Source organism: Aurantiacibacter xanthus (genome assembly GCF_003584015.1).
In the GTDB taxonomy this organism is placed as follows: Bacteria; Pseudomonadota; Alphaproteobacteria; order Sphingomonadales; family Sphingomonadaceae; genus Alteraurantiacibacter; species Alteraurantiacibacter xanthus.
This window is the reverse complement of record NZ_QXFM01000146.1, coordinates 1-44965: the sequence shown is the minus strand read 5'-3', so window position 1 is coordinate 44965 and position 44965 is coordinate 1. Positions and strand designations below refer to the sequence as shown.

Genomic DNA, 44965 nt, shown 5'->3' with positions numbered 1-44965 from the left:
AAGTCGACCTTGTCGGCGAGGATCTCGGTGCCGTAGCGCGTGACCCCGTCCTTGTCCTCCCACTGGGTGTAGTGGATGCGGCCCTGGACACTTACCAGCTGGCCTTTGGAGCAGTACTGGCCGACGGTCTTGGCGAGGCCGTTGAAGCAGGTCACCCGGTGGAACTCGCTTTCCTTGGCGGTGTAGCCGTTCTCGTCCTTGTAGGTCTTGCCGTCCTTGTCGCGAGCGGGGCGATCGGTGACGACGGTGATCCCGGTGACATTGGTGCCGCCCTTGGTCTCGCGGGTGTCCGGATCGCGAGCGATGCGGCCGGTGAGGATTGCGATATTGGTCATGATAGTAGTCCTTCAGTTCCTCAAACCGGAGACCATCTCCGGCTTGCGAACATCCAGAAGAAGCAGGGCATGGGAGGACTGCACCGCAGGAGCGAAGCTCCAAGGGAAACCTGTTCATGACGGGTGGTGCGGGCAGGCGCGCGAAGCGCGACCACACGGCCGGAAAGGAACGGGTTGCTGTCCTCAGCTGACCTGGTTCAGGACTGTTCGCGACAAAAGCCGGATGGGTATCGGGTGCGGGTCTGAAGGTGCCAAGACCCTGCTGCAATCAGCTTACCCCATCGCCTTCCGATGCCGCCAGGAGATCCATGAAGTTGCGGGCTGCTTCCCGGTCTTCCTCATTCTCGAAGGCCACGTCGAGGTCAGGGGCAGACCCGAGCAGGTAGAGCATGGCCCACAAGGCAAAGCGCTTGCCCCGGTGCTGCTCGAGACCGAGATCGACCTGGCACCGCTCGATCCCCGATGCCAATGTCTCTGCGCCAACCATTCCGAGATCGGCAGTGCGGAAATAGCGGGCGAGGAGCGTATCGAGGTCCATCGCAGTCTCTTCAGGTCAGCGATCCAGCCGTAGGCAGGAGAGCCAGGGTTCGAGGGCCGGTCATACGTCGGTCAATCGGCTGAAGGTTCCTCGCGAAACCGTCGAGCGCGCTCGACAAAGTGCTCCATTTGTGTGGCAGCGTGCAAGGTTAGCGGATGCTGCGTCGCGTCGGCGCGTGGGGAGATGAACTCGGCCAGTTGTTCGATCGCAGTGAGCTGATGATCGCTTGCCGTGGACAATAATCCTAGCACCATGTTTTCCAGCGCGATCACCCTTATGCGTAGCTGGATGATTTCGGCATCAGTGAGCGGAGGGATGTCCCATTTCTCGCAATCGGCCGCGAGGGCTTCCTGCGGCCCGCAAGGGAGCGCGCCGCCTTCGTCTTCCCAGCGCGACAGCGCACCGGCCTTTCTTGTCTCGGTCATTGGCAGTTCCTTTCCACGTCCCACCAGGCGATTGGCAGCGCAATGCTTGCATAGCACGAAGCCATGCCGGGAAGCGCCTGGAACGATGACAACGAAGACGAAGAGACGGAACCCCGCGCGTTGGGTTGGTCTTCACGCGGGGTTCCAGAACGGCCCCATGGGCACCTGCGACCCGCAGGGCTTCGGGGGGAGGCGGGGCCGTCCTTTTCTGATATCCGGATTCCGTCGCGATTGCTTGCAGACGATTTCTCCTGACTATCCTGACTGATGGGCCATGCGCCGGATTACATGCCTTCCATGTCGTGATCGGCCATCGAGGACATGTCATGGCCGGCATGGGGATCGGCGGGCGGGGTCGCCTCGCTCTCGGGTTGCGCGCGCGGTGCCGGCGCGGCGGATGTGGCAATTACGCGTGGTGCCGGTGAGGCGGCTCGCCGAGACGCAGGCGCGGCAGCATCGCCTTTCGAAAGAGCGTCCTGCCGCGCAGCCACTGACTCACTTTCGGAGGAAGAGGTTGCCGGGTCTGCAAGACCACCCTCGGGTGCCGTGCCGGGCATCACCGTCGCTTCGCCCATCGGCGACACCTCTGAGGTCGGTGTGCTCTCCTGCGCTTCGTCGCAAGCAGCAAGAGCGGACACTAGTGGCACGATCGCGAGAATCCCGAACGCCGCTTTTAATCTGGAAGTACGCATGCTGTTCAACTCCTTCAGAGCCAGGAAATTCCAAGATGGTTTGGCCCATGCGCGAGCTCGCCGCCAAGGAAGCCCTGCACCAGAATAAGTGCCGCCATCGAGAAGATAGCCGTACGCAACCATGCGCGGCTCTGGCTCGGCCTGCTCGCGAGGTATGCCATCGCAATACCGAGAACCGCGATCAGCAAACCGTTCCATCGATGCACCTGCATGACGGTATCGCCGCCGAACCACAGCCCGGTGTGAAACCATCCGAATAGTGCAGCTATCACCGCACCGGCCGCTCCGCCGTAGACGAGTACGCGCACCGCACTTTCCAGGCCCGCTCCTTTCCGGCGCATCACGAACAATTCGGTGGCCGCAGCCATGAGAAACAAGGCGATCGGGAAATGGATCGTTGCCGGATGCAACTTCTTCAGTACGGCCATGACGCCGGTTTCGCCCTCATCCGCATGGCCACCGGCCTCGTCATGGGCTGCGCCCGCTTCATCGTGCGCGCCGGAGGACTCGCCAGCATCCGCAGTCTCGCCCATCTGCGCCATGGCCGCCTCGTCATGCGCATCGCCATTGGTGGCAGCAGGCGCGGCGCTCGCCTCTTCGCCATGTTTTTCGTCGCCATGAGCCTGAACGGGTCCGACGAAGAGCAGGCTTGCGGCGAGCAGCGCCAGAAATGAGGGGGCTTTCATGTCTCGTATGTCTCCCGACCCTGCAGTTAAAGTGCGACCTATGTGCCTGATACGCACGGCAGCCGCGTGCCCCTCGCATTAATTTGATGGTATTAGCGCGACAGATGTGCGTCCGCCGTATCACGTCTGATGGCGGCACCATCGCGATCGTCGAACGCATTCGGCTCCTGGCCGCGTTCGGCCTGGCGAACGAGGGTAAGGCGTTCGCCCACGCACATTAGCCCCATGGGCTCAGGCGAGCTTGCTCTTCTTTGCGCGACGACGCAGCCTCGGCATCCGGTTCGCCAGCAGGACGAAACCCGACAGGGCTATGATCGTGCCGCCAATGCCGAACAGCAGAAGCCACCAACTGTTGATACGATCGCGCTCGGTCCAGTCCATGATGTGCAGGCCCCAGATGAAATCGAACAGGCGCCAAGTATCACTACGCGCCGCCCCGAGGGTACCGCTGCTGGCATCGATGTAGAGGCGCGTCGAAGCCTCGTCAGCATAGGCGACCTGCCAGGCCGGAAAAGGGCCGCGAAACTCGGTCCCCACCGGTTCGTGAACGAGCCGCGCGCCTTCGATCGTCGTGCGCGGTCCGGTCCATGCGCGCAACGCGATGGATCTTGCCGTCGCAGCCGAGATGGGGGGGAGTTTGCGCCCTGTCACCGGATCGTGGAGGCTCACGCTACCGTCGACCTTTCGGATCTCGGTCACAGCATCGCCGTCGAGCGAACGCGTCGACACCGCCGCAAGAGTACCGTCGTTTGCGCCCCAGGCCGGAAGCGGGGCATCGGCGGGCAGCGCCTCTTGTTCACGCGAAACGACATGTTCGGAGCGAACTTCTTCCAGGTCGAGAAACGACATGAGGGCGCCGGTTCCCATCCACAAGAGAACCTGGACACCGACGAAAATCGCCAGCCATTTGTGGATCTTGCTGCCGAGCACATGCAGGCGCAGCTTCAGCGACGGCGTTGCCAACCGGTGCTACCTCTTCGAAAGCCGTAATCAGTTGCGCGGCGCGCGCGACGAGGAATGGTACTGGACGATTCTCCACCCGTCCGCATCGTGAGCAAGCACCGATGTCGCCACGCCGTCGCGCTCGATCACCCGGCCATCGCTAAGTTCGATGCGATAGCCATACGTCTCATAGGCATGGGCCATGTGCCCCATCCGGGTGACGGTCAGCGTGGGGTCGGTAAAGGTGAAGCTCACAATCGCGTCGAGCTCGGGGCCCAAATGGTGCTCCATGTAATTGGCAAAGCTTCCTTCCGCCTTGCCATTCTCGAAGATCGCCGAGTCCTCGGCGAAGAGCGCGCGCATTGCCTGCGCGTCGCGCGCTTCAAGAGCGGTGCGATAGGCCTTGAGGGTTTCTTCAGCGCCCGCGACATCGTCCGCCGAAGCGTCCATCGCGTGCATCTGATGGTTCGCATGGGAAGAGTGGTCCATCTGCTGCGCGAAGGCTGGCAGCGGTATCAGCGTGGCAACAAACGCAGTCGCCGCGATGCGTGTCAAAGTCTTGGTCATAGAAGTTCTATCCTTTTTGAGATTTCAGAACCAGAATCGCACGCCGACGACATAACTGGTGACGCTCGGATCCTCTCCGGCGGCCCGCGCAAAATCCGCGCTGTCGCCGATGCGCCATTCCTGCGAAACGCCGACATAGGGTGCGAATTCGCGCGCGAACTCGTAGCGTAGACGCAGGCCCGCCTCGATCCGATCAAGACCGGCACCGATGCCCAGCTCGGGAATGTCCTGCGCAGAAAGCGCGAGTTCGGCTCTGGGCTGGAGGATCAACCGCTGCGTGATGCGCTGGTCGAGTTCGCCCTCGATCCGCGCGGTCACATCGCCCTTGGTGGACACGAAGGCCGCAGCATCGACCTCGAAACGGTACGGCATGAGACCCTGTATGCCGATAACCGCGTGCGTGCGCTCCGGACCGGTGAGGTCCTGGCGAACACCCGCCTGGAAATCGAAGAAGGGCGCAATGGCGCGGCTCCAGAGCGCCTGAACCTCGGCGCCTTCTATGGGTTCGCCGAAGCTGCCCTCCCCCTCTGACTTGAACCAGAATTTGTCGATGTCGCCGCCATAATATCCCTGGATGTCCCACAGATATCCATCCTTCCCCTCGCGGGCGCGGTATTCGAGCCGATCGCCTTGAAACCATAAGCGCATTCCTCCGTCGGTCTCGCGGACAAGCTCGCGGCGCGCTTCGTTCATGGCTTCCTCGCCCCAGATGGCGACCGCCGCGCGCGCGGGGCCGCTCCCGGCTTCTGGAGGAGGCGGCAGCAGCGGGATATCATCGTCCGCGCCCATCTGCATCGCCGAATGGTCCATGCCCTGCATGTCCTGCGAAGGCGTCTCCCCATGGTTCATCTGGCTGTGATCCATCTGCCCATGGTCCATCGACGAACTGGCTTCCGCCTGTCCCATCTCGCCGTGATTCATCTGCGAATGATCTATCGCGCCTTCGGCAGGCTTGCCCTGCGGCATCGAGCCGTGATCCATTCCCTCATGACTTTCGGGCGATGCCTGTGGACGGGCAGCGTCCACAGGCATTGTCATGCTAGAATGGCCATCCCGAGCGGTCATCGAACCATGATCCATGGTTGAGTGATCCATCTCGGAGTGGTCCATGGCGGCTTCAGGTTGAGCAGCCGGTTCGCATGCTCCATCTGCAACCGGATGCCCCATCGCGCGATGGCGCTCGGCTTCTTCCTCGCACTTCGTCTTCGCGTCAGCCTGCGCCTCGGCGCTTTGCTGCGGCTCCGCCGGCGAATGACCGGCATGCTGCGCCGCCGCGGGGGAGGCGAGAACTGAGCCGGCTGCGACCGATGCGAGCAGGCTGACAATACGAATTTTCATGCTTCGCTCCCGTCGGGATTGGCGACCGTGACGATCTGAAACATCCCGGCATGCATGTGGTAGAGAAGGTGACAGTGGAAGGCCCAGTCGCCCGGCTCGTCCGCCGTCAGGTCGAACTGCGCGCTGCCACCCGGCTGCAGGATGACCGTGTGCTTGAGCGGTTGACGATCGGCCGGCGCGCCATTGACCAGCTCGAAGAAATGACCGTGCAAGTGAATGGGGTGCGCCATCATCGTGTCGTTGACGAGCTTCACGCGCACGCGCTCGTTATAGGCGAAACGGATCGGCTCGTCTGAGACGGCGGAGAACTTCTTGCCGTCGAACGACCACATGTAGCGCTCCATATTGCCGGTCAGATGAATTTCCATTCGCCGGGACGGCGTGCGGCCCTCGCGGTGTGGAGTCAGAGCGCGGAGCTTGCGATAGTCGAGCGTACGATGCGGCACATCGGCGAGACCGATGCCGGGATCGCCCATGCGGTCGACCGGGTTCATCGAGACCATGTCGAGACCGGGCCCGACCTTCACATCGGGCGGCAGAAGCGACGTGTCGCGCATCTGCATCCCCGACATGCCGGCCATGCCTGCCATCTCGGATTGGCCGGACGAACCATGATCCATCCCCGCCATGTCGCCGCCACTTCCGTGGTCCATGCCCGACATGCCGGCATCGCCAGACGAGCCGTGGTCCATGCCGCTCATGCCCATGTCGGCCATGGTCAGAAGCGGCGGATCGCGCAGCGGCGGAATGGCGGCGCGAGCGCCGGGTGCGCTCGCGAGTGTGGCAATACCCATGCCCGAGCGGTCCATCGACTCCGCGACCAGCGTGTAGGCCTGTTGCGCGCCCGGCGTCACGACGACGTCATAGGTCTCGGCCACACCGATCTGGAACTCGTCGACCTCAACCGGCTCGACGTTCTGCCCGTCTGCCTGAACGATGGTCATCGGCAGGCCGGGAATGCGAATATTGAAGAAGGTCATGGCGCCGGCATTGATGAAGCGCAGTCGCACGCGTTCGCCCGGGCGGAAGAGGTATTCCAGATTGTCGAGCGGGCCATGGCCGTTCAGAAGGTAGGTATAGGCCGCGCTCGACACATCGAGGATGTCGGTCGGCATCATGCGCATTTTCGCCCACATCCGGCGATCCTCGCCCGAAAGTGGGTAATCGTCGGTCCAGGTGTTCTGGTTGTAGTTGAAGTAGCCTTCGCCCTTCTTGAGCTTGTCGAAAATCGTGTGAGGCGACATTTCGCTGAATTCGCTCAGCACCACGATATATTCGCGGTCGGCCTGAACCGGATCGGGTCCGGCGGGGTCGACCACGATCGCGCCGTAATGCCCGGCCTGCTCCTGCAGGCCGCTATGCGAGTGCCACCAGTAGGTGCCCGACTGGCGAACCGGAAATTCGGCGGTGAAGGTCTCTCCCGGTTTGACACCGGGGAAGCTCACGCCGGGCACTCCATCGAGTTGAAACGGCACGAGCAGACCGTGCCAGTGGATCGAGGTATCTTCCTCGAGCTGGTTATGGACATTGAGCCGGACGGTCGTGCCTTCCTGCAATCGCAACAGCGGACCAGGGATAGTGCCATTGACGGCGATCGCTCCGCCGCGCCTGTTGCCGGTCGCGAAGGCCGATCGGGCAACGGTGAGGTCGATATTGGGGCCGGATACCTCGTCCAGCCCCTTGCGGGCGTTACCTGCGAGGATGTCCGCGCCGCGTGCCCAGGCAGGCATCGCCCCGGCAAGGCCGAGCAGACCCATTCCTCCTGCTCCGGCTCCGAGAAACTTGCGTCGATTGACGGCGATCATAAAGGGCTCCTGACGTGGCGTTCACCGTTACTTACGCGCGCGCCCATCCAACCCCTCAAAGTTTTTCGAAGCGCTCCTTTAGTCTGTTGCGCGCGCGGTATACGCGGGTTTCGATCGCCTTTTCGGTCGTTCCGAGAAGATCGGCCGCCTCGGCCTGGCTACGCCCCTCGATGGTCACGAGCACAAGCGCTTCGCGCAGCCTTACAGGCATTCGCGCGATCTCGGCCTGAACGAGATTGAGCTCTTCCCTGGAAACGGCCAACGCTTCAGGACCCGGCAAATCGTCGGCGATGGAATGGAGTTCGTCATCACCCGACAGTCCGAAAAAGCCCGCGACCTTGCGCCTGCGCAAACGGTCCCGGCAGCGGTTGAGGACGACGGTTGTCAGATAGGGTCCGATCGGCTTGTCCGGATCGAGCCGATGGCGCGTCAGCCACACCGAAGCGAGGCTGTCCTGAACAACGTCCTCCGCCTGAGAAGGAGAGGAAAGCATGCGTGTCGCGAGCGCGAGAAGCCGACCGGTTTCATGCTCGACGAGCTTGCTGAAAGCCCGCTTGTTACCGGCCCTCACCTGCGAGACAAGGGCCTCATTCGGATTGTCGCCCGCCCCCGACATGGCGCTTCAGTCGCGTGGGTCGCGGGTCAGGGCGTCGGAGACCTTGCGGTCGAACTGGCGTTGCTGCTCGGGTTCGAGAATTTCACGCATATCGAAGACATGGCGCACCGTTGCCTTCTGCAGATCGCCCATGCGCGCATGCACCTCGTCGATCGCGGCCGAGACCTCGGGACCGTACTCGTGCTCGTTTTCCATCGCCTGGGCGAGCCGGGCATTGGCTGCGCGCGCCGATCCTTCGAGCCGTGCCCTTTCGACCGCGAAACGGGCCTCGAGCGCATCGAGACGCTGCTCCTGGTCGGCCGTCAGGGTGAGCTCGTCGTGCACGAAATCGTGGAGGCCGGAGCCAGCCTCGTGATTGGCCCAGCGATCCGCGGCAATCGCGCCGAGGCATCCTGCAAGTGCTGCGAGAAGCACCGCGAGAACGATATGCGTCGTCTTCAAACCTTATTGCTCCACATGGAGGAGCGCCGATGGGGACAGCTGTTCGCCGAGGATAAGACTCTCGCCAAATGACGCGGAAGACGTGCCATAGCCGCCGGGCCAACCGCTCGTTCCGGCGCCAGCTCCAAGCCCGACGACGAACAGACCGACGAACAGAGCCGTCCTGCGGCGTCGGTCGGCGATTTCGCCAAGCTGTCCGGCGCGCTGCCAAACGCCATCCATGAAGTCGGCGGGGACCTCGCTGGTGGTGGTGGCGGAAAGGGTTCCGAGCACCGCATCAAGAGAGTGATTGTCACGCATCCGAAAAACTCCTGTGGGTTGCACGTGTCCTATACGCGCTCGCCTGCACAATCCCTTAAACTTCTTTTTTTGAGGGAATGTCCACCACCATACGTAATCGAGACGGGTCTGTCAGAATCGGGTCGAACCCGGGATGAATGGAAACCAACTCGTGAGCAATATCACCGCACCTGAAGATCACGGCGAATTTACGCCTCTTCTTGGCAAGAGCTTTCTGACGCCGCTTTACGACCGGGCGATCGGTCTGTTCACCCGCGAACATCTCTGGCGCCAAAGGATTGTCGAAGAGCTGCACCTTGTCCCCGGCGACCGGGTGATCGATGTTGGCAGCGGAACCGGCACTCTTCTCAAGGCCTTGATGACGGATTGTCCGGAAGCGGGTCTGATCGGTGTCGAACCCGACCCGGATGCGCTCGCGCTTGCGCGGCGCAAGTTTGGCGCGGGAGCCGATCTCGTGAAATGGCACAATGGCTTTCTCGAAAGCCTCAAGCTACCCGCAGGGTGGCAGCCGAACAAGATCGTCAGCAGCCTCGTCCTGCACCAGGTCCCCTTGCGCAAGAAGCAGACAATCCTGGAAACCATCGAAAGCTTGCTCGTGCCAGGCGGAACCGTGTTGATCTCCGATTATATGAAGCAGGATAGCCCACTCATGCGGAGCCTCTTCCGGGCGACCGTCCAGTCTCTTGACGGCATAAGCGACACGCAGCCCAGCGCCGACGGCGGAGTCGAAAAACTGTTCGCCGAAATCTTCACCGAGCCATGCCTGCTCCAACGGTTCCCGACGGCAACCGGGACGATCTCGCTATGGCGCGGATACAAGAAAGGAATTGCACAATGAATTTGAAAAAGCCTTCGCTGCTCCGGCGATCGATTAGCGGCGCGGCCTTGCTCGTGCTGGCAGCCTGTTCGAACGTGGCTCAGGCAGCGACCTATACGATGTTCCGCGATCCAGGATGTGGGTGCTGTCTCAACTGGGCAGGCCATGTCGAAGACGGGATGAACACGAAGGTGGCATCGGTCGACAGCAACGACATGGCGGCGATCAAGACCGCGCGGGGCGTACCCCAAGAGTTATGGTCATGCCATACGATGGAGGTCGATGGATACATCATCGAAGGTCACGTGCCTGCAGAAGCCGTCGCCAAGCTTTTGCGCGAACGGCCCGCCGGCGTTGCCGGCCTCGCGGTTCCGGGAATGCCTCTGGGATCGCCCGGCATGGAGGCCGGAAACCGGATCCAGCCTTACGACGTCATCGCCTTTGGCCCAACCGGACAGAGCGTCTTCGCGTCCTTTCCGTAAGGGGGTGAAGCCACTCCATGCGTCGGCATGAAAGGTTGCAGGCGATGAGGACTAATTGCGGGAAGCGACACAGAAGCCTGTCGAACTTCTCGCCGGGTCCGGGCTGGCTGCCCCCACAGTCCCGGACCCTTCCAATTTGTATGATTGCAGCACGCACGAAATAGGAGAAATGCGATAGTCAAAAGCTCGGTCAGAAATGCTGGATCTTTTTAAGGGGTGAACCTCTGCCCAACGTACTGCTTGTCGTGATGCTTCTCGGACGGGATGACATAGACAGGGGAAAGACTTGCAGACAGATGGCGACGATCAACATAGCGAGAATGCGGGCTCGATAACGTTGCTGGGCGGTGTCGCGATGGGGACCGGCGTCATGATTGGCGCAGGTATCTTCGCACTGACCGGCCAGATTGCCGAACTGGCTGGACCGTTATTTCCGCTTTCTTTCATAGTCGGCGCGCTGGTTACCTCGCTTGCCGCCTACAGCTACATCAAGATGTCGAACCGCTGGCCCTCCTCTGGCGGCATCGCGATGATCCTTCAGAAGGCTTACGGACCGGGCGTCGTTGCAGCATCGGCATCGCTCCTGATGGCGCTGTCGATGGTCATCAACGAAAGCCTGGTCGCTCGGACCTTCGCGACCTATGCCTTGCGGCCCTTTGGGCTCGAAAGCAGCGGCATTCTGGTCTCCGTCGCGGCACTGGCCCTCATCGTTTTCGCCTATTTCGTGAATGCTGCCGGCAACAAATCGGTCAGCGGGTTTTCGCTCATTATGTCGGCAATCAAGATCGGCGGCATCGCCCTGTTCGCAATTGCGGCGATCTGGGCCACCGGATTTTCAGGCGGTGCCTTCGCAGAGCCGGTCGCGCTTTCGGGCCTCGACGCGTTGCTCGCTTCGGTCGCTTTCTCGATCCTCGCTTTCAAGGGTTTCACCACCATCACCAACAGCGGCGGCGAAATCATCGATCCGCATCGGAATGTCGGCAGAACCATTATCATTTCGATCGCAGTATGCGTGGTCGTCTACCTTCTCGTCGCGGTGGCGGTCGGCGCCAGCCTCAGCACTTCAGAAATAGCCGAGGCGCGCGATTACTCTCTTGCGGCAGCTGCGCGCCCCGCGCTCGGAGAGCTTGGCTTCTATTTCACAGTCGCAATCGCGATCGCAGCCACGACCTCGGGTGTCATCGCCAGTGTTTTCGCCGTTTCGCGAATGCTGACGATGCTGACCGAGATGAAGATGATCCCGCATAGCCATTTCGGCATGAGCGGACCGATCCGCAGTCACATGCTGGTCTATACCGTAGTGATTGCCGGCACGCTCGCGGTCCTGTTCGATCTGTCGCGGATCGCTTCGCTCGGAGCATTTTTCTATCTCGTAATGGACATGCTTGTGCATTGGGGCGTGCTGCGCGGTTTGCGGGAAGAGATCGGTGCGCGTGCCTGGGTGCTATGGTCGGCACTCGTGGCGGACAGCGTAGTCCTGACAGCTTTTGCCTTCGCCAAGCTCAAAACCGACCCTGCGGTCGTCGCCTATGCGGTCGCAGGCATTGCCGCCGTTTTCATCGCCGAATGGTTCTATTTGTCCAGGCGTTCGCAAGCGATGGACTCCGCTTCAGAAAGACCGGCGGAAGAGAGGCGGTGACCCCGTTAGTAGAACACGAGCGCAAAGGCAGCGACCAAAAGCCGACGAGGATCGAGGCGCCAAGTTCGCGGATCAAAAGAAATTCAAGACGGAGCATATCGTGACGACTAAAACTGCCACCGTTTACCGAATGGTCATGCCGGACCACGTTTGTCCGTATGGATTGAAAACGGTCGATTTGCTCAAACGCGAAGGTTTCGAGGTGGACGACCACCATTTGAAAACGCGCGAGGAGACCGATGCGTTCAAAGAGCAGCATGGGGTAGAAACCACCCCCCAAACCTTCATCGGCGGGAAGCGCATCGGAGGTTACGACGATGTCCGTGAGCATGTCGGCAAGAAAAGAACGCAAGCCGGTGATGACGAGACCAGCTACCAGCCCGTCATTGCCATTTTCGGCGTCGCTTTCCTCCTGGGTCTGGCAATTAGCTGGTACGTTTTCGACACGATTTTCACGGTGGAAGCGGTCGAATGGTTTGTCAGCCTATCGATGGCCTTGCTCGCGATCCAGAAGTTGCAGGACGTGCGCAGCTTCTCGACCATGTTCCTCAACTACGATCTGCTGGCGCGACGCTGGGTACGATATGGATTTCTATATCCGTTCGGTGAGGGTTTGGCTGGAATATTAATGGTCGCGCACGCGCTTCCGATCGTCTCGGTTCCGGTATCGCTGTTCATAGGGACGGTCGGCGCGGTCAGCGTGTTCAAGGCGGTCTACATCGACAAGCGCGAGTTGAAATGCGCTTGCGTCGGCGGAGGCAGCAACGTGCCGCTCGGCTTCGTATCGTTGACCGAGAACCTGTTCATGATCGGTATGGGTCTTTGGATGGGTGCCAAGGCCCTGGGTTGGGTCTCGCTATGATTTGGGCACTGCTTCTCGGTTTCGCGCTGTTCGCGATCTCTCTCTACTTCCACATGTTGATGCTGCGCGGGGCGAAAGCCGTTTCTCCGCCAGGCAAGGACCCACGCCATTTCCGGCTGCTTGCAGGCTCCAGCCTCGTTCTTCTCAGCCATCTGGTCATCGCCGGCATATTCGCGGGCGGAATGTATCTCGCTTCCGTCTGGGGCCTTGGCGGGCTCGAGAAGGACGTCATCAACAGCTGGATGGATTATTACTACTTCGCGCTGATCACGATCTCGACGGTCGGTCTCGGCGATATTCTGCCCGCCGGGCACATGCGCGCCATTTCCGGCATCGCCGCCCTTACCGGGTTCCTGATGATCAGTTGCACCGCCCAATATGTCTATCAAACCATGAGCGAAAAGGAGAATTGATATGGCTGAAGCTAGGCACGATGCACACGAAAAAGGTGGAGGGGGCGGCAACTACTGGCGGTTCATGGCAATGGTATCGACCTCGACCGTGATCATGTTCTTCCTGATGTATGCCAACAGCTTCGACATGGACGACGTTTTCTGGAGCGAGACGCGCTTCTGGATGATGTTCGTCATGGGCGCGATGATGATGGTGGTCATGCTTCTCTTCATGTGGGGCATGTACAAGGACCGGACCAAGAACTTCATCATCTTGGGTGTCGGAGCCGTCGTCTTCGCGCTCGCGCTATGGCTCGTACGCAGCCAGACCACGGTGGACGATACCGAATACATGGCCGCGATGATCCCGCACCACTCGATCGCGATCATGACTAGCGAGAGGGCGAGCCTGAAGGATCCGCGGGTTCGCGAACTCGCGCAGGCCATCATCGTCGCGCAGCGGCGCGAGATCGCCGAGATGAAATATCTCATCCAGGACATCGAGGAAAACGGTCCGCGCACCGAAGAACGCCTGCCCGAGGAGATGCAGCAATGAACAAGATCGCAATCCTGACGCTTGCAGCCCTCCCTCTGGCGGCCTGCAACACCAATACCGCGGTCGGCAATGATCGCGAAGCACAGCTCGATCCCCCGGCAACTGCGGCGCCGATAGAGAGTGCTGCGAGCGCTCTTGCCAACCTCAGCCCCGGCCTCATGCTGCCCGAGACCATGAGCGACGCGGACCTCGCCACGCTGGGAGCCGAGAACACGTGTCAGTTTCGCCTGACTGAGGTCGCGTTTCCGTCGTTCGTCTACGACAACAGCGGTGGCGGCGCGATCAAGATCAACGGCAAGCTGATCCCTGTCACAGCAAGCGCCTCGGGTGAGTATGCGAATGGTGAGCTTCGTATCCGCACGCGCCTTCTCGATGACGAAGGAGACGCGGGCCTGCAGATGCAGGAACTCATCGTCGCCGGACCTCGGATGAAGGACGAGTTCGGGTTCTGGGGGTACACGACCTGCGGCAACAGCGAGGCGTGAACACGAGCGAGCGGGCGCCAGCGTGCGTCGGCGCCCGCTCCATGATCACGACGGGCCCGGCACGCGCGGCCAGATTCATAATGAGGTACGACAGTGGCAGCTGAGCCTGTGACCGATGCAGCACCCATTGCGGTCTTCGGTGCCGGAGGAAAGACCGGTACGGAAATACTGCGCCATGCGGTTCGCAAGGGCATCGCGGTTCGAGCGTTCGAGCACACCTTGCCCGAACCATCGGACCGGGTCGATAACGTCGAGTACTTCCAATGCGATGTACTCAATGACGACTTCAGCAGCGAGCTCGAAGGTTGCCGTGCTGTTATTTCCGCACTCGGTATAGGGTTTAGTCCATCGACGGCGATCGATCCGCCTCCGCTTTACACGGAGGGAACCCGCAGGCTGGTGGAAGCGATGTCGGCAACCGGCATTTCCCGGATCGTCGTGATATCGGCAGCGTTCGTAGAGGCGCAGCCCAGCGTTCCTGCATGGTTCGAGCTCACAGCAAGACCAGCCTTGCACAAAATTCTCGCACAGATGCGCGCAATGGAAGATCTTCTGGAGCGCGCGAAAGGCCTGGAATGGACGGCTGCGCGACCGGGCTGGCTCCTGGACGAACCCTATACCGGTGAAGCCGTCATTTCCGACGAGCGCCTTGCCGAAGGTTGCTTTCGCTGCCGGCACGCGGATCTTGCGGCAGCGATGCTCGAATTCGTCTGCGAGAACACCTGGGTCAACGCCAAGCCCGCAATAGCCCGCCCAGAAGAAGACCGCTTCGAAAGCATGACAGCGCTGAAAGCCGAACTGGGAATCGACTGAGGAGGAGGCGGCATGTTCGAGACACGTACGGCGACAATCGGGAGGGGTCACGATAATTTTGAGACTCTCCGCAGGCTGCATGACTTGTCTTAAAAGCGGCAAAGCTCTAGGTGAGTGTGATGCGAGCCTTGCGTACCCTAGGACTGTTATTGATCGCCTGCGGGCTATTCGTCCAGTCGGCCGCGCATGCTTCTGCTCTTCCTCAGGTCGTCGACGCAGGCGATCCGGCCTGCGCAGAGATGGAAACGATGGCGGGCGCGACTTCCACGGAAGATGACGGCAGCGCACCTTGCAAGAACCTTCGGCTGGATTGTCTGGTGGCGCTCGGGTGCATTGCGCCGCTCGCTCCCGGCGCTGATGCGACCCTTTCCGAAGACTTACCGGCGCAGGCTGCTCAATTCAGCGGTTTGATCTCCAATTCGCTCGCCGCCCCAAGGCTGGGGCCAGAACCGCCACCTCCGCAATTTCCGGCATGACCCGCGTGCAGGCTTAAGCCTGCGCGCTCCTGCCTCTGGATGAACGGCCTGCGCTCGACGCGGGCCGGTGATCCGGAACGCGTGCCTGACGCGCTCCTTTTGCGGATGAACGATCATGAAACGAATAAGCTGGACCGCGCTTCCGGTCCTGCTGGCCCTTGCGCCGGCGAGTAATGCCCAGTCGGTGGGCTATGAGGAAGCTTTACGAGCAGCAACGAGCGACCAGCCGCAGGTTCGAACAAGCGAGCTGCGACTGGACGCCCGGCGCGAGATCGCCGACGCTGCCGATGAACTGCCAGACCCGCGCCTACGCGCGGGCATCCAGAACCTGCCGCTAAGCGGGCCGGCTGCATTCGAGCTGAATCGCCAGCTCCCAACGCAGATCCAAGTCGGCATCGAACAGGAGATCCCCAATCTCGCGAAACGTCGGGCCCGGTTTGGAATAGCGGACGCCGACATCGATCTTGCCGCAGCACAGTTGCGTCAAACCCGTTACAGGGTGCGCCTCGGAGCAGGAATGGCATGGATCTCGTTGGCTTATGCCCAACGGGCTCTGACCGTCGCCGACGATGCACTCGCTGAAATCGAGGGGCTCGTACCACTCGCGCGCAGTTCTGTCGCCGCCGGTTCGGCCAGGCCCGCCGAAAGTCTGGAAGTACGCCGTGCCGTGCTCGAAGTCGCAGACATGCGGACCAGGATCGAAGCCGACCGAGAGGCCGCTCAGGCCATGCTGTCGCGCTATACGGCTCTGCCGAACGCTACCGCGACCGGAACCATCCCTTCGGCCGATCTCGATCCCGAAGGTTTGCGGGCCATGCTCCAAAGCAATCCGGAGCTTGTCGTGGCGCTTGCGCAGGTCCGCCAAGCGGAAGCGAGAAGCGATCTTGCGCGATCGGAAAGGCGTCCGGATTTCGGCGTCAATGTGAGCTATGGACGGCGCGATCCCGATTTTGGCGATGCAATCTCGGTGATGGGTTCGATCACGCTCCCGATTTTCGCGGACCGGCGCCAAAACCCGCGTATAGCCGCCGCCGAAGCCGAAGCGGCTGCGGCACAGTCGGCCAGAGCCGATCGGCTGCGTGAACTCGAAGCCCGGTTCGAAACCGATCTCGCGGCATGGCGCAGCGCTTATCGACAATGGCAGCGCGCGACCGACGAATTGCTTCCCCTTGCCGAAAGCCGCGTGGACCTCGAGCGCGCGAGCTTTGCCGCGGGCCGCGCGGAACTGCTCGACGTCATCGACGCCATCAAAACGCTCGCCGTGCTGCGGGTGGACATTCTGCAACGCGAGGAAGCGACCGTCGAAGCCGCCGCGAACCTGCGACTGACCTATGGGGAGTATGGCCGATGAGAGCCGCAATGGGAGCCGCGTGGGACAGGCTGTCGCCGCGCCAGAAATCTTGGATGATGGCAGGCACGGTCGCGCTCATCAGTCTTGCCGCCGGCTATGGTCTCTCGCAGCTCGGCGAAGGCCAGGGTGTTGCAAGCGACGCGGGCGGCAGTGCGACCGAATGCGAGGAGGTCCTTTACTGGTACGACCCGATGGTGCCGGGGCAGCACTTCGACGAGCCGGGCAATTCGCCCTTCATGGATATGCAGCTGGTGCCCAAGTGCGCGGGCGAGGAGGCCACTGCAGGCGTCAGGATAGATCCCGGCCTGGTGCAGAATTTCGGCATCCGCACCACTGAAGCCGAGTACGGCGTCCTCGAGCCGGAAATAACCGTCACAGGCGTTCTGGCCTACAACGAACGCGACGTCGCGATCGTCCAGCCACGTGCCGGAGGCTATGTACAAAGAACCTACGGCCGCGCGCCCGACGATGTCGTTGGACGGGGCGCGCCGCTCGCGGATATCCTGGTTCCCGAATGGGGCGGAGCGCAGCAGGAGTATCTGGCCGTCCTGAACAGCGGTGATGAAGAACTTGCGCAGGCCATGCGCGAACGCATGCGCCTTTTGGGCATGCCTCCAGGCCTGATCTCATCGGTAGGGCGCAATGGACGTCCGCAGTCCACGATCACCGTTACCGCGCCGATTGGAGGTGCCATCACATCGCTCGGCGTGCGTCCGGGAATGACAGTCATGGCCGGACAGACGCTCGCCGAGATAACCGGTTTCTCACCGATCTGGCTCGAAGCCGCGGTGCCTGAAACGCAGGCGGCGAATGTACGCGTCGGGCAACCTGTCAGCGCGACGCTGACCGCATTCCCCGAGGAACGCTTCTCCGGACCCATTGTCGCTATCCTGCCGAGCGCGGAGGATGCAAGCCGTACGATCACCGTTCGTGCGCAACTGTCCAATGCATCCGGTCGCCTCAAGCCGGGCATGTTCGCACAGGTCTCGCTGACCCCGGACACACGCCGCGCGCTGCTGGTGCCGTCCGAAGCCGTTATCAGGACCGGACGTCGAACCATCGTGATGGTGAAGCAGGACGAGGGCGGTTTCATGCCCGCCGAGGTCCGGATCGGCCGCGAAGCGGGTGGCAGGACCGAGGTTCTGGCCGGTCTGTCGGCCGGCGAACAGGTCGTGACATCGGGTCAGTTCCTGCTCGATTCCGAAGCAAGCCTTACCGGACTCGACGTCCGTCCGGTCGATCAGGCAGATGACGCTTCCACCGGCGGCGAGGACGAACCAGCGACCTTCGGTGCCACCGGCACGATCCAGTCGATCGCCAATGGTTCGGTGACGCTGCGGCATGGTCCTGTGCCCCGGCTCGATTGGCCCGCGATGACCATGACCTTCCGCACGAAGAGCGCGGCGCAAATGCGCGGGCTCGAGACGGGCGACAGGGTGCGCTTCACCTTCACCCAGCAGGATGCCGGCCCCCGGATCGAGTCTATCACGAGGGCCGGACAATGATTGCTCGGATAATTGATGCCTCGATCGCCAACCGCCTGTTTATCGTTCTCGCCGCCGTCGCGGTAACGCTGGCCGGTTTCTGGGCGGTGCGCACGACGCCGGTCGACGCGTTGCCCGATCTGTCCGATGTGCAGGTTGTGGTCCGGTCAAACTATCCGGGGCAGGCCCCCCGGATCGTCGAGGACCAAGTCACCTACCCCCTGGCAACGACCATGCTTTCGGTGCCGGGGGCGAAAACCGTCCGCGGCTACTCGATGTTCGGCGACAGCTATGTCTATATCATCTTCGAGGACGGTACCGACCTCTACTGGGCGCGATCGCGTGTGCTCGAATATCTCAACCAGGTGCAGGTCCGCCTGCCCGATGGCGTGACGAGCACGCTCGGCCCCGATGCCACCGGGGTAGGGTGGATCTACGAATATGCGCTGATCGATCGCAGCGGCGGACACGACCTTGCCGGACTGCGCAGCCTGCAGGACTGGTTCCTGCGCTATGAGCTCAAGACGATCCCCGGCATTGCCGAGGTCGCGAGCGTCGGCGGAATGGTCAAGCAATACCAGGTCGTGCTCGAGCCTTACCGGATGGCATCGCTGGACGTGACCCACGCCGAGATCGTGAGCGCAATCCAGTCCGCCAACCAGGAAGCGGGCGGCTCGATCGTCGAGATGGGCGAAGCCGAATATATGGTCCGTGCCTCGGGTTATCTCGGCGACCTCGACGATTTCAGGGCGATCCCGCTGCGCGCGGTGAGCGGCGGCGTTCCGGTCACGCTGGGCGACGTAGCGACGATCCAGGTCGGCCCCGAACTGCGCCGAGGCATCGCCGAGCTCAATGGCGAAGGCGAGGTTGCCGGCGGCATCATCGTCCTGCGCCAGGGCGCGGATGCGCGAAGCGCGATCCAAGCCGTGGAACTCAAACTCGACGACTTGCAGGCAAGCCTTCCCGAAGGCGTCGAGATCGTCACGACCTACGATCGCTCTCAGCTCATCGATGCGTCTATAGAGAACCTCACCACGAAGCTCATCGAAGAGTTTATCGTCGTGGCGCTCGTATGCGCGCTGTTCCTCTGGCACGCGCGTTCGGCACTTGTCGCCATCATCACCCTGCCTTTGGGCGTGCTCGCGGCCTTCATCGTGATGCGCATCCAGGGCGTCAATGCCAACATCATGTCGCTGGGTGGAATAGCCATCGCGGTCGGTGCGATGGTCGATGCCGCCGTCGTCATGATTGAGAACGCGCACAAGCATCTCGAGCGATGGGAACACGAGAATCCCGATACCGTGCTCGCGGTGAAGGAACGCTGGCGGATCATCGCCGATGCATCGAAGGAAGTGGGACCGGCGTTGTTCTTCAGTCTGCTGATCATTACGCTGTCGTTCCTACCGGTCTTCACCCTGCAGGCGCAGGAAGGGCGGTTGTTCGCTCCGCTCGCTTTCACCAAGACCTATGCCATGGCGGCCGCGGCCATTCTGTCGGTAACGCTGGTGCCGGTAATGATGGGATGGCTGATCCGTGGGAAGATCCCTTCGGAGGATTCCAATTTTCTCAACCGCTGGCTGACGAAAATCTATCGTCCGGGGCTCGACTGGGTCATGCGGCGCCCAAAGGCAACGCTGGTGATCGCGGCGCTGATCTTCCTGACCACCGCGATCCCCTTCACCCGGCTTGGCGGCGAGTTCCTCCCGCCGCTCGATGAAGGCGATTTGCTTTATATGCCGAGCGCGCTGCCCGGCCTTTCCCCCGGCGAGGCTTCGGCGCTGCTGCAGCGCACCGATCGCCTGATCAAGTCGGTCCCCGAGGTGGAAACGGTGTTCGGCAAGGCGGGGCGCGCCGATACAGCGACGGATCCGGCTCCCCTGACGATGTTCGAAACGACGATCCGCTTCAAGCCGCGCGAGGAGTGGCGCGAGGGAATGACGCCCGATCTGCTGGTCGAGGAACTTGACCGGGTCGTTCAGGTGCCGGGCCTCGCCAATGTCTGGGTGCCGCCGATCCGCAACCGGATCGACATGCTCGCGACCGGGATCAAGAGCCCGATCGGGGTCAAGGTTTCAGGCGACGATCTCGATCAACTCGCACGCGTTGCACTCGATGTGGAGCGTATCGCCAAGACCGTGCCTGGCGTGAGTTCCGCCCTGGCGGAGCGCCTGTCGGGCGGTCGCTATGTCGATGTCGATATCGACCGGATGGCGGCCGCGCGATACGGGCTCAACATTGCCGACATCCAGCAGATCGTCTCTGGTGCAGTTGGCGGTGCCAATGTCGCACGGACCGTCGAGGGGCTGGCGCGCTATCCGATCAATGTGCGCTATCCCCGCGAAATCAGGGACAGCGTCGAGGAACTCAGGGCCTTGCCGGTTCTGACGCCGTCCGGCCAACAGATCACGCTTGGCACTGTCGCCCGTATCGCCGTCAGCGACGGTCCGCCCATGCTCAAGAGCGAACAGGGCCGACTGACCAGCTACATCTACGTCGACGTCCGGGGCCGCGATCTTACTTCGGTGGTCGCCGATCTGCAGGAGGTCGTCGCCGCGGGTGTCGATCTTCCTGCCGGCGTCAGCCTGTCCTATGCGGGCCAGTTCGAATATCTGACGCGCGCCTATGAGCGACTGAAGGTCGTGGTTCCCGCGACGCTTGCGATCATTTTCCTGCTGCTCTATCTCATTTTCCGGCGCTGGGACGAAGCCTTGCTGATCATGGGCACGCTGCCCTTCGCGCTGACGGGCGGATACTGGTTGCTCTATCTGATGGGCTACAACCAGTCGGTGGCGACTGCGGTCGGTTTCATCGCGCTTGCCGGCGTCTCCGCCGAATTCGGCGTAGTGATGCTGATTTACCTGAAAGCCGCACTGGAGCGGCGACGCGGTGATCTGAGCGCCGAAGAAGTAGACGAGGCCATCCGGGAAGGCGCGCTCCTGCGCGTGCGGCCCAAGGCGATGACCGTCGCAGTCATCCTTGCGGGTCTCTTTCCGATCCTGATCGGCACCGGCGCGGGCTCGGAAGTCATGAGCCGCATCGCCGCACCGATGGTTGGCGGCATGATCACCGCCCCGCTCCTGTCCATGTTCCTGCTTCCCGCCGCCTATCTGTTGTTGCGGCGCCCCCGTCCGGAAAAACCGGCCAACCCTCAAGGAGAAGAAGAGTGCGTACCCCAACCTACATGATCCTGCTCGCGGCACCGCTGGCGCTTGCAGCCTGCGACGCTGCAGACGACAGCTCAGAGACCATGATGTCAGACGACATGGCGAACTCGGACAGCATGCCCATGTCAGGCGAAATGCCGATGGCGGAGGAGACCGGCGGCGAGCAGAGCGCCAGCGCGGAGGGAACGGTTACAGCCATCGATTCCGAGGCGGGCACGGTGACCATCGAGCATGGTCCGGTCGAAAGTATCGGATGGCCCGCGATGACCATGACCTTCGAAGCCGACGCGCAAATCCTCGAACAGGTCAGTGTCGGTGAGGGAATAGCCTTTGAATTTCGTACTGGAACCGAAGGCAGCGTCGTTACCTCGGTAACGCCGCGATAGGACGGTGGGTGGGAGGCGCTCGGTTGCGCCGGTGCCTCCCACGCAAAAACAGGTGAATATGCCAGGTATCGACAGGCCCGATTTTAAGGATCGCCGCGACTTCATCAAGAGCGCCGGCCTCGCGGCGACGGGTTTCGCCGCGCTGCCGCTGCTGGGTTGCGGTACGCAAAGCAGGATGTCGCTCGATCAGGGAGGCGAAAGCAATCCTCTTGCCATACCTCGGCTACAGGCAGGAACGATCGAACGGGGCGAGCGTGTCTTTCGCCTGTCCCTGACACCGGGCGAGAAAGAATTCGTGCCCGGCACGGCGTCACCGACGATCGGTATCGACGCATCCTATCTCGGCCCGACCCTCGAAATGCGCCGCGGCGAACAGGTTCGCTTTCACATCGACAACAAGCTTGCCGAAGATGCGACCGTCCACTGGCATGGTTTCGAACTTCCCGCCACAGCGGATGGCGGGCCGCACCAGCTCATACGGCCCGGTGAGCGCTGGAGCCCGTCCTTCGAAATACGCCAGCGCGCTTCGTTATACTGGTATCATTCGCATCTGCATCGCCGGGCCGGACCACAGGTCTATGCCGGACTTGCTGCCCCGATCTACGTGCGCGACGAGGAAGAGGATCGCCTCGATCTGCCGAGCCGGTACGGTGTAGATGACATACCGCTCGTCGTGCAGGATCGCGTGATCGACGGCGCGGGCCGCCTTGTTTACCCGCTCGATATGCACTCGCGGATGATGGGGGTGATGGGTGAGCGCATCTATGTGAACGGAACGGCCAATGCCGTTTTCGAGGCCGCCGCCGGTCCGCTGCGCCTGCGGCTTCTCAATGGATCGAATGCGCGGTTCTACACCTTCTCGCTCGAAGGTGATCGTCCGATGCAACTCATCGCAAGCGATGGCGGCCTGCTTGCCGCGCCAAGCGAGGTTCGCAGTCTTACCCTTGCCCCAGGCGAACGCGCACAAGTGATCGTCGATCTTTCCGAAGGGCGCCCGCTCCGGCTGATTGCCAGCAGCCCTGCTAACGCCATGGGCATGATGGGCGGGCAAGGCGGGGGTATGATGGGCGGCGGAATGATGGGAAACCGGGCCGATCGCGAGAGGCAGGGGCGCACGTTTTCGATCCTCGATATGCGCCCCTCAGGCGCGTCAACTCCAGTAATGCTCCCGCCCACTCTGGCCGCGCTTGCTGCGCCAGACCCCTCACTCGCCGATCGCAGCCGCCGTTTCGTGCTCGATATGGGCATGATGGGCCGGGGCATGTCGATCAACGGCGAAACCATGGACATGGACGTCATCAATCAGCGCGTACCGGTGGGTCAGTGGGAAATATGGGAAATCGCCAACGCATCGATGATGGCCCATCCCTTTCATATTCATAACGTGCAGTTCCGCTTGCTCGACCGGGACGGTCGGCCTCCGCGGGCGGAAGAGGCGGGCTTCAAGGACACCGTAATCGTCAACCCGCGTGAACAGGTCAGGCTGCTGTTGCGGTTCGAAGAAAATACCGATCCCGACACTCCCTACATGTATCACTGCCATATCCTCGAGCACGAGGACGCAGGCATGATGGGGCAGTTCGTGGTGATGGCCAATTAGGGGAGAACGACAGATGAGCGATGGGCACAATGCAATCGAGGGTATGGCGACCGACCCCGTTTGCGGAATGAGCGTGAAGATGGACGGCGCCCGCTTCGTCGATCGACACGAGGGTGGCGACCATTACTTCTGCTCCTCGCGCTGCCTCGACAAGTTCCGCGCGGATCCGGAGATGTATCTTTCGAAGGCGCACCTCGATGCTGTCGAGGATGTCCCGGAAGGTACCATATACACCTGTCCGATGCATCCGGAGATCCGGCAGCCGGGGCCGGGCTCTTGCCCGATATGCGGGATGGCCCTCGAACCCGAAACGGTCACTCTGAACGAGGGCCCCGATCCCGAACTCGTCGACATGCGGCGAAGGTTCTGGTGGAGCGCGCTCTTCACGCTGCCGCTCTTCGCCTATGCGATGGGCGACATGATCCCGTCGCGACCGTTCGATCAGGTCATCGAACCCGCTATCGCGCAGTGGCTGCAGCTCCTGCTGGCAACTCCGGTGGTGCTTTGGGGCGGCTGGCCCTTCTTCACCCGCGCGCTGCAATCGGTCCGGACCATGAACCTCAACATGTTCACCCTGATCGGCTTCGGCGTCGCCATCGCCTATCTGTTCAGCCTTGTGGCAACCCTCGCCCCGGACATCTTTCCCGAGGCATTCCGCGATCATGCGGGCCGGGTCGGCGTCTATTACGAGGCCGCAGCGGTTATCACGACCCTCGTGCTGCTCGGGCAGGTGCTCGAGCTCAAGGCGCGCGGATCGACATCGAGCGCCTTGCGAGCGCTTCTCGAACTCGCACCCCCGACCGCGATGAAGATCTTCGGTCGCGGGGACGAGCGCGAAGTACCGCTCGATGAATTGACGTCGGGGGACCTGCTGCGCGTGCGTCCGGGCGACAAGGTCCCCGTCGATGGCACGCTCGAGGATGGAAGCAGTGCCATCGACGAATCCATGATCAGTGGCGAACCCATTCCCGTCAAGAAAAGCGCGGGCGATCCCGTGATCGGGGGCACCGTAAACCAGACCGGCAGCTTCACCATGCGCGCGACGCAGGTCGGCGCGGACACCATGCTCTCGAAGATCGTGCAGATGGTCGCGGAGGCCCAGCGCAGCCGGGCACCGATCCAGCGGCTCGCCGACCAGGTCACCGGATGGTTCGTACCCATCGTCGTCCTTGTCGCTATCGTGAGTTTTGTCGTCTGGGCCATCTGGGGACCGGCACCGGCCCTTGCCTACGCGCTCGTCAACGCGGTCGCCGTTCTGATCATCGCGTGTCCCTGCGCGCTCGGACTGGCGACGCCGATGTCGATCATGACCGGTACCGGCAAGGGCGCGCAGCACGGGATCCTGATCAAGAACGCCGAAGCGCTCGAAACGCTGGAAAAGATCGATACGCTGGTCGTCGACAAGACCGGAACGCTGACCCGGGGCAAGCCTGATCTTGTCGACGTAAAACCGCAGCCAAATTTCGACGAGCAGGAATTGCTGAGCCTTGTCGCTGCCGTTGAGAGAGGAAGCGAGCATCCGCTCGCCCACGCGATCGTGGAAGGGGCTCAAAACAGGGGCGCTGCCATTCTCGACGCTTCCGATATCGAATCCGTGACCGGCGAAGGTATCCAGGCAAATGTCGACAAGCGCCTGGTCGCGATCGGGAATGAAAAGATGATGGAGCGTATAGGGGCGCTCGAAGAAGGCTGGCGGTCAACGGCGGACGAAGGCCGAAGCCTCGGACAGACGGTGATGTTCGTGGCCGTGGACGGGGCACCGGCAGGCCTTATCGCGGTCGCCGATCCGATCAAGGCAACCAGCCGCACCGCTATTGCCGCGTTGCATGAGCGCGGCATCAAGATCGTGATGCTTACCGGCGACAGCGAAGCCACCGCGCGTGCGGTAGCAAGCCAGGTCGGTATCGACGAAGTCGAAGCGAACGTCTCGCCCGAGGACAAACATCGCAAGATCGAGCAGTTGAAGAGCGAGGGTCGCCGGGTCGCTATGGCCGGCGACGGCATAAACGACGCACCCGCGCTTGCCGCTTCGCATGTCGGCATCGCGATGGGAACGGGTACCGATGTCGCGATCGAAAGCGCGGGCGTGACATTGGTGCGCGGCGACCTCGTCGGCGTTGTTCAGGCGCTCGTCCTGTCTCGGGCCACTATGCGCAACATCAGGCAGAACCTGTTCTTTGCCTTTGCGTATAATGCGCTCGGCATACCGGTCGCAGCAGGTGTCCTCTATCCATGGACCGGGTTGCTTTTGAACCCGATGATCGCGGCCGCAGCGATGAGCCTGTCTTCGGTATCGGTGATCGGCAACGCCCTGCGCCTGCGCGGCCTCGCTCTTCCCAAATTCGATACCTGAGCGATGGGGACGGGACGGAGATCGCAGGAGTGACGAATCAGACGATGCAGGATCAGGACCAAATCTCTGAGGAATCGCGCGAATGGCGCGGTGCTCATCCAGCCCTCTGGATCGCGATATTCGGAATTCTCATCGCTTTCGCCTGGGAGATGCTCCAGCTTCCTTTCTACCAGTCGGGAGGTCTGTCGCCTGCCGAGGCAGCACGTCGCTGCGGCCTGGCCTCGTTCGGCGATGCCGGGATCATGGTGGCCGCTTATCTCGGCGCCTCTGTCGGCAGTGGTAAAACGCCGTGGCTCGTAGACTGGCCGATCTCGCGTTTTGTCGTGTTCCTGGGAATCGGCCTGGCCATTACTGCCATGGTCGAAGTGCTGGCTGTCGGTGCCGACTGGGGGTGGTCCTATAGTGCAATCATGCCGCTTGTGCCCGGGACCAAAATCGGCCTGGTACCGATCGTGATGTGGGTCGCGGTTCCCACGGCCACCTTGTGGCTCGCGCGCCGTCTCGGCACCGGACCCCGCTGATCGCAAACCGGGATCTCCTATCCCTCGACAGCTGCCGGCTGCGGTCCCGATGGTGATCGACTTACCCGAAATCCGGCAATCAGGGCCAGCAGCGTGAGCAATTGCGCGCCGATCGTCTCGACAGTCGGGAAGAAGCCGAGTTCGGCGAGGCGCGGCAAGCCGGCAATGAAAGTGGCGGAAAGAACTCCGGCCTCCTGGAAAGCGCCCACGCCCTTGCCCGCGAGAATGACCGCAAGGATCGCAATCAGGATAGCACTGTAGCGGAAGAACTGGGTGATCGGCAGTTTGCGGCTGTAGCGCAGCATGGCCCATGCAATGAGCGCCAGCAGCGCTACTGCGGACAAGGCACCTGCCAGTATGATGCCGCTGCTCTGCGGGTTCCACAGGGCAGCGTAGAACAGGATGGTCTCGAACGCTTCCCGGTAGACGACCACGAATGCGAGACCGAAGAGAAACCATGCCGATCCGCGCGAAAGCGCCTTGCCCATTTTTTCCTGGATATAGCGCCGCCACTCCTCGGCCTGGGATTTGCCGTGCATCCAGATCCCGACCGATACGAGAATGACAGCCGCAAGCAGCGCGCCGATCCCTTCGGTCATCTCGCGGCTCGCCCCGCTGATGCTGACGAAGTAGGTTGCTACGACCCAGGTGGCGACACCTGCGAAAAGAGCAGCGATCCACCCACCATGGATATAGGGCAATACCTCGGAGCGCTGCGACTTTTTCACAAAGGCGATCATGGCGATCACAACCAGAAGTGCTTCGATCCCCTCGCGCAGCAGGATGGTGAACGCCCCGAGAAAGGTCGAGATTTCGCTGGCCGCCTCAGGAGCCAACGCTCCCTCGGCTCTGGCCAGCAGACTATCGATGCGAGCCCTTAGTTGCTGTAGTTCGGATGGATTCGCACCGGACTCTATTCCGGCCCGGAATTGCCCGAGCGCCTGTTCTACCTCCCGCATCAAACCGCCATCGCGCGTTGCCAGGAGGGCCTCCAGGGGTTCAAACCCGTCGAGATAGGCAGACAGGGCAAGCTGCCGCGCTTCCTCTCGGTTGCCAGCCCGATAAGCTGACAGGCTGCGATCGAGCGTATCGCGAACGAAGGCGAGCGAACCTGCGTCATTTGCCTGTCCCACCGCATCGGGATTGGCGCGAAGATAGGCCATGACGGCGAGCGCACGGTCCTCGCCGATCTGCTCGGCCAGACTTTCCGGTGTGAGCGCGGCGAGCGTCTCGAGATCGGGGACAAGCTGGCGTATGCCATCATCTTCCCGCCAAATACGCTCGCCCTTGGCCACATCTTCAAAAGCAATGCTGCCGGCATGGAATGCAAGCGCCCAGCGATCCTCGTCGGACAGCGATGCGAAGCTGGCCATGGACGTTCCTTCCAGCCCTTGCGTGATGACCTGGTAAAGCCCGAACGCACTGCGCTGCCGCGCCCGGTCGATATCGGTGAAGTCGATCGGCGGGGGATCAAGTGCCTGCATTGCGGCCGGTGGCGCACTTCCGGCGGCGCCGTGACACGAGGCGCAGTTCTGCGCGAAGAGAGTGCGGGCGCGGTCAAGGTCGGGCGCTTGCGAAGGGGCAAGCGGAACCGGGTAGGCTGTCAGCAACGAGGCTGCCAGCGCGCGCGCTAAGCGCCCAACTCGCTCGGCGGGTTCCTTATTGGCGATCAGAGCTCGCAGCTGGTCCGATCGGCGGATGAGTGCTTGATTGTCTTTAGTATCCGGCAATGCAGCGATCTGCCGCGCCACGACATCGGAAAACTCCACCATTTCGCGATATTCGAATTCGTCGGCAACACGTCCCTCGGAAACGGCGGAGGCGTAGTCGACCGCGATATAATCGAGCAGACGCCAGGTGGTTCGCACGTCGGGTTCTTCCGCGTTCGCGGTGACGGACAGACACAGCGCAAGCGCCAGCAGAATGAGCCGCAGTGCCGGATGGACGGTGGCGGAGACGATGCGATGCATGAGGGGTCTCTATATCTGTTGCAATTAATTCGCAATAGCAGGGTGTAGACGGAAATGTATTTCCTCCAACCCCCGATCGCGGGGATATTCTGGAGTTTAGGTAGAGCGCAGTTCGCCACGGGCCTGTTTGGAGACTTCGGCACTTCCCCACACCGCCAGTCCTGCCATGATGCTCGCCACAACCAGATCGGGCCACGCACGGCCGGTGCCGAAAACGCCAATCGCTGCCGCCAGCACGGCGATATTACCGATCGCGTCGTTGCGCGAACAGATCCACACCGAGCGCATGTTCGCATCGCCCGAGCGATACCGGAACAGCATCGCGGCGACGGCGAGATTTACCGCCAGAGCAAGAGAACCGATGGCGCCCATCGTTCCCGGGTCGGGCGACGCCCCGACAAAGAAACCCCAGATGGCCGAGCCGAGCACCCACAGGCCGAAAGCCAGCATGGTCGCCGCCTTTACGAGAGCCGCACGCGCGCGCCAGACGAGCGCCATCCCCGCTACACCGAGACTGATAGCATAGTTTGCCGCATCACCGAGAAAGTCGAGCGCGTCGGCCTGCAAGGCGCGCGAATCCGCAGCAATGCCTGCCACGATCTCCACGCCGAACATGATTGCATTAAGGCCCAGTGCGATCCACAGAATGCGCCGCCATGTCGGATCGTTGTTGTTTGCACCGGCCTCATCGGGGCCGCAGCAGGTCTTTCCCATTTACTCGACTCCTTGCGTCGATCCGCCCTATGCACCTTGTAGTAACTACAAGGTCAAGCGGCAGGAGCCTTTGTCATGAGAATTGGTCAACTTGCCCGGATAACCGGCGTCAAATCCGAAACAATCCGCTTCTACGAGCGTGAGGGTATCCTCGCTGCCCCTCCACGCACGCGGGCCAATTATCGCGATTATGGACCAGCAGAGGAAGCGCGCCTTAACTTCATACGGCGCGCGCGTGATCTCGGCTTCTCCATGGCACGCATCAGGGAATTGCTCGATCTCTCCGATGATGCCGACCGGTCCTGCGCGGGCATCGACGCTCTGGCCAGAAGCCATCTCGGCGAGGTCGAGCGCAAGATCGCGAGCCTGGAGGCGTTGCGGACGGAACTTGGGCGTATGATCGCTGCCTGCGAGCAAGACACTGTAGGCGATTGCCGCATCATCGATGCACTTGCGGGTACCGCCGAGCCTTGATGTCCGCGCCTCGTGCGCCAGTTCGGTCAGGCTCGCCAATGCACGGCTTTTGTCGGCCGCCCATAAGAGACTTAACTTCGGGAAAGGCCGACGAGTGCGAAGCTGCCCGTGTCGCCATCCCGGGTCTGTCGAACGGGCTATGATGCCGCCGCAGGCCAGTTCCAGACGGCCATTTTTTCAATGCTCATATCCGCCATAGTGTAGGGGATCCCGCCGACGCCAAGCCCGGAGCGGCGCAGCCCTGCAAAAGGCATCCAGTCCACGCGGAATGCCGTATGGTCGTTCACCATCACAGCCGATCCCGCCAGAGACTGTATGCAATGATTGGCGATTGACAGCCGATCGCTGAATACAGCGGCCTGAAAGGCGTAAGGCAGGGCATTGGCCTGCTCGATAGCCAGGTCGATATCGTCATAGCCATACACGCAGATCACGGGGCCGAAGATTTCTTCCCGGGATATCTTGGCACTTTCGGGAGGATCGACAATGACGGTCGGGGAGAAAAGAGTGTCACTCAGACGGCTTCCCCCGCACACCAGGGTGCCTCCTGCTGCGATGGCTTCATCGACCCAGCGTTCGACGCGGTCAACTTCCTCCGTTCGGATCAGGGGTCCGCATTGGGTCTCAGCATCGGCGGGATCGCCCACTACCAGCTTTTCGGCAGCTCGCCTTAGGTCATGAGCGAAGTCTTTCAATTCTGCAGCAGGGACGTACACGCGCTGCACGGAAACGCAGACCTGACCCGAATGATAGAACCCGCCTTTGAGCAACGAGGCGATCACTGCTGCGCGCTCCACGCCGCTGTCCACGATTACCGGCGCCGCGCCGCCGTGCTCGAGAGCAATGCGGGTTCCCGGCGCCAGCTTCGAGCGAAGCATCCAGCCGATCTTCGCAGAACCGATGAATGAGAAGAACTCCGTGCGCGGATCGGTTACCATTCTTTCGGCAATATCGTTGCCGCAAGGTGCGAACCGGCACCAGGCCTCGGGCAGGCCGGCTTCATGAAGAATGCTCACGAAGCTCTGGCATGACAGAGGCGTTTCCAGCGCAGGCTTGATGAGAACGGGGCACCCGGCTGCTACCGCCGGTCCAACCTGATGGACGATCAGGTTGAGCGGGTGATTGAATGCCGAGATCGCCACGACAGGACCGATCGGCTCGCGGAAGGTATATGCCGTCCTTCCCGCACCCGCTTCTGTCAGGTCCATGGGGATCTCGTGACCGCCGCCATCGCTGAGCGCCTGAACGCATAAGTCGACGCTGTTGATCGCGCGACCGGCTTCCACGCGCGCATCGACCAGCGGTTTGCCGCCCTCCCTGACGATCTGGAGAGCCAGATCCTCGGCTCGTTCGCGCATGATATCCGCAGCCCGCCGGAGGATGGCGACACGCTCGTGCACGGCAAGCCAGCCATGGCGGTCGCGGTGGAGCAACTGCGCTTCATTCAGCCATTCATCGATTTGAGGCCAGTCGACAAGCGGCACTTCTGCAACCGGCTCGCGGTCGAACGGATTGTGAACGATCGTCTTCATAGCTCGCACACCTTTGCGCCGAGTTCGTCGATCAGCACCTTCTTGTTTTCGGAGTAGTCGACGGGCAGATCGACAAGGTGCACGCCGCCCGCCTCGAATGCGGCGTTCAGGACCGCCACAAGATCTGCGCTCCGCTCGACCCGGTGACCGGTCGCTCCATAGCTTTGTGCGTAGGTGACGAAGTCGGGATTGGAAAAGGTTAGGCCGTAGTCCGGAAAGCCGAGCTGGTCCTGCTTCCAGCGGATCATGCCGTATGCCGCATCGTTCAGGACGAGTACGACGAGGTTCAGGCCCAGCCTGACGGCCGTTTCCAGCTCCTGCGAGTTCATCATGAACCCGCCATCGCCGCATACCGCGAGCACTCTGCGCCCCGGCGACAGCATCGCCGCCATCATGGCCGATGGAAGGCCTGCGCCCATCGTCGCCAATGCATTGTCGAGAAGGATGGTACCCGGTTCATTCGCAATGTAGTTTCTGGCGAACCAGATCTTGTAGATACCGTTGTCGAGCGCAACGATATCATCGCGCGCCATTACGCTGCGTACGTCGGCAACCACGCGCTGGGGGACCATCGGAAAACGTTCGTCGTCGCTGGTCTCGGAAATGTGCGAAGCAATCTCGTGGTGCAGCACAGTGTAATAGCTGCGATCGCACTGCAGCTTGCCATCCAGACGGTTTCCCAGCCGCTCGACCGATCCGGCGATGTCGCCGATGACCTCGAGCTGCGGGAAGTAGACCTGATCGACTTCGGCTGCCTTGTAATTGATATGGATGACGGTCTGCCCGCCCGGCTCCATGAAGAAGGGCGGCTTCTCCACCACGTCGTGACCGATATTGACGATCAGATCGGCCTTTTCGATTGCGCAGTGAACATAATCGCCCGACGATAGCGCCGCGGTGCCCAGATAGAGCTCGCTATCTTCATCGACCACGCCCTTGCCCATCTGGGTGTCGAAGAATGGAAAGCCGGTATCAGACACGAATTTGCGCAACGCTTTCGAAGCGCGGCGGCGGTTCGCTCCGGCACCGATCAGGAGCAATGGCCGCTCAGCCGCGATGATGCGCTCGGCCGCTTCGTCGAGCGCAGCATCTCCGGCGACCGCATAACGCCTGTAATGCGGAGGTATGACCGGTTCGATCGTTTCCTCTTCAGCGATATCTTCCGGCAGCTCGAGCAGTACAGCGCCCGGCCTTTCTTCCTGCGCCAGACGGAAACCTTCGCGAACGAGCGAGGGAATGCGATTGCCGTTCACGATCTGGGTCGAAGCCTTGCAGAGCGGCGTAAACAGGGAAACGACGTCGACAATCTGGAACTGGGCCTGTTTCGATGTCTTGATCGGTTTCTGCCCAGTAATAATGACGAGCGGAAAGGCCCCGAGCGCGGCATAGGCCGCCGGTGTGGTCAGGTTCGTGGCACCAGGCCCGAGCGTTGCCAGGCACACACCTGCCTTGCCGGTCAGGCGGCCATAGGTCGCCGCCATGAAGCCAGCGCCCTGTTCGTGACGGGCCAGAACCAGCGTGATGGCGGAAGTTCGCAGCGATTCCAGGAGATCCAGGTTCTCTTCGCCTGGAACGGCGAAAACATATTCGACGCCCTCGGCCTCGAGCGCGGCGACCATAAGATCGGAAGCTTTCATTCGTTGGTCCTCATTTTACGGGTTGCAGGGCGGTTCATGTCGTGCGCTGCCAAGCAGCTTACCCACAGCGACCGACCCGATCGCCGCGCTTGTCAATGGTCGCGGTCATGGTCGTGATGATGGTTCTTCTCGACCTGATGGTCCGGGATCATGTCGGGATCACAGTCTGCAGCGAGACAGGCTTCGAACGTTGCATGGGCGATGGCGTGCTGCGTCTCGAGCATACCGCGAGCCCGCGCCTTCACATCCTCGAAAGCCTGCAACGAAGATTCGGCAGGAACGATATGCGCCTCAAGCGCGCGATAATGCTCACTGATGCTCCAGACATGGACGTGATGGACGTCGGCCACGCCTTCTGTGTCACGCAGGTCGCTCACAATGCGATCGAACTCGCTTTCGTCCGGCACCGCACCCATCAAGAGCCGCACCGTGCGAGGCAACAAAGTGACGCCCTGCCAGATCACATAGGCAGCAATGACCACAGTGATGATCAGATCGGCAATATAAAGTTCGTATCGCAGAATGAGTACGCCAGCCACGATCACACCGACCGACGCCAGCGCATCGGACACATTGTGCAGAAAGGCGGCTTTCATGTTGAGGGAGTTCTTCGAGCTGGCGTAAACCATCACCGCCGTAACCACGTCGATCACCAGCGCTATCCCGGCGACCCAGATTACGGTCCACCCCTCAACGGGTTGAGGGTCTGCGAAACGGTTGATCGCCTCGACGAGCAGATAGAAACCGATGATAAGCAAAGTCGTCAGATTGATGAGCGCCGCCACGACTTCCGCACGAGCATAGCCGAAGGTCATAAGCTTGTCGGCTGGCCGGCGCCCGATCCGCCTCGCAAACAGAGCCAGTCCAAGCGATGCCGCGTCGCTGAAATTGTGCAGCGCATCGGCGATCAGTGCGAGCGAACCCGACAATATCCCCCCGATGATCTGGGCGACAGTCAGCAGGACGTTGAGGGCGACGGCCAATACAAGGCGGCCGTCGCTCATGCTTTCTTCGCCGTGACTGTGCCCGGCATGACCGCCCGATTGTGCCACTACCTGCCTCCTTTTTCTGTTCTCTTGGTCGTCGTAACGGACTGCGCGGGGGAATGCTGGAACGTGCTGTTCGAGACATCGAGTTCGCGCGACAGTTCTCCAAGCGCCGAGATCGCGAGGCCGAGCAGCGCGAACCCTCCGACGAATGCCAGGAGCGTAATATGATTGGCGGCGACCGATCCGGTTCCCATGCGAAGCAGCGCGCGCGCCGATGCAACTATAAGAAAGCCCGGGATAATAGCCGCTAGCCAACCTCGCCCGTTGTCGGTGAATCCGTGCAGCGCCCAAAAGGTCAAGAGAGCGATCCCGATGAAAACAGGGAAAAGAGGACAAGTAGCGCAAGCTGGTCCATCCTGCTCACTTGGGCGGATCGGTATTCATCGATCGCCTGGCGTCCTATTTCCAGGTTCGCAAAAACAAGCGCTGCAGACACCGCCATTGCTGTCGTCGCGGATGCAGCAGCGGCAGCACCCAAGATAACGCTGTAAGGCAGGATATCGGACGCCATCGACACCGAGATGCGACGTACCAGGGTTGGCCTATCGGAGCATCGCTCAGGTCCGTCATCATCCGGTCTGAGTTTTGCGTATCGACCAAGCTCGTTGAAAATCAGAAGCAGCAGGCCGCCCGCCAGCATCAAACCAGTGAGTGTCCAGCGGGTGAGAGGAGATTGTCCCAGCGGAAGAGTTAGCAAGACGGCAAGGGCGGCAAAAGCACCCGAAACGCCGCCCGCCAGGAGCGGATGCAGGAAGCTCCAACTGCCTTTTGCCAATTTGCCGCCAATCATGACCCCGATGCCTGATAGCATCGCCAGGACAAGGACCCGCGAAAGGTCCTGCGCGGCAAACAAGGTATCGATTAGCGTCAATTCCTCTTCTCGCCGTGGACGGTTCCCGCCTCGTCGTGCACATCCATATGCGTATCGCGCAGGATCTGCACTCCGCCGTAAAGCGCTATGCAGGCGACCGCTATTCCGACCACTAGGTCGGGCCAGTTGGCACCGGTAATCAGCACAACGATGCCGGCGATGATGATCCCGCCATTGGAGATGAAGTCGTTGAAGCTGAAGGTTGTCGCCGCCCGCATATTGACGTCCTTGTTCTCCACCTTCTGCAACAGGCGCAGGCAATAGAGATTCACCAGTCCCGCGACGAACGCCATCGCCATCATCAGCATGCCGCCCGGATCGGAACCTTCCACGAACCGTCGGTAAGCATCGAAAATGACCCCAGCGGAGAAGACCAGCAGCATGATGCCGGAGAAACGCGCGGCCCCGCGTTTCCAGGTCCGCGAGCGGGTTAGCGCAAGCAGGCTGAGCGCATAAACGATTGCATCCGATGAATTATCGAGGCCGTTTGCCAACAGCGCGTTGGAATCGGCAAAATATCCGACCGCGAAGAAGCCGATCGCGATGGCGACGTTAAGCCACAGGACAACCCACAGGGTCTTGCGCTTTTCGGGCGACCCGGCATCGACCTCATGTCCGCCACTCATGCTGCGTCCTCCCCGGTTTGTACCCAGCTTTCCGCATGACTACGCTGTGATGGCCGGAAAAACTTCATTTCGGCGCGGAAGAGTGAGGATGACAATTTCGTGCCCCACTCTTCCCATTCGCTGTCGCCGATTATGGCGATCCGGCCGAAACAATCCTTATGCCGGATGTCGAACTTGAGATCGCGCCAGAGACCTCCGAAGTTCCAACCCGAAAAGTCAGGCGCGAGCTCGATCACCATCGGGACGGTACCGGCCTCGCGCTCTGCGATATGTTCGAATTGGGGAACAAAGCGGTCATAAGCTTCATCCCCCTGCCTGCCTCCGGCACGTATCCAGAGCAGTCCGTTCTTTTCCTTCAGTGCCAGCACCGTATTCTCCTTTCCCGATCGGTCATGTGATGTCCTTCAGCTCGCGCTGCTCATCGCTTGTCACATTGCGCCGCAGCCTGTCCCACCAACGCTGTCGCCAGGTCCGGTCATCTTCTCTGGTCCCGAAAACCAGCTTCAAGATTGCGGGCAAGACGAAAAGGGTCAGCGCGGTGGCGGTGATCAACCCTCCAATGACGACTGTCGCCAAGGGACGTTGCACTTCCGCGCCGGTCCCGGTCGCAATGGCCATCGGCACGAAGCCGAGCGATGCAACGAGCGCGGTCATGAGAACCGGCCTTAGGCGCGCCAATCCACCATCGACGATGGCGTCATCGAGCGCCATGCCCCTGTCGAGCCGCTGACGGATCGCAGTCACCATCACGAGGCCATTCAAGGTCGCCACACCCGACAGGGCGATAAAGCCTACCGCCGCAGATACCGAGAATGGCATCCCGCGTAGAGCCAAGGAGAAAATCCCGCCTGCCAGGGCCAACGGGATCGCGCTGAATACGGCGAGCGCCGGCACCCAGCCCCCAACCGCCATGTAAAGCAGCAAGAGAATGACCGCGAAAGCGATAGGAATGACTATCTGAAGTCTTTCCTGAGCAGCCTGGAGGTTCTGGTATTGACCGCCCCACTCGATAAACGCGGCAGCGGGCAGTTCGACCTGCGCCGCAACCCTTTCCTGGGCCTCTTCTACAAAAGACCCGAGGTCGCGTTCTCGCACGTTGGACGAAACGATCACCAGTCTGCGTCCCTGTTCCCGGCGAACCTCCGCGAGACCATCCACCACACGGAACTCGGCAACCGAGCGTAGCGGTATGGTTGCCCCGTTCGGGAGCAGCACCGGCAAAGCACCCAACTGGTCGAAATCGTCGCGGGTCGCGTCCGACAACCGCACAACCACATCGAAGCGGCGATCGCCTTCGAAAACGAGGCCCGCAGGCCGACCGCCCAGTGCGATCGCCACCGATTGCGCAACGTCTTCGACCTTCAGCCCGTAACGGGCAATCGCTGGCCGATCGAAGGCAATATCGAGGGTGGGGAACCCGGTCACTTGCTGGACCTTGACGTCCGCGGCGCCGTCGACATTGCGCAGCACGCCCGCAACCTCGTTCGCCGCCGAGGTCATGGCGCTGAGATCGTCTCCGTAGATCTTGACGGCAACATCTCCGCGAACGCCTGCGATCAATTCGTTGAACCGCAATTCGATCGGTTGGCTGAACTCGTAAAGGTTGCCGACGAGACTGCTGAGGGCGCTCTCCATTTGCGCGACCAACTCGTCCTTGGCGAGGTCGGGATCGGGCCATTCCTCACGGGGTTTGAGGATCACGTACGCATCGGAAGCGTTCGGCGGCATCGGGTCACTGGCCACTTCCGCCGTGCCCGTCCGCGAAAAGACAAGCTCGACTTGCGGAAATTGCTCGAGCCGGTCCTCTACCCGCCTTTGCATCGCGAGCGAACGTTCGAGCGATGTCGAAGGAATACGCAGCGATTGCACGGCGATGTCGCGCTCGTCCAATTGCGGTGTGAACTCGCTCCCGAGGAAGCTGAACACGAAGGCCGCAAAGGCGAAGATGCCGACGCCCATGCCGATGACCGGCCAGGGGCGGGTGATCGCCTTGCGGACCAGCGGTCCGTATCGCTCCTTGGCGATCCGGATCGGCTTGACCTCCTTTTCCGTCAGCTTCTTGTTGAGCAGGATGGCGATCATTGCCGGGACGAAGGTCAGCGACAACACGAACGCCGAGGCGAGCGCGAGCATGACCGTGATCGCCATGGGTGAAAAGGTTTTGCCTTCGACGCCGGTAAAGGTGAGAAGCGGTGCGAAGACGAGAAGAATGATCGCCTGGCCGTACACGGTTGGCTTGATCATTTCCTGCGCGGCAAGCCGCGTTTCCGTCAACCTCTCACCAAGTGTAAGAAGTCGGCCCTCGTGTTCCTGTCGAGCCGCGAGCCTCGCGACGCTGTTCTCGACGATGATGACGGCACCATCGACGATCAGGCCGAAGTCCAGCGCACCCAGGCTCATGAGATTGCCCGAAACGCCGAGCCGGTTCATTCCGATCGATGCCATCAGCATGGAAAAGGGGATGACCAGCGCCGCGATGATCGCTGCCCGGATGTTGCCCAGCAGCAAGAACAGGATCGCAATGACCAGAAGCGCGCCCTCGACAAGGTTCTTCTCGACGGTCGCGATCGTCGCATCGACCAGGGAAGACCGGTTGTAGACGATCTCCGCGACAATTCCTTCCGGCAGGGAGCTGCGGACTTCCTCAAGCCGTTCGGCCGCCTGGGCCGAAACGGTGCGGCTATTCTCGCCCGCGCGCATGAGCACGGTGCCCACGACCGCTTCATCGCCATTCAGCGACGCCGCGCCAGTTCGAAGGTCACCGCCGATGCTGACCGTGGCGATGTCCCCTACGCGAATAGGCACTCCCTCGCGGGTGGAAACGACCGCCTGCTCGATATCCTCGACGCTGCCGAGGCGCGCATCGACCCGGGCGAGGAGGGCTTCACCGGCCCGTTCGACGAAATTGGCCCCTTCGGCGAGATTGGCCGCTTCCAGCGCGTCGATCACCTCGTCGAACGACAAACCGTAACCGGTCAATCGTGCGGGATCGGGTTGGACGAGATATTGCTTTTCGAAGCCGCCGATGGAGTCGACACCTGCCACACCGTCGACCGACCGCATGAGCGGTGCAACCACCCAGTCCTGAATGGTTCGCAGATAGGCAGCCTTGGCAACATCGCTGTCGAGCCGGTCGCCACGTTCGGTCACGAAGCTCCCGTCGGACTGCCATCCGACCGCTCCGCCCCGCGGCGCTTCCTTGCCGTCAGGATATTCGTACTCGATGGTATACATGAGCACTTCGCCCAAGCCGGTCGAGATGGGTCCCATCACCGGTTCGGCACCCTCGGGCAGCGAAGCGCTTATGGGCGTCAGCCGTTCGTTGACCTGCTGACGCGCGAAATAGATGTCGGTCCCTTCCTCGAAAATCGCGGTCACCTGGCTGAACCCGTTGCGCGATATCGAGCGTGTCATTTCCAGACCCTCGATGCCAGCAAGCCCGGTTTCGACAGGATAGGTGACCTGCGTCTCGACTTGCGAGGGCGAAAGGGCTGGTGCCTCGGTGTTGATCTGCACCTGTACGTTGGTGATATCGGGCACAGCATCGATGGGCAGGCGGAGCAAATTCACCACGCCAAAGATTGCCACACCGAGGGTCAGCACGACCATCGCCCAGCGAAAGCGCACGGCGACGTCGAGGATCATGCCGATCAGGCCATGGCGGTGGGGGCGATCCGCGTCCTGCATGTGATCAGTGTCCATGCTCGGCCTCCTCCTTCTCGAGTTCAGCCTTCAGCAAGAAGGCGTTGGCGGTGGCTATCCGCCAATTTGCTTCGAGACCGGACTCGATGACCACCCGTCCTCCCGAACGCGCACCGGTGACCACTCGACGGGTTTGAAACCCGCGGCGCGTGCGAACGAAGACCACCTCTGCGCCATCGATTGTCTGGACGGCACTTTCCGGCACCGACATGCGGCCGGTATCGACCTCACCCGAGGGGCGGATACGTGCCTGCAAGAACGCACCGGGTTGCAGGCCGGGGATCGGCCTTGCCAGCGACAGGACCGCCGTCGCGCTGCGGCTTTCGGGATCGAGCGAGGGAGTGACGGATCGCACGCGCGCGCCGACTTCACGATTGCCCGCGAATTCCAGCGTCGCCTCGTCGCCAGGCTGGATGCGGCTTGCTTCAGCCGACGGGAGGGCAACCTCGACCTGCATGCCGCTCGGGTTCACGACCTGGTAGAGTTCTTCTCCGGCCTCGACGAAGGACCCGAGAACGATAGGCGCCGAGGTCACTCGGCCCGCGAGCGGGCTCGTAACCGCGAGGGAGCGCCCGTCGCCGCTAACACCCGCCGCCGAGACTGCCGCTTGGGCACGCGCAAGTTCCGATTGAGCAACCTGCAGATTGGCTCGGGCGGCCTCGAGATCCTGCCGCGCGGTGACATTGGCTTCGAAAAGGCGGCGCTCTCGATCGTAGGCAGCAGACAATTCGTTGACCCGCGCGCCCGCTGCGCTGAGTTGCGCCGCAAGAGCAGCGGCGTCGGCGCTCTCGATGCGGGCAATCGTCTCTCCCTGCCTCACGTAATCACCCAGCGTTTTGCCGACACTGCGGACTACGCCCGCTGCGCGGGCATCGATGCGGGCACTTGCCGTCGGGCTTGCCGCGACGGTGGCCGGAAAGACCAGCTCGACCGCCGATCCCTGACCGACGGTTTCGACCTCTATCTGGGACGCTTCGATTTGTTCGGCGCCAAGCAGGACAAGCCCTTCGGGAAGCTCGGCCTCCTCGCTCGTTTCCTCAATGTGCTGGTCGGCACTGCCACTTGGCCACAGCATAAACACTGCAGCGGCGATTGAAACGATCACGCCGATAAAAACGGCCAGACGTCTACGGTTCATTTGGAAATACCTCATTGTGCGCCGAGCCAGATCAGCGTCGCCGCCAGGCGGCCACGATCTTCCTGGGCTTGAATCAATGCTTCACGGATGGTGTCGCGCGCTTCGGCCGCAGCCAGAACTTCGATCAGCGGAAATCTGCCGTTGCGGTAGCCAATCCGAACGAGGCGCAAGGCTTCCTCGGCTTGGGGCAAGGACGTCTCCGCGAGGGTCTCGACCCGCGCTTCGGCTGCCAGAAATTGTCCGCGAGCCTGCGTGACTTCGAGTTCGAAATCGGTGCGGGCAATCGCCTCCCGTGCCGTCGCGGCGCGAAGCCGCGCCTCGGCAGCAGCGATGTTTCCTTGGTTGCGATTACTGAACGGAAACGGGATCGAAACGCCTACGAGGAACGCCTGGTCTCTGCTTTCCTCGAACCGTCGGACACCGGCGGATATCGCCGGATCCGGAATGCCTAAAGAGCGTTCCCGGGCGATCGCGGCATCTGCAGCCTCGCGTTCGGCACGGGCGATCTGGAGACGTAAGGCCGAAGGCGAGGCGAGCAGCGTTGCCGGAGGTTCGATCTCGGGGAACACCGAAGGCACGTCCGCAGCAGGTGCTGCCTCGCCCCAAAGCGCGGCCAGCGCATTCCTCGCCGCACTGTCGGCAGCCAGGGCCGCTTCAAGCTCCGCGAGCGCCTCCGCAAGTGCCGCTTCGGCACGAAGCGAACGCAAGGGAGGCTCCCGCCCGACATCGACCAGTACCCCTGCGATCCTGGCAAGCTCGCGGTTGCGCTCGACTATGTCCCGCGCGAGTTCCAATCGGGCTGCCGCAGCGACGGCTTCCACATAGCGCTCGCGCACCGATCGCCCGAGCTGAGCAACCGAGAGCGCTCCTGAAAGGGTCGCGACGCGCGCCTCCGCCTGGGCGGCGCGGACGCGCGCTCCTCGTTTGCCGCCCAATTCGAGCCGCTGGCTCAGGGACAAAGTGTACTCGGTGGCCTGCAATCCCGAAAATGCGCCGCTTCCGGCAATGTTTTCGGCTTCGAAAGCAATTTCGGGGTTGGGCCGCAGCCGCGCCTGGTCGACCAGGGCCCGCGCCGCGTCGGCTTCGGCCCGCGGTCCGATCAGGCGCGGATTTTCTGGGGGCTCATCTGCGCTGTCGACGATGCCCGCACGAGCGAGCGCAGCTTCGAGCGTCAGAAGCTCACGCTCCTGCGCCGCCACGGTCGTGGCTTGAGCGGCGAGGAACAGCCCTCCAAGGAGGACCCCTCGCCAATGAATGGCTGACATTTTTCGAAAATTCCTCTGCTGACGATCCGAACTGCGCTGCGGCATGCAGCGCGGTGACGGTCGTCAGGCGCGAGGGGGGCGCTTCAGTCGCTCGGTAATGTCGGAAGCGAGCGCTTCGGCGGGAGGCGCATCGGGAACCACGACCAAGTGAGGGACCGAATCCTTCTGCACGGTGCCGGCAAAGCTCGCCCCGTGATGGCAATGGCCGTGTCCACACACGCCGTGTTGCTCGGCCGGCGCATCCGGATCGCCCGGCACTTCGTCGGCGGCTGCGGATGACGCAGAAGCGCTATCGAGCGAAGCCAGAACGGGCGTGCTTCCGGGCGCCACTTCGGCACCGCAAGCAGCAGCATCCGCCGCCGTCACGAACACCATCGCGACCAGCATGAGCAGGACGACGAAAGGGTGCAGGACAAGGCGACGATAGCTTGTAGTCATGGATTCCAACGGCTCCTAGCAAACCGCATCAAGATTGCAAATCCCGTAACACGATGAAGTATAAGTCTTTGTTACAGTATAACATTCCTCGAATACTGTTTCGGTCTTTAAGAACGGCGCGATCAGGCCGCGCGAAGCTCGGGATGCGGATGCTCGCAGCGATGAACTTCGATCGTGACGTGCACATATTCTGCATGCTCTGAAAGTCGGCTGGCATAATTGTCGGGCGCGAGCGGATCATCGGCGATGAGCGAGGCGATGACTGCATACTTGCCGGGACCGATCCGCCAGATGTGCAGATCGCCGATCGCGGCGTCCCGGTCCTCGAGCGCCTCGCGCACCTCTGTGTACCGTTGAGAGGCCGCTTCGGCGTCGACAAGCACGGCAGCGGTATCGCGCAGCAGTGACCATGACCAGCGCCCGATCACGAATGCACCCACCAGCCCCATTGCCGCGTCCATCCATGCCCAGCCGAGGTACATGCCGGCGAGAAGGGCCACGATAGCCAGGACCGAGGTCAGGGCATCGGCAAGCACGTGGAAATAGGCGGAGCGCAGATTGTTGTCGGCATGCGCATGGTCGTGGTGATGATGATGGTCGTGATCATGGCCATGGTGATGATCGGCACCAAGCAGCCAGGCACTCGCGAGGTTCACCACGAGGCCGAGCACGGCGATCCAGATCGCCTCGGTATAGGCAATCGTGAGCGGACTGACGAACCTTTGGGCCGATTCAACCGCGATCCCGATGGCGAAGATGGCGAGGACAAGCGCGCTCGCGAAGCCGGCCAGGTCGCCTACCTTGCCGGTACCGAATGTGAAACGCGGGTTGTTCGCATGGCGCCTGGCAAACCAGTAGGCGAAGGCCGCGACGCCCAAGGCACCTGCATGGGTCGCCATGTGGATACCATCGGCGAGAAGTGCCATCGATCCGGTCCACAGGCCAGCGACGATTTCGACCACCATCATCGCGGCGGTCAAGGCAACGACATAACGCGTGCGCCGCTCATGGGCGTCGTGCGAGGCGCTCAGGAAGTTGTGATCATGGGCGAGCGGATTGGAGTCGGCGTGATGCATGCGAGGCTGATACCCCGAGATGCCCTTTCCAAGAAATCCCCTCTCCAACCGAAAAGGCAATCGACGACGATTGTCTGTGATGATCGCCGCAGCTAACCGATGGTAGAAATGCTGCGGCGACCAACAGGCTATTATCCCTTAGTCTTGGATCGGGACGTGACGGTCCTGCGATCGACCACGGTGATCCGGCGCGTCTTGGCGTCGATCACCAGTCGTTCGGTGACGCCATTGCCCGGAAAGGCGACGACATAACGCGGATTGAGCGAAAGCATCTGTTCGTTGCGCTTGAACCCGGCGCGGGCACCAAGCCGACGATCGAGCGAGTAGGTCAGTTGCTGCACTTCGCGGCGCTCGGCCCAACTCGCGGCCAGGCGATCGGCTCCCTTGCCGTCGCCGCCATGGACCAGGAAGAGATCGGGAACCACATCGCGAACCTTGTCGAGCGTCGCCCAGATAGTGTCGGCGTAGACACGCGCATCCTCGGCGCTCTCGAAGCTCTGGCGACCACCGGCGAAAACGACCGGAGTTCCTTCAGGGATCAGGGCGTGGCGCCGGTTCTCTGCGCGAGCGCGGAGGAAATCGCGGGCATCGATTACGGCCGAAGTGAGGTTGCGCGAATGGCTGGTCCGCGAGCCCGAAACGGGCTTCCATGACGAACCGGTCTCGTCGCGGTACAGCGCTGCGGCTGCCTCGCGCATCTGCTCGAAGGCCAGCATGCTGGCTTCGGCGGCCTGTGCACGCTCGACCTGCTCTTCCAGATTGCTCGAATGCACTTCGGAGCCATCGGCCGATGCGAGGAGGACCCGGATCTCGTCGCTGGCCCGATCAAGTTGAGCCGACTTGCGGCTGGCTGCGCGGTGAAAGACATTGACCACCCCCCAGGCAATATCCTCGGCATCTGCTTCCAGGGCCGTATCGGAAAACATCGCGAAAAGGTCGGACCAGACGGCGCCAAGCGTCTGGTCGATTGCATCCTCGCAGGGAAAGTCGGTCTCGTTGAAGGGGGCTGGCCTGATGCTGAGGCCTGAAAGGTCGAGGCCGCTCAACTGATCGATGAAGCTGTCGTACATGGGGTGTCTCCTGATCGCGGGGACAAGGAGAGGAGGCACCATTGCCTCGGGCCTGTCCGCCGGAGCCCGATCAGGGCCGGGGAAAGGGGCAAGACGCACCGCGTAGCGGGAAACCTGCGGCCCTAGGCTGGCGCGGGCAACACGGGCCGACGGGCCGCAGGTTGCGGCTCGCCCCGACCGGCCCAAGGGCCTCTCCCGGCGGAGAGGGATGAGGCAGGATCAGGACCCGGTGTCGCAGTTGGATCGGGAGCGCTCGAAGATCGCTTCGCCATTCGAGAACCGACCGACCATGCGCAGCTCACCGAACAGGTGGATGAACCTACCCGAGACCTGGCCAAGCCAGTGCCGTGCTCTCGCCGTTCGTGGGTTGTAGAAATCCGCCTCCCAGTACCGGGCATCGTCGCGTTCGGCGAGCCAGGTCGCGGCGAGCCCGCAATAGGTCGATATGCCGCAATCGGCGTAGGCATTGCGCAGGAGGATACGGTCCTCGCGGCCGCGCCATCCATCGAAGCGCTCGAAAGAAGGAAAGGTCGCCTGCGTGGTATCGATGACCTCGTCGACGAGGCACTCGTAGGCCCAGTCGACATCGTCGTCTTCGCCCTCATCAAGGAGGCGAAAGGCCACCACTGAGCCGGTTGGATAGCTGACGGAACGTCCCATCTCACTGCTCCTCAGGCTGCATCAGCGAGATCAATGTCGGGCTCGCTTTCGCTGGATTGGTGACCCCCAAGGTCAAGCAACAGGCTGGCCGCTTCCTCGGCCTTGGCCGCAGCGGTCAGGATCGCGCGCTCGTCCGATTTGAGGATCTTGAGCCAGGACGCGATGTAGCTGGCGTGATGGTCGAGGTGGGTGACCGGAAGACCGAGTTCTGCCCCAAGTATGGCTGAGGACAGCTCGGCGATGAGTTCCTCGGCAGCATAGGCATCGCTGCCAAAGCGGTTCTTGAGATCGCGATCGAGTCGCGAGCAATGCCCCGTCCAGTGCGACAGCTCGTGCGCGAGCGTCGCATAGTAGGAGTCGTAGGCTTCGAAAAGTTCGGCTGGCGGCAGGGTAACGCGGTCACGCAGCGGCTCGTAATAGGCCTGCGCGCCATGGTGGCGAAGGTCGGCGCCAATATGGGCAAAGAAGGCATCAAGGCGGTCTTCGCGTCCTTCGGGCTCAAGTGCGGCAACCAGCGGCTTGGGATGGTAGAATGCAGGGAGGCCGTCGCACTGGTCAGCGTTGAACACGGCATAGGCCTTCAGCACGCGCCGGTTTTCAATGTCGGCCTCGCCTTCAGCGTTCTCGACCTCCTTGGTGTAGCTCTTGTAGAAAATCGCGATGGTCGATTTCTCACC

The 44965-nt window shown here is 61.9% G+C and carries 46 protein-coding genes; 16 read left to right on the top strand and 30 right to left on the bottom strand.

The features are described 5' to 3' along the window. From D2V17_RS20860 to D2V17_RS20805, 12 genes are all read right to left on the bottom strand, one after another. Positions 1 to 335: single-stranded DNA-binding protein (locus tag D2V17_RS20860; RefSeq protein ID WP_147367457.1), on the bottom strand; the 335-nt coding region annotated here is incomplete at its 3' end. A 268-nt stretch (positions 336 to 603) separates the two neighbouring features. Further along, on the bottom strand, positions 604 to 873 hold the full coding sequence (locus tag D2V17_RS20855; protein WP_119595048.1) for a hypothetical protein: 270 nt from the start codon (positions 871 to 873) through the stop codon (positions 604 to 606). A gap of 71 nt (positions 874 to 944) precedes the next feature. Next, on the bottom strand, positions 945 to 1298 hold the full coding sequence (locus D2V17_RS20850) for a hypothetical protein (protein ID WP_119595047.1): 354 nt from the start codon (positions 1296 to 1298) through the stop codon (positions 945 to 947). 284 nt (positions 1299 to 1582) lie between these two features. Then, on the bottom strand, positions 1583 to 1990 hold the full coding sequence (locus D2V17_RS20845) for a hypothetical protein (protein ID WP_147367506.1): 408 nt from the start codon (positions 1988 to 1990) through the stop codon (positions 1583 to 1585). A 14-nt stretch (positions 1991 to 2004) separates the two neighbouring features. After that, complete coding sequence (locus tag D2V17_RS20840; RefSeq protein ID WP_119595045.1) at positions 2005 to 2676, bottom strand: DUF2231 domain-containing protein; 672 nt, start codon at positions 2674 to 2676, stop codon at positions 2005 to 2007. Between the two features lie 231 nt (positions 2677 to 2907). Then, positions 2908 to 3639 (bottom strand): PepSY domain-containing protein, encoded by a 732-nt coding sequence (locus tag D2V17_RS20835; protein ID WP_119595044.1) that lies wholly within the window; start codon positions 3637 to 3639, stop codon positions 2908 to 2910. A gap of 27 nt (positions 3640 to 3666) precedes the next feature. Then, the gene (locus tag D2V17_RS20830) at positions 3667 to 4185 is read right to left on the bottom strand and encodes a YybH family protein (protein WP_119595043.1); all 519 of its coding nucleotides are present in this window, start codon (positions 4183 to 4185) and stop codon (positions 3667 to 3669) included. 24 nt (positions 4186 to 4209) lie between these two features. Continuing rightward, entirely contained in the window at positions 4210 to 5523 is a 1314-nt protein-coding gene (locus D2V17_RS20825; RefSeq protein WP_119595042.1) for a copper resistance protein B, read from the bottom strand. Further along, positions 5520 to 7328 carry a copper resistance system multicopper oxidase gene (locus D2V17_RS20820; protein ID WP_039388613.1) on the bottom strand — a complete coding sequence of 603 codons (1809 nt, stop codon included), beginning with the start codon at positions 7326 to 7328 and terminating at the stop codon, positions 5520 to 5522. The genes D2V17_RS20825 and D2V17_RS20820 overlap by 4 nt, the downstream gene beginning before the upstream one ends. Positions 7329 to 7383: 55 nt before the next feature. After that, positions 7384 to 7944 (bottom strand): RNA polymerase sigma factor, encoded by a 561-nt coding sequence (locus D2V17_RS20815; protein ID WP_119595041.1) that lies wholly within the window; start codon positions 7942 to 7944, stop codon positions 7384 to 7386. Between the two features lie 6 nt (positions 7945 to 7950). Next, positions 7951 to 8385 (bottom strand): Spy/CpxP family protein refolding chaperone, encoded by a 435-nt coding sequence (locus D2V17_RS20810; protein WP_008603940.1) that lies wholly within the window; start codon positions 8383 to 8385, stop codon positions 7951 to 7953. A gap of 3 nt (positions 8386 to 8388) precedes the next feature. Beyond that, the gene (locus D2V17_RS20805) at positions 8389 to 8685 is read right to left on the bottom strand and encodes a hypothetical protein (RefSeq protein WP_010240156.1); all 297 of its coding nucleotides are present in this window, start codon (positions 8683 to 8685) and stop codon (positions 8389 to 8391) included. Between the two features lie 133 nt (positions 8686 to 8818). Between D2V17_RS20805 and D2V17_RS20800 the strand changes: the two genes are divergently transcribed. From D2V17_RS20800 to D2V17_RS20730, 16 genes are all read left to right on the top strand, one after another. After that, positions 8819 to 9523, top strand: coding sequence for a class I SAM-dependent methyltransferase (locus D2V17_RS20800; RefSeq protein WP_119595040.1), 705 nt, complete (start codon positions 8819 to 8821; stop codon positions 9521 to 9523). Beyond that, positions 9520 to 9984 (top strand): DUF411 domain-containing protein, encoded by a 465-nt coding sequence (locus D2V17_RS20795; protein WP_008603937.1) that lies wholly within the window; start codon positions 9520 to 9522, stop codon positions 9982 to 9984. The genes D2V17_RS20800 and D2V17_RS20795 overlap by 4 nt, the downstream gene beginning before the upstream one ends. A gap of 286 nt (positions 9985 to 10270) precedes the next feature. Next, positions 10271 to 11623, top strand: a complete 1353-nt coding sequence (locus D2V17_RS20790) for an APC family permease (RefSeq protein WP_009823996.1) — start codon at positions 10271 to 10273, stop codon at positions 11621 to 11623. A 130-nt stretch (positions 11624 to 11753) separates the two neighbouring features. After that, entirely contained in the window at positions 11754 to 12485 is a 732-nt protein-coding gene (locus D2V17_RS20785; RefSeq protein ID WP_051051475.1) for a glutaredoxin family protein, read from the top strand. After that, a complete protein-coding gene (locus D2V17_RS20780; protein WP_008603934.1) occupies positions 12482 to 12898 on the top strand; it encodes a potassium channel family protein in 417 nt (138 codons plus the stop codon). The genes D2V17_RS20785 and D2V17_RS20780 overlap by 4 nt, the downstream gene beginning before the upstream one ends. 70 nt (positions 12899 to 12968) lie before the next feature. After that, positions 12969 to 13433, top strand: a complete 465-nt coding sequence (locus tag D2V17_RS20775; RefSeq protein WP_008603933.1) for a DUF305 domain-containing protein — start codon at positions 12969 to 12971, stop codon at positions 13431 to 13433. Beyond that, complete coding sequence (locus tag D2V17_RS20770; RefSeq protein ID WP_009823998.1) at positions 13430 to 13918, top strand: DUF6692 family protein; 489 nt, start codon at positions 13430 to 13432, stop codon at positions 13916 to 13918. The genes D2V17_RS20775 and D2V17_RS20770 overlap by 4 nt, the downstream gene beginning before the upstream one ends. A 108-nt stretch (positions 13919 to 14026) precedes the next feature. Then, positions 14027 to 14731 carry an NAD(P)-dependent oxidoreductase gene (locus D2V17_RS20765; protein ID WP_039388617.1) on the top strand — a complete coding sequence of 235 codons (705 nt, stop codon included), beginning with the start codon at positions 14027 to 14029 and terminating at the stop codon, positions 14729 to 14731. A gap of 119 nt (positions 14732 to 14850) precedes the next feature. Further along, a complete protein-coding gene (locus tag D2V17_RS21095; protein ID WP_144400834.1) occupies positions 14851 to 15207 on the top strand; it encodes a hypothetical protein in 357 nt (118 codons plus the stop codon). Between the two features lie 184 nt (positions 15208 to 15391). Further along, positions 15392 to 16558: a TolC family protein gene (locus D2V17_RS20760; protein WP_245978848.1), complete on the top strand. Its 1167-nt coding sequence runs from the start codon at positions 15392 to 15394 to the stop codon at positions 16556 to 16558. A gap of 8 nt (positions 16559 to 16566) precedes the next feature. Beyond that, the gene (locus D2V17_RS20755; protein ID WP_119595039.1) at positions 16567 to 18063 is read left to right on the top strand and encodes an efflux RND transporter periplasmic adaptor subunit; all 1497 of its coding nucleotides are present in this window, start codon (positions 16567 to 16569) and stop codon (positions 18061 to 18063) included. Next, entirely contained in the window at positions 18060 to 21227 is a 3168-nt protein-coding gene (locus D2V17_RS20750) for an efflux RND transporter permease subunit (protein WP_119595038.1), read from the top strand. Before D2V17_RS20755 ends, D2V17_RS20750 begins: the two co-directional genes overlap by 4 nt. Beyond that, the gene (locus D2V17_RS20745) at positions 21206 to 21592 is read left to right on the top strand and encodes a copper-binding protein (RefSeq protein ID WP_225082053.1); all 387 of its coding nucleotides are present in this window, start codon (positions 21206 to 21208) and stop codon (positions 21590 to 21592) included. The genes D2V17_RS20750 and D2V17_RS20745 overlap by 22 nt, the downstream gene beginning before the upstream one ends. Positions 21593 to 21650: 58 nt before the next feature. Beyond that, positions 21651 to 23192, top strand: a complete 1542-nt coding sequence (locus tag D2V17_RS20740) for a multicopper oxidase family protein (RefSeq protein WP_119595037.1) — start codon at positions 21651 to 21653, stop codon at positions 23190 to 23192. A gap of 13 nt (positions 23193 to 23205) precedes the next feature. Continuing rightward, complete coding sequence (locus tag D2V17_RS20735; protein WP_119595036.1) at positions 23206 to 25545, top strand: heavy metal translocating P-type ATPase; 2340 nt, start codon at positions 23206 to 23208, stop codon at positions 25543 to 25545. Positions 25546 to 25574: 29 nt separating this feature from the next. After that, positions 25575 to 26066 carry a hypothetical protein gene (locus tag D2V17_RS20730; protein ID WP_224801916.1) on the top strand — a complete coding sequence of 164 codons (492 nt, stop codon included), beginning with the start codon at positions 25575 to 25577 and terminating at the stop codon, positions 26064 to 26066. A gap of 17 nt (positions 26067 to 26083) precedes the next feature. Here D2V17_RS20730 and D2V17_RS20725 read toward each other — a convergent pair whose 3' ends face one another. From D2V17_RS20725 to D2V17_RS20640, 18 genes are all read right to left on the bottom strand, one after another. Next, on the bottom strand, positions 26084 to 28036 hold the full coding sequence (locus D2V17_RS20725) for a cytochrome c/FTR1 family iron permease (RefSeq protein WP_119595035.1): 1953 nt from the start codon (positions 28034 to 28036) through the stop codon (positions 26084 to 26086). Positions 28037 to 28132: 96 nt separating this feature from the next. Then, positions 28133 to 28750 carry a cation efflux transmembrane domain-containing protein gene (locus tag D2V17_RS20720; RefSeq protein WP_010240550.1) on the bottom strand — a complete coding sequence of 206 codons (618 nt, stop codon included), beginning with the start codon at positions 28748 to 28750 and terminating at the stop codon, positions 28133 to 28135. 45 nt (positions 28751 to 28795) lie between these two features. Next, positions 28796 to 29263 carry a hypothetical protein gene (locus D2V17_RS22045; protein ID WP_054522850.1) on the bottom strand — a complete coding sequence of 156 codons (468 nt, stop codon included), beginning with the start codon at positions 29261 to 29263 and terminating at the stop codon, positions 28796 to 28798. Between the two features lie 98 nt (positions 29264 to 29361). Then, complete coding sequence (locus tag D2V17_RS20710; RefSeq protein ID WP_054522851.1) at positions 29362 to 30756, bottom strand: aldehyde dehydrogenase family protein; 1395 nt, start codon at positions 30754 to 30756, stop codon at positions 29362 to 29364. Continuing rightward, complete coding sequence (locus D2V17_RS20705; RefSeq protein ID WP_054522852.1) at positions 30753 to 32393, bottom strand: acetolactate synthase large subunit; 1641 nt, start codon at positions 32391 to 32393, stop codon at positions 30753 to 30755. Before D2V17_RS20705 ends, D2V17_RS20710 begins: the two co-directional genes overlap by 4 nt. Before the next feature lie 92 nt (positions 32394 to 32485). Next, positions 32486 to 33445 (bottom strand): cation diffusion facilitator family transporter, encoded by a 960-nt coding sequence (locus D2V17_RS20700; RefSeq protein ID WP_050775921.1) that lies wholly within the window; start codon positions 33443 to 33445, stop codon positions 32486 to 32488. After that, positions 33445 to 33636, bottom strand: coding sequence for a hypothetical protein (locus D2V17_RS21635; protein WP_119595034.1), 192 nt, complete (start codon positions 33634 to 33636; stop codon positions 33445 to 33447). Before D2V17_RS21635 ends, D2V17_RS20700 begins: the two co-directional genes overlap by 1 nt. A 101-nt stretch (positions 33637 to 33737) precedes the next feature. After that, positions 33738 to 34313 (bottom strand): hypothetical protein, encoded by a 576-nt coding sequence (locus D2V17_RS20690; RefSeq protein ID WP_119595033.1) that lies wholly within the window; start codon positions 34311 to 34313, stop codon positions 33738 to 33740. Next, a complete protein-coding gene (locus D2V17_RS20685) occupies positions 34310 to 34939 on the bottom strand; it encodes a cation efflux transmembrane domain-containing protein (protein ID WP_054522854.1) in 630 nt (209 codons plus the stop codon). The genes D2V17_RS20690 and D2V17_RS20685 overlap by 4 nt, the downstream gene beginning before the upstream one ends. Beyond that, positions 34936 to 35307 (bottom strand): SpoIIAA family protein, encoded by a 372-nt coding sequence (locus tag D2V17_RS20680; protein WP_119595032.1) that lies wholly within the window; start codon positions 35305 to 35307, stop codon positions 34936 to 34938. The genes D2V17_RS20685 and D2V17_RS20680 overlap by 4 nt, the downstream gene beginning before the upstream one ends. A gap of 22 nt (positions 35308 to 35329) precedes the next feature. Further along, a complete protein-coding gene (locus D2V17_RS20675; RefSeq protein WP_147367507.1) occupies positions 35330 to 38593 on the bottom strand; it encodes an efflux RND transporter permease subunit in 3264 nt (1087 codons plus the stop codon). Between the two features lie 37 nt (positions 38594 to 38630). Further along, entirely contained in the window at positions 38631 to 39779 is a 1149-nt protein-coding gene (locus D2V17_RS20670) for an efflux RND transporter periplasmic adaptor subunit (RefSeq protein WP_119595030.1), read from the bottom strand. A gap of 11 nt (positions 39780 to 39790) precedes the next feature. Continuing rightward, a complete protein-coding gene (locus D2V17_RS20665) occupies positions 39791 to 41044 on the bottom strand; it encodes a TolC family protein (protein WP_119595029.1) in 1254 nt (417 codons plus the stop codon). Positions 41045 to 41107: 63 nt separating this feature from the next. After that, positions 41108 to 41482, bottom strand: coding sequence for a hypothetical protein (locus D2V17_RS20660; protein WP_119595028.1), 375 nt, complete (start codon positions 41480 to 41482; stop codon positions 41108 to 41110). A gap of 122 nt (positions 41483 to 41604) precedes the next feature. Further along, positions 41605 to 42558 (bottom strand): CDF family Co(II)/Ni(II) efflux transporter DmeF, encoded by a 954-nt coding sequence (gene dmeF, locus D2V17_RS20655; RefSeq protein WP_119595027.1) that lies wholly within the window; start codon positions 42556 to 42558, stop codon positions 41605 to 41607. Positions 42559 to 42689: 131 nt separating this feature from the next. After that, the gene (locus D2V17_RS20650; protein ID WP_119595026.1) at positions 42690 to 43628 is read right to left on the bottom strand and encodes a DUF2493 domain-containing protein; all 939 of its coding nucleotides are present in this window, start codon (positions 43626 to 43628) and stop codon (positions 42690 to 42692) included. Between the two features lie 219 nt (positions 43629 to 43847). Beyond that, positions 43848 to 44288, bottom strand: coding sequence for a hypothetical protein (locus D2V17_RS20645; RefSeq protein WP_119595025.1), 441 nt, complete (start codon positions 44286 to 44288; stop codon positions 43848 to 43850). Positions 44289 to 44299: 11 nt separating this feature from the next. Further along, on the bottom strand, positions 44300 to 44965 hold a 666-nt coding region (locus tag D2V17_RS20640; protein ID WP_119595024.1), incomplete at its 5' end, for an ArdC family protein.

Bases quoted from the DNA above. Each gene is read 5' to 3' on its own strand.
- D2V17_RS20720 (WP_010240550.1), bottom strand. From the start codon at position 28,750: ATGGGAAAGACCTGCTGCGGCCCCGATGAGGCCGGTGCAAACAACAAC.
- D2V17_RS20830 (WP_119595043.1), bottom strand. From the start codon at position 4,185: ATGACCAAGACTTTGACACGCATCGCGGCGACTGCGTTTGTTGCCACG.
- D2V17_RS20775 (WP_008603933.1), top strand. From the start codon at position 12,969: ATGGTATCGACCTCGACCGTGATCATGTTCTTCCTGATGTATGCCAAC.
- D2V17_RS20845 (WP_147367506.1), bottom strand. From the start codon at position 1,990: ATGCGTACTTCCAGATTAAAAGCGGCGTTCGGGATTCTCGCGATCGTG.
- D2V17_RS20825 (WP_119595042.1), bottom strand. From the start codon at position 5,523: ATGAAAATTCGTATTGTCAGCCTGCTCGCATCGGTCGCAGCCGGCTCA.
- D2V17_RS20750 (WP_119595038.1), top strand. From the start codon at position 18,060: ATGATTGCTCGGATAATTGATGCCTCGATCGCCAACCGCCTGTTTATC.
- D2V17_RS20800 (WP_119595040.1), top strand. From the start codon at position 8,819: ATGAATGGAAACCAACTCGTGAGCAATATCACCGCACCTGAAGATCAC.
- D2V17_RS20725 (WP_119595035.1), bottom strand. From the start codon at position 28,036: ATGCATCGCATCGTCTCCGCCACCGTCCATCCGGCACTGCGGCTCATT.
- D2V17_RS20650 (WP_119595026.1), bottom strand. From the start codon at position 43,628: ATGTACGACAGCTTCATCGATCAGTTGAGCGGCCTCGACCTTTCAGGC.
- D2V17_RS20705 (WP_054522852.1), bottom strand. From the start codon at position 32,393: ATGAAAGCTTCCGATCTTATGGTCGCCGCGCTCGAGGCCGAGGGCGTC.
- D2V17_RS20780 (WP_008603934.1), top strand. From the start codon at position 12,482: ATGATTTGGGCACTGCTTCTCGGTTTCGCGCTGTTCGCGATCTCTCTC.
- D2V17_RS20740 (WP_119595037.1), top strand. From the start codon at position 21,651: ATGCCAGGTATCGACAGGCCCGATTTTAAGGATCGCCGCGACTTCATC.
- D2V17_RS21095 (WP_144400834.1), top strand. From the start codon at position 14,851: ATGCGAGCCTTGCGTACCCTAGGACTGTTATTGATCGCCTGCGGGCTA.
- D2V17_RS20755 (WP_119595039.1), top strand. From the start codon at position 16,567: ATGGGAGCCGCGTGGGACAGGCTGTCGCCGCGCCAGAAATCTTGGATG.
- D2V17_RS20770 (WP_009823998.1), top strand. From the start codon at position 13,430: ATGAACAAGATCGCAATCCTGACGCTTGCAGCCCTCCCTCTGGCGGCC.
- dmeF (WP_119595027.1), bottom strand. From the start codon at position 42,558: ATGCATCACGCCGACTCCAATCCGCTCGCCCATGATCACAACTTCCTG.
- D2V17_RS21635 (WP_119595034.1), bottom strand. From the start codon at position 33,636: ATGGGAACCGGATCGGTCGCCGCCAATCATATTACGCTCCTGGCATTC.
- D2V17_RS20815 (WP_119595041.1), bottom strand. From the start codon at position 7,944: ATGTCGGGGGCGGGCGACAATCCGAATGAGGCCCTTGTCTCGCAGGTG.
- D2V17_RS20855 (WP_119595048.1), bottom strand. From the start codon at position 873: ATGGACCTCGATACGCTCCTCGCCCGCTATTTCCGCACTGCCGATCTC.
- D2V17_RS20795 (WP_008603937.1), top strand. From the start codon at position 9,520: ATGAATTTGAAAAAGCCTTCGCTGCTCCGGCGATCGATTAGCGGCGCG.
- D2V17_RS20785 (WP_051051475.1), top strand. From the start codon at position 11,754: ATGGTCATGCCGGACCACGTTTGTCCGTATGGATTGAAAACGGTCGAT.
- D2V17_RS20645 (WP_119595025.1), bottom strand. From the start codon at position 44,288: ATGGGACGTTCCGTCAGCTATCCAACCGGCTCAGTGGTGGCCTTTCGC.
- D2V17_RS20820 (WP_039388613.1), bottom strand. From the start codon at position 7,328: ATGATCGCCGTCAATCGACGCAAGTTTCTCGGAGCCGGAGCAGGAGGA.
- D2V17_RS20850 (WP_119595047.1), bottom strand. From the start codon at position 1,298: ATGACCGAGACAAGAAAGGCCGGTGCGCTGTCGCGCTGGGAAGACGAA.
- D2V17_RS20660 (WP_119595028.1), bottom strand. From the start codon at position 41,482: ATGACTACAAGCTATCGTCGCCTTGTCCTGCACCCTTTCGTCGTCCTG.
- D2V17_RS20710 (WP_054522851.1), bottom strand. From the start codon at position 30,756: ATGAAGACGATCGTTCACAATCCGTTCGACCGCGAGCCGGTTGCAGAA.
- D2V17_RS20805 (WP_010240156.1), bottom strand. From the start codon at position 8,685: ATGCGTGACAATCACTCTCTTGATGCGGTGCTCGGAACCCTTTCCGCC.
- D2V17_RS20685 (WP_054522854.1), bottom strand. From the start codon at position 34,939: ATGAGTGGCGGACATGAGGTCGATGCCGGGTCGCCCGAAAAGCGCAAG.
- D2V17_RS20840 (WP_119595045.1), bottom strand. From the start codon at position 2,676: ATGAAAGCCCCCTCATTTCTGGCGCTGCTCGCCGCAAGCCTGCTCTTC.
- D2V17_RS20665 (WP_119595029.1), bottom strand. From the start codon at position 41,044: ATGTCAGCCATTCATTGGCGAGGGGTCCTCCTTGGAGGGCTGTTCCTC.
- D2V17_RS20670 (WP_119595030.1), bottom strand. From the start codon at position 39,779: ATGAACCGTAGACGTCTGGCCGTTTTTATCGGCGTGATCGTTTCAATC.
- D2V17_RS20735 (WP_119595036.1), top strand. From the start codon at position 23,206: ATGAGCGATGGGCACAATGCAATCGAGGGTATGGCGACCGACCCCGTT.